This is a genomic window from Psychrobacter sp. Cmf 22.2 (assembly GCF_001921745.1).
GTDB lineage: Bacteria > Pseudomonadota > Gammaproteobacteria > Pseudomonadales > Moraxellaceae > Psychrobacter.
Window position 1 is genome coordinate 1 of record NZ_MRYA01000007.1, and the last position, 57671, is coordinate 57671.

Annotated in this window: 38 protein-coding genes (1 of these 38 running past the window's edge); 19 read left to right on the forward strand and 19 right to left on the reverse strand. The window is 42.0% G+C overall.

The features are described 5' to 3' along the window. The first annotated feature begins 580 nt into the window (after window positions 1-580). The 8 genes from BTV98_RS11145 to BTV98_RS11180 all read left to right on the forward strand — a co-directional run bounded on the left by BTV98_RS11145 (window position 581) and on the right by BTV98_RS11180 (window position 14524). A complete protein-coding gene (locus BTV98_RS11145; protein WP_075103622.1) occupies window positions 581-910 on the forward strand; it encodes a hypothetical protein in 330 nt (109 codons plus the stop codon). A 108-nt stretch (window positions 911-1018) separates the two neighbouring features. Next, window positions 1019-3310 (forward strand): tyrosinase family protein, encoded by a 2292-nt coding sequence (locus BTV98_RS11150; RefSeq protein WP_075103623.1) that lies wholly within the window; start codon window positions 1019-1021, stop codon window positions 3308-3310. A 905-nt stretch (window positions 3311-4215) separates the two neighbouring features. Beyond that, window positions 4216-4485 carry a hypothetical protein gene (locus tag BTV98_RS11155; protein ID WP_058368984.1) on the forward strand — a complete coding sequence of 90 codons (270 nt, stop codon included), beginning with the start codon at window positions 4216-4218 and terminating at the stop codon, window positions 4483-4485. A gap of 125 nt (window positions 4486-4610) precedes the next feature. Next, entirely contained in the window at window positions 4611-7550 is a 2940-nt protein-coding gene (locus tag BTV98_RS11160; RefSeq protein ID WP_058368985.1) for a tyrosinase family protein, read from the forward strand. A gap of 380 nt (window positions 7551-7930) precedes the next feature. Continuing rightward, complete coding sequence (gene phbB, locus BTV98_RS11165; protein WP_058368986.1) at window positions 7931-8692, forward strand: acetoacetyl-CoA reductase; 762 nt, start codon at window positions 7931-7933, stop codon at window positions 8690-8692. A 128-nt stretch (window positions 8693-8820) separates the two neighbouring features. Then, window positions 8821-9522 carry a phasin family protein gene (locus BTV98_RS11170; RefSeq protein ID WP_058368987.1) on the forward strand — a complete coding sequence of 234 codons (702 nt, stop codon included), beginning with the start codon at window positions 8821-8823 and terminating at the stop codon, window positions 9520-9522. Between the two features lie 241 nt (window positions 9523-9763). Beyond that, window positions 9764-11914, forward strand: a complete 2151-nt coding sequence (gene phaC, locus BTV98_RS11175; RefSeq protein WP_058368988.1) for a class I poly(R)-hydroxyalkanoic acid synthase — start codon at window positions 9764-9766, stop codon at window positions 11912-11914. An 84-nt stretch (window positions 11915-11998) separates the two neighbouring features. Next, window positions 11999-14524 carry a DUF3141 domain-containing protein gene (locus BTV98_RS11180; protein ID WP_058368989.1) on the forward strand — a complete coding sequence of 842 codons (2526 nt, stop codon included), beginning with the start codon at window positions 11999-12001 and terminating at the stop codon, window positions 14522-14524. Between the two features lie 129 nt (window positions 14525-14653). On the opposite strand, the gene BTV98_RS11185 is transcribed toward BTV98_RS11180, so the two are convergent. Next, a complete protein-coding gene (locus tag BTV98_RS11185; protein WP_058368990.1) occupies window positions 14654-15700 on the reverse strand; it encodes an alpha/beta hydrolase in 1047 nt (348 codons plus the stop codon). A 486-nt stretch (window positions 15701-16186) separates the two neighbouring features. On the opposite strand from BTV98_RS11185, the gene BTV98_RS11190 reads away from it, so the two are divergent. Further along, a complete protein-coding gene (locus BTV98_RS11190) occupies window positions 16187-17188 on the forward strand; it encodes a D-cysteine desulfhydrase family protein (RefSeq protein WP_075103624.1) in 1002 nt (333 codons plus the stop codon). Between the two features lie 238 nt (window positions 17189-17426). Here the strand turns inward: BTV98_RS11190 and BTV98_RS11195 are convergent, their stop codons facing one another. From BTV98_RS11195 to BTV98_RS11275, 17 genes are all read right to left on the reverse strand, one after another. Then, window positions 17427-18407 (reverse strand): glutathione S-transferase family protein, encoded by a 981-nt coding sequence (locus BTV98_RS11195; protein ID WP_058367771.1) that lies wholly within the window; start codon window positions 18405-18407, stop codon window positions 17427-17429. Between the two features lie 438 nt (window positions 18408-18845). Continuing rightward, on the reverse strand, window positions 18846-20216 hold the full coding sequence (locus tag BTV98_RS11200) for a cation:dicarboxylase symporter family transporter (RefSeq protein ID WP_058367772.1): 1371 nt from the start codon (window positions 20214-20216) through the stop codon (window positions 18846-18848). A gap of 289 nt (window positions 20217-20505) precedes the next feature. After that, entirely contained in the window at window positions 20506-21510 is a 1005-nt protein-coding gene (locus tag BTV98_RS11205) for a helix-turn-helix domain-containing protein (RefSeq protein WP_058367773.1), read from the reverse strand. Window positions 21511-21656: 146 nt separating this feature from the next. Beyond that, window positions 21657-23738 (reverse strand): hydantoinase/oxoprolinase family protein, encoded by a 2082-nt coding sequence (locus tag BTV98_RS11210; RefSeq protein ID WP_058367774.1) that lies wholly within the window; start codon window positions 23736-23738, stop codon window positions 21657-21659. Window positions 23739-23794: 56 nt separating this feature from the next. After that, window positions 23795-25576: a hydantoinase B/oxoprolinase family protein gene (locus tag BTV98_RS11215; protein WP_058367775.1), complete on the reverse strand. Its 1782-nt coding sequence runs from the start codon at window positions 25574-25576 to the stop codon at window positions 23795-23797. Between the two features lie 117 nt (window positions 25577-25693). Continuing rightward, entirely contained in the window at window positions 25694-27079 is a 1386-nt protein-coding gene (locus tag BTV98_RS11220) for a cytosine permease (RefSeq protein WP_058367776.1), read from the reverse strand. 317 nt (window positions 27080-27396) lie between these two features. Next, entirely contained in the window at window positions 27397-27567 is a 171-nt protein-coding gene (locus BTV98_RS13660; protein ID WP_156410042.1) for a hypothetical protein, read from the reverse strand. A gap of 272 nt (window positions 27568-27839) precedes the next feature. Then, window positions 27840-28280 (reverse strand): hypothetical protein, encoded by a 441-nt coding sequence (locus BTV98_RS11225; protein WP_143505742.1) that lies wholly within the window; start codon window positions 28278-28280, stop codon window positions 27840-27842. An 88-nt stretch (window positions 28281-28368) separates the two neighbouring features. Further along, entirely contained in the window at window positions 28369-29337 is a 969-nt protein-coding gene (locus tag BTV98_RS11230) for a hypothetical protein (RefSeq protein ID WP_058367778.1), read from the reverse strand. Further along, entirely contained in the window at window positions 29337-30239 is a 903-nt protein-coding gene (locus tag BTV98_RS11235; protein ID WP_075103625.1) for a DUF2345 domain-containing protein, read from the reverse strand. The genes BTV98_RS11230 and BTV98_RS11235 overlap by 1 nt, the downstream gene beginning before the upstream one ends. 27 nt (window positions 30240-30266) lie before the next feature. Next, complete coding sequence (locus BTV98_RS11240) at window positions 30267-31397, reverse strand: hypothetical protein (RefSeq protein WP_075103626.1); 1131 nt, start codon at window positions 31395-31397, stop codon at window positions 30267-30269. 555 nt (window positions 31398-31952) lie between these two features. After that, window positions 31953-32990 (reverse strand): hypothetical protein, encoded by a 1038-nt coding sequence (locus BTV98_RS11250; RefSeq protein ID WP_075103628.1) that lies wholly within the window; start codon window positions 32988-32990, stop codon window positions 31953-31955. Then, window positions 32980-35667: a DUF2345 domain-containing protein gene (locus BTV98_RS11255; protein ID WP_075103629.1), complete on the reverse strand. Its 2688-nt coding sequence runs from the start codon at window positions 35665-35667 to the stop codon at window positions 32980-32982. The genes BTV98_RS11250 and BTV98_RS11255 overlap by 11 nt, the downstream gene beginning before the upstream one ends. Before the next feature lie 77 nt (window positions 35668-35744). Further along, window positions 35745-36581 (reverse strand): OmpA family protein, encoded by an 837-nt coding sequence (locus BTV98_RS11260; protein WP_058367780.1) that lies wholly within the window; start codon window positions 36579-36581, stop codon window positions 35745-35747. 73 nt (window positions 36582-36654) lie between these two features. Then, complete coding sequence (tagF, locus tag BTV98_RS11265; RefSeq protein ID WP_058367781.1) at window positions 36655-37635, reverse strand: type VI secretion system-associated protein TagF; 981 nt, start codon at window positions 37633-37635, stop codon at window positions 36655-36657. Then, window positions 37632-41561, reverse strand: a complete 3930-nt coding sequence (gene tssM / locus BTV98_RS11270; RefSeq protein ID WP_075103630.1) for a type VI secretion system membrane subunit TssM — start codon at window positions 41559-41561, stop codon at window positions 37632-37634. The genes tagF and tssM overlap by 4 nt, the downstream gene beginning before the upstream one ends. A 90-nt stretch (window positions 41562-41651) precedes the next feature. Continuing rightward, window positions 41652-43259 (reverse strand): hypothetical protein, encoded by a 1608-nt coding sequence (locus BTV98_RS11275; RefSeq protein ID WP_143505744.1) that lies wholly within the window; start codon window positions 43257-43259, stop codon window positions 41652-41654. 499 nt (window positions 43260-43758) lie between these two features. Between BTV98_RS11275 and BTV98_RS13810 the strand changes: the two genes are divergently transcribed. From BTV98_RS13810 to BTV98_RS11300, 5 genes are all read left to right on the forward strand, one after another. Beyond that, entirely contained in the window at window positions 43759-44664 is a 906-nt protein-coding gene (locus BTV98_RS13810; protein WP_256713903.1) for a M15 family metallopeptidase, read from the forward strand. A 118-nt stretch (window positions 44665-44782) separates the two neighbouring features. Next, complete coding sequence (locus BTV98_RS11285; protein ID WP_143505746.1) at window positions 44783-45388, forward strand: hypothetical protein; 606 nt, start codon at window positions 44783-44785, stop codon at window positions 45386-45388. Between the two features lie 9 nt (window positions 45389-45397). Then, on the forward strand, window positions 45398-46744 hold the full coding sequence (tssK, locus tag BTV98_RS11290; RefSeq protein WP_058369179.1) for a type VI secretion system baseplate subunit TssK: 1347 nt from the start codon (window positions 45398-45400) through the stop codon (window positions 46742-46744). 127 nt (window positions 46745-46871) lie between these two features. After that, the gene (gene icmH / locus BTV98_RS11295) at window positions 46872-47684 is read left to right on the forward strand and encodes a type IVB secretion system protein IcmH/DotU (protein WP_058369178.1); all 813 of its coding nucleotides are present in this window, start codon (window positions 46872-46874) and stop codon (window positions 47682-47684) included. A gap of 304 nt (window positions 47685-47988) precedes the next feature. Further along, window positions 47989-49779 carry a potassium/proton antiporter gene (locus BTV98_RS11300; protein WP_058369177.1) on the forward strand — a complete coding sequence of 597 codons (1791 nt, stop codon included), beginning with the start codon at window positions 47989-47991 and terminating at the stop codon, window positions 49777-49779. A 32-nt stretch (window positions 49780-49811) separates the two neighbouring features. On the opposite strand, the gene BTV98_RS11305 is transcribed toward BTV98_RS11300, so the two are convergent. Further along, window positions 49812-50741, reverse strand: coding sequence for a LysR family transcriptional regulator (locus tag BTV98_RS11305; protein ID WP_058369176.1), 930 nt, complete (start codon window positions 50739-50741; stop codon window positions 49812-49814). 181 nt (window positions 50742-50922) lie between these two features. On the opposite strand from BTV98_RS11305, the gene BTV98_RS11310 reads away from it, so the two are divergent. The 5 genes from BTV98_RS11310 to BTV98_RS11330 form a co-directional block, all read left to right on the forward strand. Continuing rightward, entirely contained in the window at window positions 50923-51312 is a 390-nt protein-coding gene (locus BTV98_RS11310; RefSeq protein WP_058369175.1) for a RidA family protein, read from the forward strand. 251 nt (window positions 51313-51563) lie between these two features. After that, entirely contained in the window at window positions 51564-53039 is a 1476-nt protein-coding gene (locus tag BTV98_RS11315) for an aldehyde dehydrogenase family protein (protein WP_058369174.1), read from the forward strand. A 205-nt stretch (window positions 53040-53244) separates the two neighbouring features. Then, complete coding sequence (locus BTV98_RS11320; RefSeq protein ID WP_058369173.1) at window positions 53245-54234, forward strand: membrane dipeptidase; 990 nt, start codon at window positions 53245-53247, stop codon at window positions 54232-54234. Between the two features lie 198 nt (window positions 54235-54432). After that, complete coding sequence (locus BTV98_RS11325) at window positions 54433-56106, forward strand: BCCT family transporter (protein WP_058369172.1); 1674 nt, start codon at window positions 54433-54435, stop codon at window positions 56104-56106. 170 nt (window positions 56107-56276) lie between these two features. Then, on the forward strand, window positions 56277-57671 hold the 5' portion of the coding sequence (locus BTV98_RS11330) for a hypothetical protein (protein WP_058369171.1). It continues 372 nt past the right edge of the window; 1395 of the gene's 1767 nt are visible here — the first part of the coding sequence; it begins with the start codon at window positions 56277-56279; its stop codon lies beyond the right edge, outside the window.

Below are 57671 nucleotides of genomic sequence, written 5' to 3' on the forward strand. Positions count from 1 at the left end.
GGATGGAAAATGACTTATCTAAATTGTTTTATGATATTCATCCAAAACATAACTCTTTTGTAGTGCAGTGACTATATAACAAGATATAATTTTGTATAAAGCGAAGTATGGTGTGTGCTATAAATTAATTTAATCATAACGTAGCAATCTTTAAACAGATTCAGCTTGCGTTGTCTTTATTAGAGCGTTACTGTTGTTATATAGCAATGCTACATAAGATAAGTACGCTGTATTCTTATTCGGTACTAGTATAATTTTCCTTACTTATTATTTGTTAGCAGATAAAGGCTGTAAAAACTTCACTCTAGTTATAATATATTTTTTATTTTGAACCAATTATATATAGTTTGTATGCCGTTTTTAGTTTTTTAAATATATTCATATATAAGAATATATTTGTCGAATAGTAATAGTTATTATCCATACATTTGATAGGAGTATGTTAACCAAATGAGCTTGTAATAATCGTCGAAATTTTAAATTCAGTGTCGAGTCTGTTCGGCAATGAACCAATGATCCATGCTTTTGTAATATCAAAATAAACAATTGTAATAAACATCTAGCTAATGGAGAAATTGAGATGACTAAAAAAGACAAACCTACCCCAAACAAGAAGTATCCCGAATCCACAGAATATAAAGGGCGAAAAATTAAGTTTTTTGATCTATCAAAATCTGAGCTGCCAAACTCTGACTTGCATGGTAAGAAAGCTCTTGAAGTCGAGAAACGCGCTGACAAAGGTGAAAAGCACTCACGAAAATTGAAAGTTGAAATTGATGAAAAAGAATTTGAAGTCGTAGAACTACAAGAAGGAGTATTTGAGTCAGGCTTATTGCCGTATTCTTCGTATGAATCACCAGTTGAGTTGGCGCAAGATGTGATTGATTATATATCGGAGTTTAGAAAATAACGCTTCTTAAATATACGGATTATTTAAATTCACCCTGCCTGGACCTTTGCTTCTAGTCACTAATGCCAAGCATTCGATTCCAAGCATGTTAAAAAGGAATTTTCGCTCATGACTTGTAGAAAAAATGTGAATTCTCTGACGACAGAGGAAAAGGCAGCTTTTATTACCGCTATTAAATTGATGAAAGCTGAAGAATACGTATACGTCGACGATCCAAATGATCCAGCACACGTACGTGACAGATATCCTAATATAACCAATACTTATGATAAGTATGTACTTGACCATCATATCGGTATGTATACGGGAGTGCCAGGGGGTTGGGGGAATGGGTTTTTGACACGCAATGCAGTGTACCGTGGCCCCGCGTTTTTGCCATGGCAACGTGAGTTTATACGCCGTTTTGAGCTGGACTTGGATAGATTGGTACCTGGTGTAACGTTGCCATACTGGGACTGGGCGTCAGATGCAGCGGACCCTATGAATGCCGCTGTCTGGGCCGATAACCTTATGGGTGGCAACGGATCTGGCGCGAGTAGAGTGGTTCGAAGTGGTCCATTTGCATATGATGATGCAGACCCAGATAACAGCTGGGTTATCATTAATTATCTTGGATTGCCTGATGGTGGATTGGTACGGAATTTTGGCTCTCGTCGGAACACTTCAGATTTGCCTACTCAAGCGGACATCGATGAAATCCAGCAGATCTCCACATATGATAGCAGTAATTTTGATAGGAATAGCGTCGGTTATCGCGGCGCGAACGAAGGACGCATAACTGTCAACGGCAAAACTCCTCCGCCTGGTAATACCCATACTCTTGTACATGAATGGATAGCCGGCTCTATGATGCTTGGCACATCGCCCAATGACCCGATATTCTTTTTGCATCATTGTTTTGTAGACAAACTATGGGCTGATTGGCAAGCCCTGCATCCGGCGGTGCCTTATGCACCTGATGATACAGCAAGTAGTAATCTTGCAGGACATCGCTTAAACGATGAGCTTATTGGTTTGGGTACGCTGATATCTGAGACGCTCGATCATCATGCTATGGGCTACTCATATGATACCGATACGCCGCCTACCGTGACGCCGATTAATACGGCACTAGTGTTTAATAACACACCTATAGGGGATACTGCGGTACAGGCTGCAACTTTTAATATCAGCACTCCAACCCCTGACAGTAGTTTTTGTAGGGATCTTACGTTTCTTATCACAGCTGGGCCAACAGGTCCAGGGTTCGGAACCCCTAATGGTGATAGGGTCGTCGTTAATAGAGATAGTACGAATACAGCGCAGGTTTGGTTTTCGTACACAGCTACTGGTGCCAGTGATCCAGTGATGGGAGATGCAGAAATTACCTGTGTGCAAACCGGGCAGACGTGGCACATTAGTCTGTCGGCCAATACTATAGCTGTCAACACCATCAGGAAAAATGTGAATGCCCTGACGACAGAGGAAAAAGCAGATCTTATTGCCGCAATCAAGCTTATGAAGGCAGAAGAGTACGTGTACGTTGACAATCCAAACGATCCAGCACACGTACGCGCCAGATATCCTAATATAACCAATACTTATGACAAGTATGTACTTGATCATCATATCGCTATGTATACAGGAACCCCAGGAGGTTGGGGAAACAACTTCATGAATCGCAACACGGCACACCGTGGTCCATCATTCTTGCCATGGCATCGTGCTTTTCTACGCCGATTTGAGCTGGACTTGGCCAGATTGGTACCTGGGATAACTTTGCCGTATTGGGATTGGGCATCAGATGCAGCTGATCCTCTGAATGCCACTGTTTGGGCCAATGATCTTATGGGTGGCAATGGAACCGGTGCAGATAACTTCGTTCAAAGTGGCCCATTTGCTTATGATGCCGCAGACCCAGATAACAGCTGGATTATCATTAATTATTTTGGACTGCCTGACAGCGGATTGGTTCGAGATTTTGGTAGTAGTACGCCCAATTTACCTACTCAAGCGGACATTGATGAGGTTCAGCAGATCTCCACTTATGATAGCGCTGCTTTTAATCAGGCCAGTGTGGGCTATCGCGGTGCGAACGAAGGGCGTTTGCCTGTCAACGGCAAAACACCTCCGCCCTCCAATATGCATAACCTCGTACACGAATGGATAGCTGGCTCTATGATGCCTGGCACATCACCTAATGATCCAATCTTTTTTCTGCATCACTGCTTTGTCGACAAACTGTGGGCTGATTGGCAAGCGTTGCATCCAACAGTGCCTTATGCACCCGATGATACGGCGAGCAATGATCTCGATAGACACCGCCCAAGCGATGAACTTTATGGTTTAGGTACGCTAGTATCTGAGACGCTAGATCACCAAGCTATGGGATATTCGTATGATACGGATAGTCTGCCATAGTGAAAGCGGTCGATATAGCGTCAGCGTTTAACGACACGGCTGTAAGCAGTACAGCCCTGTAAGCTAAAATTTTTAATATCCGTGCATTTAGTTATGAAGGTGATAGCGTCATGATTGATACACAAAAAGCCAAAGGGATGATATGTATCGTCCCTTTGGCTTTTTAATGCTTAGCTTTTATAGCTTAATATTAAGGGTTAGATGATTCCTACTTTTTAGTCAGTTTATTTTTCATTGTAAACCTTTTTTTATCTAGCATAGTGCCAATTAGTGTAATGGCAATAAGCAAGTAACTAATCAATCTATCGACATATAATGCATCACGTATGGATGTAGCCTTAGCTCACTCAAATTACCATATTTCTATTTGAGAAACATTAATCTACTTTCAGATTGTCACTTTATGTTTATAAGCACTTCTAAAAATAACATTTAAAGAGGATTATAAAAAATCCTAGTAAAGAAAATTTAGTTATTAAGTATATTTGTAATTATGAATATACATAATAACTAATTTGGGTTTAGTTTAACTAACAATAATTCCTAACATATTAATGCAACCTTATAACTATCCGAAGGCTGGGAATTAAGTGTTTGACCCTCTTTTTCTGCTGCAAATTTTAAAAAATCAAATCAAATAGGAAGGGATTTTATCGTCAGAATGCTAATCAAAATCTCTGTAGATAGAATCTCATGGGTTTGACAACTTGAATTAGACTGTGTATAGGTAAAAGTGATAAACCATTGATGTAATGGATAATTTCCAAGCATTAGTACATTTATTTTATGTGTTTGGTAATCATTCCTACATCTGCTCGTGCTGCTGACTTTCAGTTGTGATGTCTGCCGCAATGCAAGGCTAAACCAAACAATCTACTAAGTATCTGGCTCATGGAGACATCAAGATGATTGAAAATAACAAACATACTCCAGACGAGAAGTATCCCAAATCCATAGAGTATAAAGGACGAAAAATTACCTTTTCTAAACTGCCAATTTCTGATAAAAGCCAAGAGATTTTACAGGTATTAAAGGTTGAAGTAGATAACAAAGCGTTTAGAGTCTTAGAGTTCCGTGATGGAGCATTTGAGTCCGGTTTATTACCATATTCTTCATACTCATCGCTGGTTGAGTTGGTACAAGACGTGATTGATAACACACCGGATTTCAGATAACAAGCAATCTTATATACACGGTTTATTCTAATTCACAATGCCTGGACCTTTGCTCCTAGTAATTCATTTCAAGCATCTAATTCCAAGCATCTAATTCCAAGCATCTAATAAAGGAATTGTCACTCATGACTTGTAGAAAAAACGTGAATTCTCTGACGACAGAGGAAAAGGCTGCTTTCATTAATGCTATTAAACTTATGAAAGCCGAAGAGTACGTGTACGTCGACGATCCAAACGATCCAGAACACGTACGTACCAGATATTCTAACATCACCAACACCTATGATAAGTATGTACTTGACCACTATGTCGTCGCGCGAACAGGAACACCAGGAGGTTGGGGGGTAAATGATGGGGTACGAAATGGAGCGCATCGCGGTCCAGCATTTTTGCCGTGGCACCGTGCGTTTATACGCCAGTTTGAGCTAGACTTGGACAGATTAGTACCTGGAGTAACATTGCCGTATTGGGACTGGGCGTCAGACGCGGCAGATCCTATGAATGCGGCCGTCTGGGCCAATGATCTTATGGGCGGCAATGGGTCTGGTACGGGTAACTTTGTTCAAAGCGGTCCGTTTGCTTATGATGCTTCAGACATAAATAACAGTTGGAATATCATTGATATATTCGGAAATAATACCGACTCATCGGGTATGCATTTTGGGTTAGTACGAAATTTTGGCTCTCGTCCTAACACTCCGGACTTGCCCACTCAAGCTGACATTGATGAAATTCAGCAGATCTCCATTTATGACAGCGGTAATTTCGATGCAACGAGCACAGAGGGTTATCGTAGCGCGAATGAAGGACGCATACCTGTCAATGGCAAAACACCTCCGCCCGGAAATACCCATAACCTCGTCCATGAATGGATAACTGGCTCTATGCTGCCTCCCACCTCACCCAATGACCCGGTCTTCTTTCTACATCATTGCTTTGTGGATAAACTGTGGGCTGATTGGCAAGCGCTGCATCCAACAGTGCCTTATGTACCTGGAGACACAGCAAGCGATGATCTCGAGGGTCACCGCTTGAGCGACACACTCTTTGGCTTGGGTACGCTGGTATCTGAGACGTTGGATCACCACGCTATGGGATACTCATATGATACAGATACGCCGCCTATAGTGACACCGACTAACACGACGTTAGTGTTTAATGCCACACCTGTAGGTAGTACAGCGGTGCGGGCTGCAACTTTTGACATAAGTCCTCCCAGTCCTGACAACAGTTTCTGTAGAGAGCTAATCTTTACTATCACGTCCGGCCCAACGGGTACAGGGTTTGGAACGCCTGACGGTGATAGGGTCGTCGTTAATAGAGACAATACCAATGTAGCGCAGGTTTGGTTTTCGTACACGGCTACCAGTGTTGGTAGCTCAGGTCCAGAAACCGCGGAAGTTAGCTGTGTGCAAACTGGGCAGACATGGCTCATCAGTTTATCTGCCACGACTATCCCCAAACCAACGGTCGCTACCGTTTTGGTGTTGGATAAATCTGGTAGTATGGCTTGGGACGCAGGCGATGGTCGGTTACGTATTGAAGTGCTTAAAGACAGCGCACCTGTATTCGTCGATCTATTAGGCGACGAGGACGGCATTGGTGTGGTGTATTTCGACAATGATGCGACTCTAGGGACTCCGATTGCGGTTGCGGGCGCAGTAGGGACTGGCTCTGGGCGTATAGCTGCGAATGAAGCCATCACGGATCAACCATCACCTGGCGGTTCGACGTCTATTGGTAGTGGAATTGAGTTGGCCAGTAGCCAGTTGGATGATTTGACACCTGGCAGCTATACTCATACCGCCATAGTGGTGCTAACAGATGGTCGCGAAAACCGATCGCCTTACATTGACGAATTGGATATTGGCATCATTAATGACAGTGTCTTTGGCATTGGCTTAGGAACGGCACTACAAATTGAGCCTGCTGCTTTGATTGCACTAACTGGTAGTGCGGACGGTTACGTTTTGATGACTGGCACGTTGGACTCCAATGATTACTTTACGCTTCAAAAGTATTTCTTGCAGATACTGTCAGGGGTTAAAAATACAGAGGTAGTGATGGATCCCGAGGGTTGGATTCAACCTGACCGCGAGATACGCATACCATTTGATCTTAACGAAGCAGATATCACAGTGGATGCAATCTTGTTGACGGGAGACGTTCTACCAGAAGTTTTTGACTATGTGCTTGAAACTCCGAGTGGCAAAATTATCGACCCAAGCATTGCCAAAGCTTCTGTTGAGTTAGCGTTTTCAGCAAGTGAACTTGTGCAGTTTTATCGCATGACTTTGCCGACCGCTGTTGCAGGTTTCGAAGAACGTGAAGGTCAATGGCATGCAGTCCTTAATCTGAATGAAAAAGTATTCGCTAAATATTTAGCCAGCCTTGAAAACGACCGTGAAAAATTTGATGAGGTCAAAACACACGGGCTACGCTATTCTTTTAATGTGCATTCTAGTTCTGATCTACGCCTTAGAGCGCAGCTTGAGCAGGCTACCCGAGAACCAGGCGGCATGATAACTCTATCAGCTCAATTGACTCAGTACGAACGCCCACTGGATAATGGTGCGTCTATCCAAGCTGAGTTGGAGAGACCTAACGGCACTAAAATCAACCTAACCCTATCGGAGGTTGAGCCTGGTGTTTTCAATGTCGCATTCAATGCAGGGTCAGCCGGTGTCTATAAGGTGCGGGTTTTGGCGAAAGGTCAATCAATACAAAACAACCCCTTTACAAGGGAGCAGCTCTTAAGCGCTTCTGTCTGGATAGGCGGTGATGATCCATTCCCAAGCAGTAACACGGATGGATATGATCAAAAACTCTGCCATCTGCTTATGTGTTTGCTAGAGAAAGATAGTATTCGCAGCTTTCTCAAACGACAAAAGATTGATGCCGAAGAGGTGAGCGAATGCCTTAAAAAAGTTTGTGCAGATAACCGTCTATCAAAGTTACGACCAGAGGTTACTAACAATAAAGAATTGACCGATGCCTTGGTCGCGTTTGTTAAAAACCCAAACCTCATAGTAAAGTGGCTTAGAAATATAAAAAATAAGCCGTAAGCTTGTGGACGTATAGCAAGATGAACGTACAAAAAGCCAAAGGGACGATAAACTTCGTGCCTTTGGCTTTGCATTTAACGTATAAATGCTCTTTAGAAATTTCTATTTCAGAAGCTTCTATAGCTTTATTTAAAAAAGTGTCTAGATTTAGACAACTATCTGGTACCACTACTTTAGTAAATATTCAAGTACCCTGGCTTTCTTCTTATATTTAAAACATTCAAACCTTCTTTAATAACAAATCCCTACAAATAACAATGGTTTATTACCAACATGGAATAACTACTATGAAATAACTGTGTTATATTCTAATAAAAGAATACGACTGTGCACTCATTGGTCATTAATAATTACTCCTCAATAATACAAGGAAGTTTTTTATGTCAAAGTCAGATGTTTCGGACAAGAAAGTTGCTTTAGTAACAGGGGCGCTTGGTGGAATCGGTACGGCTATTTGTGAGAAATTAGTGACTAGTGGCTATCATGTTATTGCGACCTTGAGTCAAGAAGATCCTGAGCGTACAAAAAAGTGGTGTGAAGATAATGGGTTTGATTCAAATAACTTTGAGTTTTTGGCTGTTGATTTGAGTAATCATGAAACCGCGATGGCGGCGATTCAACAGACAATCGATAAGTACGATAGCATTTATGCTTTGATAAATGGAGCAGGTATCACTCGTGATAGTAGTTTCAAAAAAATGAGCTTTGCGCAGTGGCAGCAAGTAATAGAGACTAACTTGACGTCTCTTTATACTATTGTCCATCCAGTTTTCGTCAAAATGCTAGAACAAAAAACCGGCCGCATCGTCAATATCAGCTCGATAAATGGCTTACGTGGTCAGTATGGGCAGACGAACTATTCAGCTGCCAAAGCAGGCATTATTGGATTTACTAAGGCGCTAGCATATGAGGGGGCTTCTTCATCAGTGACAGCCAACGTTGTCGCTCCTGGTTATACATATACACCTATGGTAGAAAGCGTGCCTGAGCATATTATGGATAAAATTAAAGAAACCATCCCAATGAGTCGTTTGGCTAGTGCAAAAGAAATCGCAGCTGCTTGTATGTATCTTATCAGTGAGGATGCCATATTTGTCACAGGTGAAACCATATCAGTAAATGGTGGTCAATATATGTCTTAGTTCTATTGTTAAATAAGCCGTGTTTGTTACATTACTCAATAAAGCGACAAACTTAATAACATTATAATGTTTTCTTAACGTTTAATACTTATGACCCACTCTCAACCGTCAATATACGGAGCAACAACATGTCACAACAGACCCCGCAAGATTATATGAACCAGTTCAACGAAAATGCAAAGAAAATGTTCGAGCCTTGGACAAAGCTAAACCAATCATTCGATACAAGGAGTAATGATATGTCACAGCAGACCCCGCAAGATTATGTCAATCAGTTCAATGAAAGTGCACAGAAAATGTTTGAGCCTTGGACCAAGCTTAACCAAGCTTTTTTAAAAAATGCTGAAATGATGACTGAGTTTTCACTTAGCACTATTAAGACCTACGCAGAAATGGGTCTAGAGAATATGCGTCAAGTTTCTGAAATAGATTCTCCAGAATCTGCCAAAGACTTTAGCAGTAAGCAAGCAGAGATGCTTAATACCATCAGTCAAAAAATGCTGTCAGATGCTCAGCGCATGACAGAGCTTGGCAGTAATATGCATGATGACGTTATGAAAGTCCTAAGTGAAGTTCAGGGTCAGACCAGTGAGCAGATGCAAGAGAACATGCAAAAAACTGCTAGTCAGGCTACAAAGACAGGCCAAGAGTATGCGGCAAACATGAATAAGATGGCTGAACAGTTTACTGAGCAAGCCACAAAAGCTGCAAAAACTGCTACTGGCGCAAATGCTAAATCAGACGCCAAAGCTGATACAAATACAAACTCCAATACTAAGACAAATGCAAAGACTGGTAACAGCAGTACTGGTAAATCAACAAATAAGTAATTGTAATTACTGATAAATTTAAACATCTTATTGGTTGTTATTGATAAGATATCATGTAATTATTAAACATAAAAGGTGGGTTAGAGAACTCTATCCCATCTTTTTTCTATTGTACTAGCTGTGTTAAGTCAGTGTGCTTGTATTTTCGTACAAACTAGATATATTTTATAACTATATATTATTTAAAGCCAAATGTTGCTTAAAACCAGTATCGTTCATAGATAGGAAAATAGGTAGAGATATGGATAATCGTAAGTCCGATAAGGATCATCAGCAGTCCGATGACAAAGCAAGTAAGTCATCGCACGAGTCGAATACACAAGACAGTCGAAATAATCAAAATAACCAAGACAGCACTAGTAGTGCCTTTAATTTTAGTAGCTTTGGCCAACAATACTTAGATCAGTTGAACCAAGTGAATCAACTCAATCAATCTTTATTTGATCAGTCTAATCAAGCTTCAAACCCATTTGAAGCCAACATGAAGCTGTGGCAAAATTCAATCAATAATTTTGGCAATTTTATGATGCCAGATGCCACTGGAAACGTTAATTCGCAAAAGTCAGACTCACGGCAAGATGATAAAAATAAGAACCAACAGAGCGCTGATAAAGACATGGGAGATCTTAACGAGTTGTCCCAAAAGTTTTTTAGCGAAACGTTAAAACGAGTCGGCCAAGATGACAATATAAGCCAATCTTTGATGCTCAATATGATAGATGGATGGCAGAAGTTTAGCACAGGCGTAGCAGACAAAAGCCCTACTGCATTAATCGAACAACAGATGAATCTGTGGAAACAACAGTTCCAGCTGTATCAAAACACCCTGATGAAGGGGTCAGAAGACCAAACACAACCTCTTGTTACCCCAGAAAAAGGCGATAAACGCTTTACAGACGAAGAATGGACCAACAATCCTATTTTTGACTTTTTAAAACAAAGCTATCTGCTAACCGCTAATGGCATGATGGATACCATTGATAATACTGAAGGTGTTGATGAAAAAACTCGCCAGCGCTTATCATTTTTTACTCGTCAATGGTTAAATGCAGTGGCGCCAAGTAACTTCTTATGGAGTAATCCTGAAATACTGCGCTTGACCATGGAGTCAAAGGGGCAGAATCTAGTAAGAGGACTCAAGCAGCTAACAGAAGATATGGAAAAAAGCTCCAAAATGCTGAGCATTCGTATGACGGACCACGATGCCTTCAAACTTGGTGAAAACATCGCTACGACAGCAGGTAAGGTGGTGTTTCGTAACCGATTGTTTGAGTTGATACAATACAATCCAACGACAGCTAAAGTTCATAAACGTCCTTTATTGATTGTACCGCCATGGATTAATAAATTTTATATCATGGACCTAAAAGAGAAAAACTCATACATTCGTTGGGCGCTCAATGAAGGCCATAGTGTATTTGTGATGTCGTGGGCCAATCCAACGCGGGCTTATAAAGACGTCGATATGAAAGACTATATGCACGAAGGGTTGCTGACTGCTTTAGATGTCATTAAGGAGGTTACTGGTGAGTCAGCTGCCAATGTCATCGGTTATTGCATCGGTGGTATGTTGCTGGCATTGACTTTATCTTGGTTAACTGAAAATAAGCAGGCAGATCGTATAGCCAGTGCAACTTTTTGGGCTACGATATTTGACTTTAGCGATCCTGGAGACTTAGGCGTATTTATTGATGAACGTACGGTGAGTGCGCTTGAACAAGAAGGAGAGCAGCAAGGGGTATTTGACGGACGTCTGATGGGTGCCGCCTTTAGTCTGTTACGTGAAAATAGCCTTTATTGGAATTATTATGTGCAAAATTACCTAAAAGGGGAGCGTCCAATTCCTTTTGATCTCTTATATTGGAACTCTGATGCCACCAACGTGACGGCCGCATTGCACAGCTTTGTACTACGCGAGCTTTATCTGGCTAATAGGATGATTAAAAAAGGCGAACTAGAATATGACGGTGTGAAGATTGATTTGTCAAAAGTGACTACCCCAACCTATGTCGTGGCGACATTGCAAGATCATATCGCCAAATGGAAAGGAAGCTATGCGTCTACACAAGTGCTGGGCGGTGATGTGACCTTTGTACTCGGTGAGTCAGGACATATCGCTGGTATTATCAACCCACCAACAGGCAAATATGGCTTCTACACCCATAAAGATTATGTCGCCGATCCTGATGAATGGTATGCCAAAGCAGAAAAGCACGATAAGAGCTGGTGGCTGCATTGGGGAGAATGGATCGACAAGCACAGCGCAGGCGAAGTAGACAGCAGGCAACCAGGTGTACAGCACACAGGTAAAGAATGGCAGGTACTATCTGACGCACCAGGAGAGTATGTACACGTTAGGGCGGATGAGGCTTTACGATCTACTAATTCCTAATCAATGTAAGCCTAAGCCTTATCCAATCAACAATGGTGGCAGTATATAAAAAACATTAACGTTAACTCAAAATTGGAACCACCTATGTCAGACATTATCGAAGAAAATATTGAAAATCCAGACAAAGCCGAAGTATGGTTAAGTCGTAGTAATCCCCATCATAGAGCCACAGGTTTGTTACCAAACTTTAAGGAGATGGTAAACCATCAGTTTTACAAAAATGAAAGTACTATAGACGAGCTCAACCTACAAAATATTTATAGGACAGATAGCGCTGGTTTGTTAATAGAGATTACTTGTAAGCATCTACAACAAAATCATCAACGAATCCAAGAAAGCATACAGACACTGAATCAAGACAAAAATGCCATTATAAAAAGTTGGCAAAAAACGTCTAACCCAAAAAGACTATGGCAAGAATGGTTAAGCTACAGCACAGATAGTAGTAAACGATTTTTACAAACAGTCGACGTACTCAAGGAGCGCGGCGATATTTTTCTTGAGCATGAGCTGGCTGGCTGCCCGCCAGTCTTAGATTATGATTATCAAGTGATCATGGATGCAAGTAAGTTTGAACGTCCGTGCAACTATGTCTTACTAAGAATAGAGCCACCTGAAGGGATTGTCACCAATGATAATGAACGCCCTTATATCATTATTGATCCTAGAGCTGGGCATGGGGCAGGTATCGGCGGCTTTAAACATGAAAGTCAAGTCGGTGTCGCCCTTAGCCAAGGCCACCCTGTATATTTTGTGGCGTTTAAGCGTCTTCCAGAGCCAACGCAAACCATTGCCGATATTACTTACGCCGAAGGAAAGTTCGTCCGTGAAGTTGAAAAAAGACACCCAAATGCAGAAGAACCAGTAATCATTGGTAACTGTCAGGGTGGATGGGCGGCGCTCATCTTGGCCGCGACCAATCCAGACATTACTGGTCCTATCGTCTTAAACGGTGCGCCTATCTCAGCTTGGAGCGGAGAGGTTGGGGTCAACCCAATGCGTTACAAAGCAGGCGTCAACGGTGGCACTTGGCTATCCATGCTTAGTGCTGATATAAATAATGGCGTGTTTGATGGGGCAGCATTGGTCGACAATTTTGAGAAAATGACCCCTTATCGAAACTATGTAGGAAAATACTACGATCTGTACAAAAACCCAGAGGCGAACCGTCAGCGCTTTCTTGATTTTGAGCGTTGGTGGGGTGGTTTTTTCTTAATGAACGACAAAGAGATTCAGTGGATTGTAGAAAATATCTTTGTTGGTAATCGCCTTGCTCGCAATACCGCACAGTTAGAAAAAGGCACAAATATTGACCTGCGTAATGTCAAAGCACCGATTATCGCTTTTGCCTCGCATGGTGACGATATTACTCCTCCTCCTCAGGCATTATCGTGGATTCTAGATGCTTATAGTGATGAGCGAGATGTCGAGGTTTGCGGTCAACGTATCATCTATATGATTCATGAGCAAGTAGGCCATTTAGGTATCTTTGTAAGCTCCAAAATAGCCAATCATGAGCATACAGGTATTGCCTCAATCATGGATATGATTGAAGTTTTACCGCCTGGACTCTATGAGTTAGATATTGACCGTATCGAGGGATCGGGGCAAGAAAAAACCTTTACCGTTGATCTAAAGCGTCGTACTTTTAAAGATTTAAGTCAAGCGCTAGGAGACGACCGAACCGATGAAGAGTTGTTTAAGGCAGTACATCGGTATTCTATGACTCAGACTCAAGCTTATGAGCATAATTTGCGTCCATTAGTAAAGGCTATGAGTAATGAGACTTCTGCTCAGTTTCTTCGTACTATGCATCCAATGAGACTTCAAAGAAGCATATGGAGTAGTAGAAACCCACTAGCAGTAGCTACTTGTCATTTGAGTAAAGCAATGGCTGGTACAACTGATAACCAGCAGAGCGAAGACTTCGTCCCTGCAAAAAAAGCCAAAAAAACGCACCATTCTTCTGATAGTTATGCCAGAGTGAAACTGCCAGCCATCGAATCTATGCAGCAGGACAACCTTTTCTTGCAAGTAGAGCAAATGTTTATGGATAGTGTCAGAGTGACGCTAGACTTTTGGCGAGATTGGCAAGGTAGGTACACAGAGAGTGTGTTTTTTGGAATTTGGTCCATGCCTTGGTTTCGCGAATACGGAAAATCTGTAGGCTCACGTCGTCTTTTGAACAAAGATGAATTGCATGAATTACCAAAGGTAGAGGAGGCGCTGACCAAAATCGCAGAAGGCGACTTTAATGAAGCTGTCGTGCGCATGATGATCTTATGCAATATTGTCGCTGATAATAACATAGACCGTGACCAGCTGATGCGTTTGACCGAAGTGCTTACTGAGCAAAAACCATTTACTCAGTTATCGCACGCTGATTTGGCGGCTATGATACATACTCAGACGCTTATCGTTCGTTTTGCTGAAGATGCTTCTATCAAATCATTAAGCACCCTAATAAAAGCAAAGTCAAAGCGCATCGAGGCCTTTAAGTTGGTTTGCTATGTGGTTGGTAATAAGTTAGAGGACAAGAACTTTGAAACGGTAACAATGATGAGAGATATTAAAGCGGTGTTAAATCTGACGGACGCTGATATTAAGTAATGATTTAGATAAAAGTGAAAGCCTCAAGTATTGGTTTACTTGGGGTTTTCGTTTTTTAAGCGTTTAGATGCCATACAAAAAAGGCAGGACTTAATCCCGCCCTTAATCGCTAATCTACAGTAGTAATCGTTATTTTGTAAAATGATCTTTTAGAAAATTTGCGGTCTCAGTGATTGCTGCTGTGGTCGCTGGTGTCTGGGCATAAGGGTTGAGCATGACAAAGTCGTGCGTCGTAAAATTATAACGTGTGCCTTGCGTTTTGACTCCTGCTAGCGTTAGTTTAGACGCAAATGCTTCTCCTTCGTCACGTAGTACATCGTTAGCATCCGTGATAACAAGTGCTGGTGGCAAGTTTGCAAGTGTCTTTTGATCGTAGTTCAGTGGCGATACTCTAGGGTTTGTGCTATCAACACCTTTGGGCAAATAGGCATCCCAAAACCACTGCATACTTGCTTTACTGAGCCATGGACCATCTTTAAACAACGAGTAAGACTCGCTAGTCAAGTCTGCGGTTGTGACAGGATAGAACATAACCATTGAATCAAGCGGCAGACCTTCAGCTTTGGCGCGTACGGCATTGACCGCCACCATTTGACCGCCTACCGAGTCACCTGCTATAGCCAACTGATTGCTATCAATACCGAACTTAGCCGCATTTTCTGACACATATTTGAGTACAGCATAAGTCTGATTGAGCTGCACAGGGTGTTTCTTCTCAGGTGCAGGACTGTATTCGACAAAGACCATCACTGCATTCGTTTGAGTTGCCAAATCACGCATGAGTCTTTCGTGAGTCGTAAAATTACCCAAAACCCAGCCACCGCCGTGGAAGTAGACCACGCCTGGTAGCATTGTGTCTTTCGTACCTTTAGGGCGCACAGTATAGACCTTAAACTTATCCCCGCGACCAACTTGGAAAGTAACTTGTTGGACATCTGCTGGTGGCATGGCCGTGACGCCCTTGGTTTGGGTATCAATCAAGACTTGACGCGCCTCTTCGTAAGGCAGCTGATTAATGGGAGTCGATCCCTTTAAGCTGTCGATAAATTGTTGCGTGGTCTTTTCTAAAACAACAAGTGGAATATCCGTATTAGGAGCTGAGATATCTTGACCAAAACTTAAAGTAGGCACTGCAAGAATAGCAAGGCTGGTTGCAAGCGTATGCAAGATCTTCATATAAATTCCTTTTATTGAATGATACTATAAGATAAATGGTATAAATAGTCATTCAGTCCCAAACGCAAGAATAGTGATTTAATCCAAAATATTAGACGTAAGGACATCAAATTATTCACTTTTCGACCTTACCATAGTGTTACAAAGTTGTTTTTATAAATTTGTAATAGCGATATAACTATGTGCTGTCTGTTCTTGTGGCCGTACTACTTTGGAATAAATAAGTTTCGCTAAATTTGTTCACGTGTTTAATCAATTCAGAGCAAAAGCGTTATAATGCTTATTCATCTTAAAAATCACACAATGCTACTAGGAGCGTTTTTGTTGCTTTGTCATGCTTATAGTCAAGCACACTAGATAGTTTCATATTAGTAGCCTGTGATAATCAACACAGTGATTTTATCCTGTACTCTTGTCTTCTATTAAAATGATGTGATATTGATTACAGATACGAATAAAATAACGCTATAACAAAATGGACAAAATATGGAATATAACCACATAGCGAGAGAGTCGTTAGGCTTCTTCCCGACACCACTAATTGAGCTCAAAGGATTAAGTAAAGCGCTTGATGGACCCAAGATTTTTATGAAAAGAGATGACAATACAGGTCTGGCATTGGGTGGTAACAAAACCCGTAAGCTTGAGTTTATCATCGGTGATGCGCTTGCCAAAGGTGCTGATACAATCATTACTGCAGGTGCGGCCCAATCAAACCATTGTCGCCAGACAGCCGCTGCGGCTGCAAGCTTGGGTCTTGAATGTCATTTAGTATTGGGCGGAGAAGAGCCTGAGCAAGTCAGTGGCAATCTGTTGCTAGATAAAATATTCGGTTGTCATATTCATTGGGCAGGTGTTAACCGTAAAGGTGAAGACATCCCCAAAATCGTTGAGCAATTAACTAAAGCAGGTAAAAATGTCTATGTGGTGCCTTATGGCGGCTCAAGCGAGCTAGGTGCTTTAGCATTTGTAGAAGCCTTTAAAGAGCTAGAATCGCAACGTGAAAGCATAAACGAAACATTTACTCATATCGTCTTTGCGTCTAGCTCTGGAGGGACACAAGCAGGATTAATGCTTGGGAACAAGATTTTCAACTCACCCTATCAGATTGTCGGCATCAATATTGATAAGGGCGAAACCGATAAAGTGCCTTTTGATCAATATACTGTCGCACTTGCTAACAGTACAGCAAAACTCATCAACGCAGATTACAAATTTTCAGAGTCCGATTTGATGCTTAATTCTGATTATGTTGGCGAGGGTTATGGTGTGGTTGGCACACTCGAAAATGAAGCCATTGAGATGACTGCGCAAACAGAAGGAATATTATTAGATCCGGTTTATACGGGTCGTGCGATGGGCGGACTCATAGATATGATTCGTACGGGCCAAATTAAAAAAACCGATCGTGTTTTATTTTGGCATACGGGCGGTGCACCTGCCTTATTTGCTTATTCAAGCGACTTGGATGTCACTCAAAAACGCTAACAAAACTACGTTTAAAATACTTAAAAAAAGGCTATCCAAGATTATGAGAATAATCTTGGATAGCCTTTTTAGTATGCGAAAGCTTATCTATTTACTATAATCGATACTAAATAAAATGGATACGTTATTAAATAACGCAAAACTGGTATGAATTTTACTTACTTGCTGTAGCTAGCAGACAGAGGCTGCGAAAAATTTATACCAGTCGCCCTGTATCTTGTTATCGTTACTTTTTTATTTACGATAACTGTTCGCGGTTATGCGGCGTATTAAAGTCAAGATGAGGACCGATAGGTACGATACCAGTTGGGTTGATGTTGGCGTGACTGGTGTAATAATGTGCCTTAATATGATCCATGTTGACGGTCCCTGCTATACCTGGTACTTGGTATAAGTCTCGCAGGTAACCCCAAAGGTTAGGGTAATCAACGATACGGCGCAGATTACATTTAAAATGACCCACATAAACGGCATCAAAACGCACAAGTGTGGTAAACAAACGCCAATCGGCCTCGGTAATGGTATTATCGACCAAATAGCGCTGATCTTTTAAGCGCTTTTCTAATACATCTAACGCATCAAATAGCGCATTCACAGCTTCTTCATAAGCTTCTTGGGTCGTTGCAAAGCCGGATTTATAAACCCCGTTATTAACAGCAGAATATACAAATGCATTAATCTCATCAATCTCTGCTAACAGCTCTGATGGTATAAAGTCACCTGATAACGCACCAACCTCATCAAAGGCTGAATTGAACATACGAATGATTTCGGATGATTCATTACTGACGATAGTGTTGGTTTTTTTGTCCCATAGGATAGGAACGGTGACGCGTCCTGTATAATCTGATTTTGCCCTAGTGTATATCTCATAAGCGTAGTTAGCGTGCGAGATAGGGTCAGCAATTACCCCAGCACCTTCTCTAAATGTCCAACCGTGATCACCCGTATAAGGATGGACGACAGATAGTGAAATCATATCTTCCAAACCTTTAAGTTTACGATAAATAATCGTGCGATGCGCCCAAGGGCAAGCTAAAGACACATATAAATGATAGCGTTTGGGTTCAGCCTTGAAGCCGCCTACACCTGTTGGTCCTGCGCTACCATCTTTGGTAACCCAGTTTCTAAAGTCTGACTCTTCGCGTTTAAAATGGCCACCACTAGCGTCGGTATCGTACCATTTGTCTTGCCATTTGCCATCGACTAATAAGCCCATACCGATCTCCTGTCTATTTTGATTTTAGTATTGATTTTCAATTTAAGTTTGAATTAAAAACGACGATAAATAGGATTGGTAAAGATAGATTGGTTTTAACATTTATTAAGAAACTAGTGCAAAGAGGTGCTATCTTATTATGATTTTTTAACTATCACCAAGCGTTTATCTCGTTCTTAATCAATCCTACTGTTATATAGTCATTATAGTTTATTCGCTATAGACAGATAAACAGCAATAATCACAAATGAAAGTTCTTGTTTGAAGAACAAAGATAAATCAGGTTAGGGTGTATTGAACATTAACGTTAAACCAGCCATAAAAAATAGCGAAGTAGTAAGCTTTTAGTTTTTACCCTAAAAGTTACCGTTCGCTATATCTTGTACAATGCTTATTATTGAAACTTGGACAGTACCGAAATCCAGTCAGTGTTACTATTTAGCTGTGACTCACTTGAGTATCATAATCGATAAGCTGTTCTGGTTCAGACGACTTACTAAGAATACGATTGCCAACGACACCAGAGGTAATTGAGCCACTAACATTGACTAAAGTACGCATCATATCGATTAATGGTTCAATAGATATCAACAAACCCGCAAGCTCTAGCGGCATCCCCAAGGTTGATAACACGATGATGGCTGCAAACGTCGCTCCGCCACCAACCCCTGCGACACCAAATGAGGCAATCATAGAGACGCCAATGACGGAGGCTATAAAGCCTATCGACCAAGGATCAAGACCCATCGTCGGAGCAATCATAACCGCCAACATCGCAGGATAAACGCCAGCACAACCATTTTGACCAATGGTCGCGCCAAATGATGCTGAAAAGTTAGCAATGGGCTTAGCAATACCAAGCTTATTAATTTGCACATCAATGTTTAAAGGAATAGACGCTGCTGAACTGCGTGATGTAAAAGCGAATGTGAGCACAGGCGCGATTTTTTTAAAGTGTTTGATGGGTGAGCGCCCGGCTAATAAAATGATAAGTGCATGCATTATTAACACAATGAATAGGGCAACATAGGATGCAAGGAGGAATTTTGCTAATTGCCAAACTGCACTGGCATCAGTGGTGACAATGACTTTAATCATTAAGGCAAAAACGCCATAAGGGGTCAAACGGATAATAAAACGTACCAGTGCCATCACCCAACTTTGCAATATGTCGATACCGCGAATGATTACCGCACCTTTTTCAGGTTCTTTTGCATTAACCGTTAAAGCGGCTATCCCTAATAAACTGGCAATAACCACAGCTGATATCATCGAAGTGCTTTGTAAGCCTGCAAATGTCGCGCCGATACTAGTGGGAATGAAGCTCAAAATTAATCCTGGAATGGTCAGATCAGAGACTTGAGTGCTGCTCTCAACCATGCTTTGTCCACGCTCAATTTCTGCTTGACCAGCAACAATAGAGCTGGCATCAAGAGTAAATAAGTTGGCAATAATCGCGCCGTCTAAAGCAGCAAGCCCTGTCGTAATTAGTAAGGTGCCAATAATCCAGAAGCTCATAGAGCCAATCATGGACGCTTTTTCTAAACGTGCGATGGCTGCCAAGATTGAAATGAATACCAAGGGCATTGCAATCATCTTCAGCAAATTGACATAACCATTTCCGACAATGTTTACCCAGGGTAAAAAATTACTGGTATCAATATTAAGCGCTGAAAGCGCCAAACCAAAACCTACGCCGACAAATAAACCTAGGAAAACACTACGACTTAACGAATCACTCTGACGGTGATAACGCCACAAGCCATATAGTAATGCGACAAAAACAGCCACTAGTAACAATAACTGCATTACAAACTCCTAAGAAATCAAAAAATGAATAACAAAGGAGTGATTATCCTGATTTTTGGAATAAGGTCTAACACCGAGTTATCATGTAGTTATTCCTTTCAGGAATAAAGGGTGAGGCTGATTAGACTCTTAAGAAAACTTAGTTATTAGTCGTGCATATCGATAAGTAAAACTGCCAATAAATAATGGTATCAATAATGGAAGTCAGACTTTTTCTATTAAGAGCACAAGCATGTAGGTAGTATTAATACGAGTACGCTAGTATGGCTTGATTTGCATTTACTCTGTGCTAATAGGACTTGGCGTCGTTAGAGGGCGTATCTTTGGGCGAGAAGCCAAAGTGTTGTTTATAAATACGCGAGAAGTAACTTTGATCGGTAAAACCAACCTGATAAGCAACCTCAGCAACAGAGCTATAATTGGCTTTGGTTAATAGTTTGTTTGCAGCCAGCAGTCTGGTCAGTTTGACCCATTCTGAAAACGAGTAAGGTAGATTTTGAAACAACAGATAAATATAACGCTCAGAGATATGACAAGATTGTGAGACCAGTTTAGGAGAAATCTGAGGATTGGCTAAGTTAAAATGTATAAAGTCTTCGATCCGTTGCAGATGTGCGGCTTTTATCGTTGAATTTTGACTGTCTGCTAGAGATAGGGAGGGTCGATGTAGAGTATGTATGATTAGGTCTAAAAGTTGTTGCTCAAGAAACTGAGACTCTACACAGGATAATTTAAAGTTAGTAGCAAGGTGCAGAGCATGGTTGATTTGATGATTAAGCAGTCGCCCTGAGCCTTGTTCAGTAGTAATGGCTTGAGCAAAATACTGCTCTATTAAACGCTGATGGTTTTCTAGTCTGGCTATCGGCACTTTTAAGACTTGCAGCTTTACCGTTTCGGCATGATAAAACTGATAAGGTTGATGAGATAGCTCAATAAAGAACTGACCAGGGTAGCAAGTTAATTGCCGTTTTTGCTGTTGAAAGCACACTGAGCCATTCAATGGAAATGTGAGCAGAATACTATCGCAAGCCTTGGATAAATCCTGTCCACTGCGCTGATAATGGACGGAATCAGCGATATAGCTTGAAATACCCATTTGAGCTAGAGTAGCTTGTTGAAGTTGACCTGTGAACTGGTTGGGGTTTTTAAACTGTACTTTTAAGTCAAAATAGGTATCACTAATTGCGTTTTGCCAGCCATCAGCACTCAGTAAAGGCTCGAGTGGTTCTTGAGAGCTACTCGTGTTGTCTACATGCTCACAGTGTTTTTTGCTTACGCCTTGACTATGTTCCATTTGCATTCATCCTTAAATGCTAGGTAATAAGTTTACAGCTCTTTTTTATCTCCACTTGGTTTTCAAATTTATCTTAATAGAAACGATAAATACCCTTCTCCCATAAAGAGAGAAAGGCTGAAATAATTACGACTATTATATCCACATTATTGAATTTTGCTCAACTTGTATGTGCCTGATTGATGTAGATCAGCTTGCCAGTTGGGTTTGATAACGATAGTTGTGGTTGGTTCTTCAATCAGAGCTGGACCGGTAACGACTGCTCCTGCACCCAATTTATTGCCATCATAAATAGGGGTTTGCATCCACTGATAAGTATGGTCGTGTATCATTTGGCGCTCATCAATTTTAGCGCTCTCCACCGACCCATTTTGAGCATCTAGCGTAGGGAGCTCAGGTTTTTTTACTTTACCAATGATTGAAACCTCTACATTGACAAGCTCTACAGCGCTGTCTTGTTCATCATAAGTGTATAGCTCTTTATGACGCTTGTGAAAGGCTTGCAAGATGTCTGTAGCAGCACTACTATCTATCTTTCCATTAGGTACGATGACATTACATTCATGAACCTGCCCAACATAGCGCATCTCCATAGCTCGTTCGATTTCTATATCTTCGTCACTAAACCCATCTTCTTTAAGCTTCGCAATACCATCTTGCTCAAGCCTTGTAAGGGTATCGTTTAATGCTTCTAGCTCAGCATCTGCAGACATAATCATAATTTGAGTGGCTAGATACGAGTATTTGACATCAGAGATAATCTGTCCAAAAGCACACAAGCATGACGCTATCTTAGGCACAAGTATCGTATTGATACCCATCTCCTCTGCTAGTGAGATTATGTGCATACCAGCAGCACCGCCTGCACAAACCAAAGCAAAGTCGCGAGGGTCATAGCCTTTTTCGATAGTGATACGGCGAATACCATTGGCCATGTTTTGATTAACAATCGTACTAATACCATAAGCTGCATGAGGTAAGTCGATATCTAGTGGCTTGGCAATATGCTCATTGATAGCAGCCTTTGCTTTATCTTCATCTAAAGTGACAATCCCGCCTAGTACTGCACCAGACTGCAAATATCCCAATACTAAGTTTGCATCGGTAACCGTCGGTAGTGTGCCACCTTTACCATAACACGCAGGTCCTGGGGTCGCGCCTGCACTTTGTGGACCGACCTCTAGCATGCCAAAGTTATTGATATGACCAATAGAGCCACCGCCAGCACCTAGGGTTTCGACATGAATCATAGGTACACCAATGCGATTGCGCAAAAAGTCAATATCGCGATTTAGACTGGTTTTACCATCTTTTGCTAGTGTAATATCGAACGAGGTACCACCCATATCGACAGTAATCACGTTATTAATACCGAAAGGTTCAGCAATATATAATCCCGCTTGCGGTGCAGAGGCAGGCCCTGAGTTGATCGCATTAACCGCACGCTCTTTCATGACTTCACCCAATGCAAGCCCGCCATTAGATTGGAAGTAACGTACTGGTTGATCAGCGCCTAGTTGTTTAAAGTAATCATCTATCTTATAGACATAAGAGGACATAATCGGACTTAGATAGGCGTTAACTAGGGTCGTTGAGGTGCGCGTATACTCTTTAATTTGGGGATAGACCTCACTACCGCAGCAGACAAATACGTCTGGCATATGCTGCTGTATCAGCTCTTTTGCACGCTGCTCGTGTTTGGTATCGCGAATTGACCATACAAAAGAGATGGCCACGCTTTTGACGTTTTGACGTTTTAGTTCTTCTATGGCTTGTAAAATATCGTCTTCATTGAGCTCTTCACGCTCTGTCCCATCGGCAAGTATTCGACCACGAATAGGGAAGCGCAAATCCCGCGGAGCTATCTGCGGCGCTGGCGGGTAGCTTGCATCGTAGCGGTGACCTTCTTCTTTATGACCCAGACGAATCTCAATACTGTCTTCATGACCTTCCGTACAGAGTAGTCCTACTTTTACCCCTTTCATTTGAATCAGAGCGTTTAGGGCAACGGTGGTACCATTAATACACAAGTCGCAGGCTTGGATAATCTCGGTAATTGGGCGATCAAATTTTTCGGAAATCTGTTGCAGCCCGTTTGCAATCGCTTTAGTACCGTCCTCTGGGGTAGAAGGGGCTTTAAATAGATGTATATCGCCCCCGTTTTCAGCCAACACAAAATCTGTAAAAGTACCACCAGCATCTACGCCTAAACGAAATTCATAACTCATAATTCATCCTTAAACTTTTCTATTTTATATGTAGAGTCAGCACATCCCTGTGCCAACTATGCCGCCTCTGCCCGTAATGCTTGAGTCGCTTTTTCATCTAGTTGCATGGTTTTGCTATCAATGACGACACCGTATTCTTTTGCAGCAGCAGCTACAGAGACAATCCCTTCGATGACATCACGTAATACAGCTTCTGGTTCACGCTCAAAAGAGCGACCAAAGCCGCCGCCACCAGGATTGGTATTTCGCGCGCGTTCTCCTGACTTGATCTCAATTACTGTATTGTGAAGATGCACATCAGTCTCGCCGCCTTCACGGAACACTTCTAATTTACCCAGTTTGAGCTCTGGTGAGATTTGCTCAGCTCCGCCTGCACCCATCGTTGGAATATGACGTCCTTCACCAAAAGCAACGACGGTCATGGTATGATCGAGGGGCTCTACCTCCCAAACTGTACCGCAGCCGCCGCGCAAGCGTCCTGCGCCGCCACTATCTTCTGCCAGTCCATACTTATGGACGACGATAGGATATTGATATTCTAATAACTCGATATCACCTGAGCTTAACGCACCAAAACAGCACAAAGGCCCGCAAGCATGCCAACCATCCATTTGCTGAGTGGCGCCTGCGCCTGAGATAATAGAGGCGAGTACCATGGTGACATATTGCTCACCCGTTTTTGGATCAATACCGGCAATGTTGACTCCTGACGAATGTCCCCACGATGCCGTTACGCGCTCAGGTGCAGCATTTTCAAGCGCTTTACGTACCGCATCTGTCAATGTCTCCATTGGTGTGGTGGTACAGTTCACATGAGGCGCAGGCTCTTTGGCATTACATAGCGTGCCATGCTCACCTAAATCTACGGTAACGCAGCGATACAAACCTTCATTGTAAGGAGGATCTACTTGGGCGAACATCATAAGTCCAAGCAAGACGCCTGACATTGAGTTACCAGCATAAGAGTTAATAAAATAAGGAACTTGTGGCGGGCTATCTATCTGAATATGTACATCGCTACCTTTGATAGTGATGTCTGCACTGATAGTCAAATCGCCAAGGCCATGCCCTGAATCTTCCAGAACGGCCTCGCCATGATATTCACCATCATTAAGGGATTCGATGAGCGAGCGCATGTGTTTGTCAGCCATGCTTTTTAGCTCTTCGATGGCAGCACGAACTGTCTCTACACCATATTTGTCTAGCAGCGCAATCATATTACGCTCACCGACCGCGCAAGCACCATATTGCGCATTCAAATCGCCTTCTTGATTGCGGCGTGAGCGCATATTGCTATGGATCAGATTGATAACGTCATCACGTCTAACGCCTTTTTCCCATATCTTGATGGGTGGAATGCGTAATCCTTCGGCGTAGATCTCTTTGGCATCTGGATTATAACCAGCAGGTACAGGGCCGCCGATATCGGTGACATGACCTTTACATACCGTCCAAAATACCAGCTCACCTTCATAAAACACAGGCTTATACATACAGCAATCTAAAATATGACTGCCCATAACGACAGGGTCATTATGATAAATAATGTCGCCTTCATGAACATCGTCGCCATAAAATTCTGCCACGGCCTTCATGGCTGGCATCAATGAGCCTAGATGAATAGGAATGTCTTGTCCTTGCAAAATCATCTCAGGCAAATGATCAAACAGCGCATTACTATAATCATGCGCTAGATTAAATACACTAGAGCGCGCTGTTTTTTCTAAAGTAAGTGTCATCTCGCGCTGCGCGGTTTCTAACGCACCGCGGACAACGGATAAAGTGATAGGATCGAGGGTGGTTGAAGCTTGGGTCGAGGTGTTTTTAGCTTGATTCATGATTCACTCCTTGTAATCTTATTATCGCACTGGCTTTACTATAACAATGCTAACCACAAATAAATGGATTGAGCAGGTACAGTATTTGACTGTCAGCGCACCTTTTATCTTATATGGTTAACTAACTGTTGGTTTTGGTGTGAGTTGTAAAACGTGTTGCTGAGTTTTGGGCATCAATATCGCGTACAGAACAGTCGCTGTAATAAAGGTTAAGGTTGCATACCAATTGACCCAGCTACCACCTAAATTCATGAGCACGATTCCGACGATTGAGGCTGCGATCCAAGCGACCAATCCTGACTTATCAAATGCAGGCAAGCGCTGCGGATCAATGACGGGAACTGCGCCAAAGATATCTTCTCGTTTAGGATAGAGTATGTGGGTTAGGGCGATAGCTACCCAAGCTACGACAAATACGCCCTGATAGGCCAGTGCTTGTAACAGATAAGCAAATACATCGAGTAGCATCAGAACGAAAATAAAAGTACCAATTAATAAAGCGCCAACGAGTTTTGGAATCTGAATATTGAGGGTATCTTTGAGAAATGCTTGCAGATTGGTGGTTGCCAATAAGTAGTTGGCCGTATTAATACGAGTTTGTGTAACGACAACAAAGATGAGACCGAACACACCCATCAATTTTACGAGCCCTAGCGTGATGGAGACTTCAGATAATGCACCTTCCAGTGGAATAGTGCTTACCAAATAAATCCCTGCCAGTCCGCTTAAGAAAAAAGCAACCAGATAAAAGGGGATACCAAAATTGAACCAGGATAAGAATTTGCTGTCTTCTTGCTTGCCATAACGCGCATAATCAAAGGTATACATCATCAAGACCCATATGCCCATGTAATATACGGCAACGTTCCACCAGCCAAAAGGCAGCGCTTCTTCGGGCCCTAGAGACAACCAAGCACTACTATAACCATACTCATTAGTCGCCATGACGACTGCTGCGATAAGTCCGATAATATAAAACGGTAAGAGCACGCCATTTAGTTTATCTAGCCAGTTTTGGACACTGCCCATAATCATAGGCACACTATAAGCCACTACGATTAAAGCAGCGATCCAGTAAGGGACAGAGGGGTAAGTTTGGCTAAAGGTGACGGCAATAACAGAGCCTTCAAACACCGCGTAATACATAGCCGTGGCAAAGAATATCAGTGTCGCTAAGGCTGCACCTTTGTGACCGAATAATACGCGAGAAAACAAAGCCACTGACATGCCTGTACGAATGGCATAGCGAGTGATAATTCCATTAATGACGCCGTAGGCGACGCAGCTTATCAATAAGCCGATAATCGCATTCTTAGTCCCATAGTTCTCTGCCATTGCAATACCAATGACCAGATAGAACATGGCGCTACAGACGCCCCACCATGCCATGGTTAAGGAGCCTTTGGTGGCTCGGTCTGCATTTGATACCAACTCTTGGTTAGGATCAGAAGGGGTAGCAGAATTATCCTGGCCCTTATTCTTTGGTTGTATTACACCCGCCATATCACACTCCTTATGATAGTCTATTGGTTGTACCGTCGTCATAATCGCCTATCGGCTAAACACAATTAGCAGCAAAGACTTTTGCTTCGTTGACAGTAGCCATACCATGCCTTTTACGTCCTGTAAAAAGGCGTTATTCTTACAATATCTCTATAACTAAAAAGATAAATATAGTCATTTAACTATAGACAATACTTTAAGAAATAAAATGACTGGAGATGCAGTATTTTTGATTGAGGGTGCAGGATTGTGAGAATTTTTCGGTTGGTGGCTTTTGATCTGCAGAAAATGGCATCATCGTTTTATATCAAAATACTTTATAGCCACTCCTGCTTTTCGCTACTATCTTGACTGCTCGCAAGAGCAAGCACTAAAGCCTGCGCCGTTCCTGCTCGACGATAATGTCTCAGGCTAAGTGCCTGCAATCTTGCGTACAGCCAAGGATATTCGCTACACACAGGGCTAGCGGTAACATCAGGTGCTTGCAAAGGGTGGTCGTGTTTGGAGTTATTATGCTGAGTAATGTCTATAATTTGAAGTTAAGTTGAATGCTTTGAGTTTGAGACACATTATATTGAGTTAATAAAAAGATCGTCCGAAGGCGGTTTATAATTATTTATTTAGTTGATTAGTATATACTATAAATGCAAGCTATTATGCTCTAGATAATAGGTTGGGTTAATTTCGAGCTTATTTTACGATTTTGATAAGAAGACTAATATTGACAAATTCATGTTTAAATTATTTGTTAACGAAAACTTCAACTGAGTGAAACTGTATAGCCTATATCTCTACCAGTTTCTTCATCATATGTTCTGAAAGGTAAAAACCAAATATTAATAACTTTTCCTTCTTTCCAAAATTCGAAAGATTTTTCCTGCTCTATAGTATAAGAGGATCTATTTTCTGAATCTACTATGGAGATAGTTAGCGAATCAAGACTATCTTCGAATAAACTATCTTTTGCAGCAAATGTAATTGTAGGTTGATAAGAACCAATATATACGTAGTTAGATGTTTTATGAGAATATAGTTCTATAGTTGCGTCATATGGGGGTATTACATTATGAAAATTAAAAGTAACTTGAACACTATTATCTTTTTTAAAGCTATTTAAATAAAAGCTATATTCTTTTTGCAAATCAGTTTGAATGAGTAAAAAATCTTTCTCATTAAAATGTTGGTAAGTAAATGCATTCATTGATTTCACCATATAAATATACGAAAAAACTAATAAAATTATTAGTGTAAGTATAAGGAGCGTGAGCTTTAGTTTTTTATTGATCATATTATTTAGGACTGAATCTAGTCATTGTTGAAGGTAATCCTGTAGGGGTATTGGCAGCAACTGGTACTTTTAATCCACCCCCTTTTCGCCATAGTGAATAACCAACTGTTCCTTCTAATACTGCCCCTCTGGGAATCCACCCCCACATATTTTTATAACTTTCACCTAATTCTGGATGTGGTAGTGCTTCATAGTTTTCTAATATAGAAATGACATCACTACTATTTACTTTTCTCTTATCTTTAAGGTTTTCAGCTATTTTTTCAGCATCATCTTTAGGGTTCAGAATATTACTATATAATGTACGTTTATGAAATGCATAAAAATCGATACTATGTCTATTTGCGAATAGTTGAGCAAAACTGTTATCAGGATCTGCCTCGCTAATGTTATCAAATGATCCTTGAGTCCTAAGTGTTATATTATCTGCCATCCCTGTTCTACAAGCGTACGAACTAGCTGTAGCTGAACTAAGAAAATTAGTGTTACCAATAGTATTTATATCTGAAGTAGTTAGGTCGATGTTAGGTCTACCACTATAATTCAAGGTAATCTTTCCATTCAACCCATGGCAAAAGAAAGCTAAATCTTTTATTTTATAGTTTTCTCTATTCGCGTTTAATAGCTCTATAATTTTTGTTTTGGTTTTTAACGCGATAAAGGTTATGTTATCAGTAAATTCTATTTCGTTTTTTAGACCTTCGATAGCTAATTTTTCTAAACGGGTATAGCCATAATCGACATAAGCAATCGTCACTTTATCACATTGTCTAAATCTACTTCTGTTTTTAACAAAAGGATATGCAGCTGCAATAAACATGTTCTTTAACCAGAAATTATTATACTCAAACTCAGAACCAATAAATATAATATTTTCAGTTTTTGGGGCTCTCGTAGTTACTACTGCTCTATCAGTATTACTTCTTGGACTAGTTGATGACTGTCCAATTACTTCCCAAGTATCAGCCATTAGGATTTCACCTCAATTTTCAGTTCTTCTATTGTATAGCTTTCTATCACTTTAGTTTTACCATACTTATCTGTTATTCCCATTTCGGTAGTTCCATCAGGTTTTGTAATTTTATAATGACAGTTTGGTATTGGTTCTTGAGTATCTTCATCAACGATTATGAAACCTTCATCATATACAATTCTTAAGTTATCATCTGTTTCTATCGATTTACTCGGCAACCCTAAAAGCCCCAACCCATCCATACCACCCCCCGCCTTGCTATGCTTACCCGCCTTCTCCGTAAACTGCTTAGCCGCTATCGTAATATTTGCGCCATCCAAAGTAATACTTGCACCACCAGCGGTCAGCGTAATCTTGTTCGTTGCCACGACTTCTACCTCTTTAGTCGAGGAGGCGATGTTCACATCTTGCTTCGCTGTAGCTTCAAGCTTTCCTGTATGGGCTGAGAGAGTAATATTGTCTTTCGCATTAGTCATGCTAAATTGACCATCGGCGACTATATTGAGTGACTCGCTGCTGATTTGATTATGAGTCTCGCCACTACTTATCATCATGTTCGCTTGAGTAGTAGTAATCATTTCACCCATTGAACGTTGAATGAGCGTGTCTTCACTGACATAGCTACTATCAGCGGCACTATCGATCAGGGTGAATGGCGTGGATTGATGGGTTTTGGTTTGCTGTTCCTCTGCAATAGTCTCAAGCTGGGCTTTAATCGCCTTATGGCCATTCACTTGTCTGCCAAGTCCTGTTGCCAGTTGCGTTAAGCGCTCCGCTAAGTGCTGACCGCCAAGACCAGTTTGAGTTAGAGTCGGGGTGTGCTGTTGATAGTTATGCTGTCTAGATTGTGCGTGAGTTTGTGGCTGAGTGGAAAGGGCTAAATATAAAAAACCACCCAAAGGTGGTTCAGATCGAAATATTAAAAACTAAGCTTTCTCACCATCAAACTGCCAAATCACCTGACCCCAATTATTGTTAGGGTAATCTGGCATGATGTCGCCTTTTTTAAAGTAAGCTCTGCTATCTGCTTTGGCTAAAGTGAACCAGTAACCAGATATAGGGCAGGGCTGATTTGCTGGGCAACGCCCTTTGGCTTGACTAGTAATTTCAGGTTTAGCCGTAGGCTGGTTCTCATAATAGGGCGTCATGTCTTCGCCCGCCTCGGAACGCTGCATAAACTCTTCATAAGTAATTTTATAAGGGTCAATAGAGATAAATTTACTGGTATCAATACCTGTCTTCTCTAGTACAAGGGGTAGGGTGTAGTCGGGTTGGTCTTGTTGGATGTCTAGGCCTATTTCAAGCGCTTGGGTTTCAGCATATAACCTAGACGTAGGTAAGTCTGGATAAATCTCTGTAAAAAGTGACTCCATAGTATCGTTTGGATTGTCATAACTGATATAACTATTAATATAATTTTCTTCAGACCTAAAATCTAAGCTGACCATATAGACGTAATTATTGACCTCTTCTTCAAAGTTGTATTGCATGTCAACCGTTAAAAAAACATCAGTACCATGTCGAAAACTCCATGTTTGCAAGCTCGGTAGTTTTTTGAATTGTTTAAAGGTTAGAGGGTATTGATAGTTTACAAAATCATCTGCAACGTTTTCGTTAGTACCGTAAGTATAGCTATCTTGAATAGATATACAAGGGTCGTCAATGCGGTGATCATCTAACCAACCTTGCTTTTCTAGTTGTTTAAATAACTTTTGAACAGCTGTATAGGCATCTTTTTGTGTAACAGCATAGCTCCCTTGGGCATTTTCAATGAAAAAGCGGATAGCAGTAGATTGTATTCCTCTCTCTGATCTATCGTGATCGAAGTAGCCTGAGGTGCTACTGACATTTTCAATGGTAAGCGGCGGAATATTAGGATAAGTAAACGTGACAGTAGCATAATTGTCGCTAGGGAATCTTAGTTTATAAAAAGTAACCCCTAGGCTGCCAATATTGAGTGGATTATCGTCAAAACTCCAATACTGTTTAATGTCCTCATTATTTTTTTTAAAGGCTTCAGGACTTTCCTCTACTGAAACATAAGCATGAGGCGGCATGGCATCTCCTTTATTATTTTCACTACAAGCGATAGTAGATAGTGATAATGAAATTAATACTAATGCTATCTTAAAAAGTCTATATCTAAACACAGTTATGTCTTTCTTTTAGAACTTAGTTTCAAAAAAATAGTTACTTTGCAAATTGTAGCTAAGAACATTAAAACATAAAGTAGTAACCATATTAAGTATATATTATTTCCCCCAAGAAATATTGTTGAATAAGTAATCTCTAAGAAATTAGACGTTTCCATTAAGTTAAATATATATAGAGCTATAATTAAATACGTCAAAAATAAATATGATTTCGCTTTCTCTTTAATAGGCCTTAAAAATAATGTTGTAATCATTAGTATAAATAGAAAAAAGCTACCTAGTATCAGAATTATGTGATCATTTCCACCAGACCCTTGTAACTCAGAAATTCTATACAAATCATTAGTTGCAATGTAAGAGTTGGTATATATTCCACCAGAACTATTAATAAATAAGCTAATGATTAAAAATATGAAACTAAATAAAGTAACTACTGACAATGTTATCATTAATTTTTTCCTAAAACTGTGTCTTCATTGATGGATTAAATTTCCAAACAGATACATCCTTTTCAATATAAGCATCACAATTGTTTAATTCACAGTTATCTGGCTGACCTATTAATACTCCAGTTAATGCCAACTTAATAGCATTTTGCCATTGCCAAGATCTTCCGTAAATACTTTTAACTATTCTTTCTTTCGGTATTTTATTTTCAATGTAACTATCGAGACCTTTCGACCCTGCATTATGGAATACTGTGGCTTCAAATACACTCAACTTCTTATTTCTTCTATTTTGCTCATTACTGATGTTTCTCCCTACTAAATCTATAGCTATTTCAGCGTCTGTAGTTATAATATTAAATGTCTCAGTCAAATAATCTGGATTTTTCTCTTGGGATAAACCAAGTAAATCTGCAGCCATACCTAACTGCATTTCTCCATACCCATAACTTGAGCTACGGCTTAAGCTCTCAATTAAATATGAAACCTTATTCTTACTACTTGCTAGAATTCCATGATATTTCTCTTGAAATACAATTGATGCAATTGCCATAATATCTACATTATTTTTTCTAGCAGATTTAGTTATTTCATTCCTCAAATAAGCTACCCAGCGTAATCCGTAAGGTATATCTGGTGCATTATTCAACGATCTTATTTCTTGAGTCTTTCTCGTATTTGGGTTTTGCTTAGTATTACTACTCGTAACATCAAACGAAAAGTTTGTATACAAATAATTTATAGAGGTTACTCTAGAAAAACCTATATCCGATAGTCCTTCTTTTAGACTAGTATCAGAAACTTTTAAAATCAATGGTGATGAATTGACTTTGATATTGTTATCAATATACATATCAACGAAAGCATTACAGTCTTTGATTGACTCACCACTTAGCAAAAGAGCTGAATGATCCTTTGATTTATTATTTTCTAACTTTAGTTTTTTAGTTTTTAGTTTTCTACTGTTAATAGTAAAAGTAATTTGATATTCTGAAACATTAATATTATTTTTTAATAGTCTAAATCTTGCGTAACAATATTTAGCTGTCATAATTCCACCCATCTTTTATTTTTAAAAAGGCTGTTAGTCTTTCACTATCTTTCGTACAAACCTTATTTGTTTCACCTTTCTGATTAGTTATTCCGACTTCAACTAATTTTGATTTTTCATCAACTATGATATACTCATTAAACTGTATTTCATCACAACCTTTTTTAGAAAATTGAAAAGTCAAGTTATAAACCCCATCCATCAGGGTCTTAGTATAAGGTATCAAACTCGGCAACCCCAAAAGCCCCAGCCCATCCATTCCACCTCCCGCCTTGCTATGCTTACCGCCTTTCTCCGTCACCTCTTTGGCGGCGATAGTGATATTGCTACCATCAAGAGTAATACTCGCACCGCCTGCCGTTATCGTCACTTTATTGGTTGCCACGACTTCTACCTCTTTAGTCGAGGAGGCGATATTTACATCTTGCTTCGCTGTAGCTTCAAGCTTTCCTGTATGGGCTGAGAGAGTAATATTGTCTTTCGCATTAGTCATGCTAAATTGACCATCGGCGACTATATTGAGTGACTCGCTGCTGATTTGATTATGAGTCTCGCCACTACTTATCATCATGTTCGCTTGAGTAGTAGTAATCATTTCACCCATTGAACGTTGAATGAGCGTGTCTTCACTGACATAGCTACTATCAGCGGCACTATCAATGAGCGTGAATGGCGTGGTTTGATGGGTTTTGGTTTGCTGTTCCTCTGCGATAGTCTCAAGTTGCATCTTAATCGCCTTATGGTCATTCACTTGTCTGCCAAGTCCTGTTGCCAGTTGCGTTAACCGCTCCGCCAAGTGCTGACCACCCAATGCTGTTTGCGTTAGAGTAGGGGTGTGCTGTTGGTAGTTGTGCTCTTGGACTTGCGCGTGGGTCTGCGGCTGAGTGGATAGGACTAGTGCTTCCCCTGATTTGATACTGATCTGCGCGTTGGTGGCCGCATTGATCCCTTGACGTTTGGCTGTGTCTGATGGGTTGATCACGCCCATTTTAAGACTGGCAACAACGTCTCCTGCATCGACGTTAAGTTGTGAATAGGCTTGCTCACTTCTATGATCGCTGATCCATTCGGATAAACCGTAATCCGTGTTGCGATAGCCGCTCTCGACCGCTTGCTCATTGTCAGTGGCAAACAGGCTAGGGCGACTTGATGATAATAAGCTACCGGTATTCATCAGATGCTCACTATCACCGATAGCTTGCATCAGAGTTTGGTCATCTGCTCTATGGGTAAAGTGGCTACCATAATTGCTTCCTGCTTGGGCTTCTAATCGATTGATAGATTGAGCAGGGCTGTCTAATAAATAGTGGCGTGTCGGCGTCATATGATTGCGACTGTCCGTATCAGACTGGCTATCTGTGAGCCCCGTCATTGGTGGGAGTGCTTGTCTGCTGTATAGCGCACCTACCCAAGGGGTGTCAGCGGTGATCAGTCTGAGCTGGGTTAAATGAGTACCTGCTTTTAGATCTGAGGCATGGCGCTGCTGATGACGACGGCTTATCGTGAGTCCTGTGACATGAGCGAGGCTATTGCGTGCTAAATGCACGATATGAGTGGCGCGGTAATGCTGATTAAGATGGTTATGACCTACTAGAGTAAAAGTGTCCGCAACGTTTAAATCAGTACAGTGAGCAAGCGCATGGTAGACGCTGTAGCGACTGTGGTGACTATTTGCCATGATAGTAGCGTCATCAATCGTCTCGGTATCAGTCACTGGAGCAAAGGCGGCTGGAGTGTCGATCGTAAGGGTAGACGTATTGGTTTGGCTATCTGCCTCACTATCACTGATAGCTATATTTGCTGACTGGGTTGGGTGGGCCACGCTAGCGCTGTTAAAGCGTTGCACTGTGAAGGTACTCGGCTGGGTTATGACTTGCTCACTAAGGGCTAAGATTGGCGCGTGAGCGCGATCATGTAGCACTTGCTGATAACGTACTGAGCCGATATTTTGACTGATACCATCTTCATTACTAGGATGAGCTGAAGTAATGATAAGGGTGGGCGGGGCATGCTCTTCAGTTTGCGCGTGCCTGAGGTAAGCGGTGAGTCCTTGGCGTGAGAGGCGCTCGCAGATATGACTCCAGTCACTGCTCTGCCACTGGGTCATGCGTGCTGGGGTCCAACTGGCATTTTCCTCACTACTGCTATCAGTACCACTGTCATCGACCACATCTATCTCTTGCATGGCGACGCGTTCTGATACCATGGCTTGTACCGATAGGTCAGTATCTATCTGACTGCGCAGATGCTGATGCAAGCGATAAGTGACGGGCTGTGCGATGAGTCGATAGTAGCCATAGCTGCCATCATGATCGAGCTGGCAAAGGGCGGTGATATATAGATGACGATAGGCATGCCCACTTGGGGTATCAAAACTTAGGGTTAAGGAGCTACCAATTAAGGGAGTCAGTGGCATAAAAGGGGGGTGATTGAGCTCATGGATATAGACGTGCAGCACGTAGGTGTCGATACCGTGTTGTTGATATTGCTGCATATTATTCGGGTTGAGCTGAGCGATGATGGTGAATTCATCAGGAGCACTAAGTAGGGTTTGCTGCCATGTTTGATGAGTAACAGTATTTTGCCGAGCACTTGGATAAGGGGCTTGGCTGCTACCTTCGCTGGCATAAAGCCTGTCAGCAGTCATAGGCAGTAAGGTATTGGTCAAGCGTAGCATAATGAATATCCCTATTGTTAAGCGACGGCAGTATCAACTTGAGTGCTTATTTATCTTTGTCATCATAGACAGCGGTGTTATTCGCCAAGAGTAAATTCAATACGACGATTACGTCGGCGTCCCTTTTCGGTGTCATTGCTAGCGATAGGGTCAGCGTCACCTTTGCCTGTAGTGCTTAGACGAGTAGCATCTATATTACGGCCTATCAGGTACTGCTTAACTGCTTCAGCGCGCTCATTGGACAAGACCAGATTAGTGGCAGAGTTGCCTACATTGTCAGTATGACCAGTAATCGTAACGGGCTTGTTGCCTAGACTTTGAATGACGCCTGCCATGTCGTCTAAGATGCCAAGACCTAGAGGAGTGAGATTGGCACTGCCTGACTCAAACTCAACGATACGATCGCCTAGGGCATCATCGATGAGACGTTGTTCGCCTTCTATGACGACTAGCTGGTTCTCCAATTGATAAAGATCGGTCAAAAGGGTATGAATACGATTTTGGATCGCTTGCTTTTGTTCAGGGCTACTGACTTTGCCATGCAGGCTAATAGTAGTGCCATGAATATCGATACGGCCTTGACGAATATTGGAGATATCGCTATCGATAATAGCTGCGGCTATCTGTTGCCAGTTGGTTGGTATACTGATGTTTGAGCGTACTTCAATCTCATCTCTGACTGGTTTATTAGGGTATTGAGCTTTGAGCTTTTCAAGTAGTTGCTGCTTATCTGAGCTGGTAGCGACGACACCTTTAATGACGACAGGCACATCTTTCGAACCGTTTACAACGTGAGCACCATTATGTTCTGCAAAGACAAAAGCACTCATAGGAAGCGTAAAAACAGCAGCCAATAGCAGGCTTTTTTTGTGATGTGTCAGCTTAGATATTGTCGTTATGGAGAGGTCTTTCATTAAAGCACCTTTTTAACCTAGATGTTATTAAACGGTTTTTGAATAAACTAATCCTAAACATAGTCTCAAATAGCTATTGCGCTAAGAAGATACTCTTAAACAGCTGTCTTGTATCATATAAATACAGATTGTCTTGCAACAACACTTTATTAAAGCGGGTCAAACCGATGTCTTCGTCGATATAACCTTGGGTCCAGTCACTATTAGCAATCCAGACCCAGTCATCAGGATTTGTATCTGCACTACTTGTTAGTTGGCTAAGTACGCGTCCATCAGGTTTAGTGAAGTTCATTAATAGACGATAATGATTAGAGGTGCGGTATAGATAAGTGTTGAGACGGATTTGATGGGGTTGGTAGAAGCCACTGATTAAATCATGCCAAAAAGTCGCCATATATATGGCACTGGCTTTATCGGACGTTAGTGTCCAACATATCGATTTGTTGAGACCGTGGAAGCCTTTAGTAAAAGTAGGCAAAAACAACAAGCCTGTTGCGATAATCTGCTGTACCAGTTGCTGCTTACTGACATCCATTAATACCGAAATATCTTGTAGAGTCATGGTATTAATAAAGTCATAGTAGTGTGTGCTGGCGTTGTTATCGATAGTCAGTAGGCAGTTGTTTAAAGCGTCAGTCACTTGCGTGCTATCGTTTTGAGCCTTTGCCGCAATTAACGTTGCATAAATGTCATCCCAGATAGTAAGCGATTTAATAGGAAGGTAGTTCGTCCAGCTTTTGGGTTTATCCAAATGGATGACACCAAAGCCGATAAGAGGATACTTTCTATGACTACTATCATGACTGGGTATGAGCACTCCAGTAATGATTTGATTTGCAGCAGTATCGACGTGACTGAAATTTAAAAAGGGAGGCTCTTTAGAGGGTACATCACTTTTTGATGACTCGTTCAATATAGAGCCCGAAGTAGTCAGAGCTTGACTGACCCACTGATCAATAATGTTGGTTTCATTGATATGAGCGCGCGCACGCACGAAGTCTCCGCGAGCAGGCAGCTTGCCAAAATAAACTAAAGGTAATGATTCGGGCATCATCGCGTTTTCTCCTGCTGCTCAGAGGGTGCAGAGGTGTTATTCGTAGTTGCACTACCTTGTTCATTGCTTTGATCTGCTAAATTATTAGCAGAAGGGCTGTTATTGTCAGCGTTAGGAGTAGCAATTGGCTTTGCACTACGCGTAACACCAAGGGCGATTACATCAGCAGGCAATTTCATGCCAGTAAATGGGTTGTTTGAGCGACCTTGAGTGGCATTGTTACTATTGCCACTGATAACTCTAAAGCGGACAGAAATCGTTGTGCCATCACCCGACCATGCCATCTCAAAGATGTCATCGCCAAGCTCGGTCCGGCGTGCGCTATTGATGAGGCGTTCTACCCCAAAGCTTCCGGCTTCTTCAAAGACAGTAAAGTCTCTGCCATCATAGTCCTTGGCTCTAATGCTAGCGCCAGGCTGGCTACTCGGGTTTGGCCATACAAAAGTCGTCCATGCTTGTGTGCCCATACGATAACGCAGCTGCTGACCGTCGACGACGATTGTATACTCTGTCAAGCCGCTCACTGGTAATGGCATAATCTGAAACGTTGTTTGATTGGGGGCAGCACCAGCTGTACCCGATGAGCCTGAGCTATTGCTACCAGTATAGTTGACAAAGTAACGACCGAAGTCAGCGACGAACTGTGGGTTCAGACCTAAACCTGCACCATTCCAAATCTTACTTGAGATTTGATCACCGCGACGTATGATAAAGGGCGATAAAGTCTCGTTAACGAATCTCGCCACATAGCCATCTTCCCCAAAGAATTGACCAATCTCTGCTGGTGTCGCTTCTAAATTAGCATTGGCAGTAAATGGATATTTTTTCTCTAGATTGTTGAGGAATGGCCTCCGTACTTGCGCTTGCCAGACTTTATTAATCTCAGCCTTAGTAGGTGTCAGCAGCATATTGAATGAGCGAGTCAGAGGCTCACTTAATAAAGGTCGTACAAGCTGTTTTATTTCTGAATTGGCTTGACTCAGTATCTGCTCATCCAAGATTTGTAGAGACTTGGTCAGCTCTGATCCGTCAGGACTTAGGGTCTGTGAAGCAAACAGTAGGGCATCAGGACCGATATCGTCACTACGCGCTATATTATTAAAGCGTGTTCTAATATTTCCTAAGCTTACTAGGTAATTATCTAACAGTGACAGATCTTGATTGTCCTCTCTTGGTGTGACTAAAGCATGGATAGAGGAGAATTCTTGCGCGATCACACCTGAATTAGCTTGCGGAGCAGAATTTGTATCACTAGAGCTACTACCGTTGTTCATTGCCGCTTCTGCCATACGCAGCTCAGCTGGACTTTGGCGCAGTATGGTCTGCTTAAACCAATCTACAAAGGAGCGTCGAGACTTGCCATTATTATCAGAGCCGAGGTTAGCAGCTTGGTTGTCCCATTGAGTTTGACGATCGACCGTCTCAAATAAAGTTTTTAACGGTGATTCTTTTACGTTAGACAGCTGATTTAGTAAGACAGCATGGTCATCAAATCCCTCACTATCACGAACATAAACTTGCGATATAAAGCGTTTCCATTCAGCGATATATTCTTGCTTATAACGATTGACTAGATATTGCCGTATTTGTTCAGGGCTACCAGTCAACGTGAGATCATCTTGGCTACTGGTTGCCAGTACCCAATCATCTGCGACCACTCTAGTGGTGGCAGCTTTATCAATCTCATCACTGACAAAAGAATCCCAGGCTTGCCTGGTAAAAGTGCCTGAGATTACATAGCTACCAAGTAGTGCTTCGTTGGCATTGTTTTGAGTGATCTGTGCAACCGTAACAGAAGGGAAGCGAGCAGATGCGCGCATCTTGATTTCAGAGTAGACGCGCTCACGTGCAGGCTGGCCTTTACTAACTTTAGATAGATTGCTGCGAGTTTTATCTATCAGTCCCAAGTCGTTTTGGACGAGCGGGAAAGTGGGGTCATCGACATGTGCCAGGGTAAAGCTTAAGATGCGCTCAGCTTGGCGAATCATTTTGTCGCGTGGCATGTCAGCTCGATTGGCATCGAGCCAGTTACGCCAAAACCTTGTCATTTGGTCACTTAAATGACTGGTTTCTAAATTGTTGTGATTACCTAGCATAAGATAAGTTTTTAACGCATTATAAGCATCTTCAACATCGGTCGGATCGGACTGAATATAAGCGTCATTAGTCGTAGTCTCAGTTGTATTTTCAGTTGCAGATTCTTCTGTGCGTACTTTCAGTTGCGCCGCGTTAGTATTTACCTCTGTCAGGAACTTTTCTATATTTTGTTTGGTAGGGGCTAAGACGATGATGCGGATGCCGTTATAGTATTCTGCTAGTAGTTTTTGTTTGAGCTTGCCGCCTTGATAGAGACCAAGACTCAAAGACAGTGGTTTATCTTCTTCATGGTTCTCAAGCTGCTCTATTCGGCTTTGCAAAATGCTAAGTGACTCAAGCTGAGACTGCAGATCACCATTAGCGTTTTTTTGTAGCTCGGCAACTTGTTGTAAGTCGGCTACTACGCGTTCAGTTAATTGCTTATTATTGGTATATGACCATGTCCATAGTCCAACAGCCGCACAAAGAGCCACCACAGCGGCCAAGGTAGCAATAGCGCGATGACTGCGTTTATTACGATTTTTGTGTTGCTTGACCAAATGCTTGTCTTTTAGGATGACTTTAGAAAATAAATCCTGCAAAAAATAGGGCTTATCGGTGGTTTCTTGCTGAGCGCTGAGAGGGACAGCGGGTGGATGCAAGTCGTAATTTTGCACCATCTGCAAAGTCATCTGACTGCTAACCTGCCCATCTTGTAAGGCGCTAGTAAAGTAAAACCCGCGCAATATGGGCTTAAATTGAAAAGGGTTGTCCTCAAATAAAGCATGCATAAGGGTTCGTATCATCGGACGTAGCGACTGAAACTCCATAGGAAAAGTCATCAGACTGGGAGAGACAGTGCGCTGATGACGCAAAGACAATTTTGTCGTACTCAAATCTTTTAGACCGTTGACTAATACGCCAAAATGCTCTTCGAAAACATCAGTAATGTTAATGTTTTCGGGATCCTCAGGGTAGGGTATGGTCGCGCCCCATACTTGACCGCGCTCTTCTTGTTCATAGTCATTAAAAAAGTCACGAAAGCCTGAGACCAAGTCCATCTTGGTAAAGACTACGTAGACAGGTGCATAGACTTCTAACTGTTCGGTCAGGTCTTGGACGCGGCTGCGTAAGTTTTTGGCTAGGTCTAAGGCATAACTTGGATCATTTTTGGTAAGTTCGGCGATACTGACCGCAATAATGATGCCGTTAATTGGCGCTTTAGGTCGGTTCTTTTTGAGCAGATTTAAGAATGACAGCCACTCCAAGCGATCTTCTTCGTAGACAGAGTAACGGCCTGCAGTATCAAGTAAAATACCTTCGGTTGAAAAAAACCAATCACAGTTACGCGTACCGCCAACCCCTTTTACCGATAGCTTATTGGTTTTTTCCATAAATGGAAACTTTAAACCAGAATGCAGTACAGCTGAGCTTTTACCTGCTGCTGGATTACCAATAACCATATACCACGGCAGCTCATATAACGCTGCTTTACCGGTTTGATCACCAATCTTTGACTTACGGATGGTCTTAATAGCGTCTTGCATTTGTTGACGTAGCGCTTGCACTTCTTGGACATTTCCATCTTTAGCTTTATGAAGGCTATTTTCGTTGTGGCTCTCGTTGCCACCATCTTTTACCAGATTAGCAAGTTCATCTGAGGCTTTTTTGCGCCTTTTCCATAGGTAGTAGCCAAGCACCCCTAGCACTACGCATGTCATCAATACACCAATAATGATGGTAAAGGTTTTGATGGTCACATAATCATACAACAAGACTAGAGCGACTATGATACCCAAGACCGACAACACTCTTGGGTTGTAAATAAGATGAAAAAACCTTGAAAACATGCGTGCTACCTAGTGTGTTCTTAAGACAATAAAATAAATATTTACAACAATGAAGCGTCAATTTTTTCGTAAGAGCTACGCTTAAAACGCCTAGGAAAAATCTGCTAACCAAAGCAGAGAACATTGCTTATGTTGAGTTTCTAGAAATATAAAATCTGACTCTTGTTTATTTGTATTAATTAAATTGACGAATAATGATAAACCGATAAATGGTTTTAACCAGAGGTTAGATGGCATATAATGCCCTAAATAATGCTCATTTGCTAGTATGTCTTGTTCTGTAAGTGCATTAATAAAGCTCATATATACTGAAATATCATACGGTTGTTTTTCTGGATTAATGTCAGTCATAGATGTGACATTGAGATTTTGGTAAAGAACATTAGTTTTATCTGTTGTATTGTCTAATTCTGTTTGAGTGTGCGTTTTATCAGTGGTTGATGACAGTGAAAAAGAATTGTCTAACAGTAGGTCTTTGATCCTCATTAACCGATGACTATAACTACGTCTGTTATCAAGGCATACATCTGATTGGCCATGGTCGTTTATATCCGCATTTTGTGTACTAATGTCTTTAACATCGGGGGCACGTATTTTAGTTAATAAAATGTTGGCACAAGTGTCGATATTAAGTACGTCTTGAGCAGCTTGATTACAGAATACTAGTAGCACACCCGCTTCAGTAGGAATGACGTTGGAAGTATTACTCGAGTACAGCTGCAATTCTAGCCACTCATCATTAAGCTGTGAGTCTGCGATAATCAATAAGCAAAGCTCAGGGGACACCGATTGAGCCAATGGCATCACATGCTCATTGACAAACTGTATAGGGTCGTAAGTGACATTGTTTTTTGGATTGGTATCACTAGTGATAATTGGGTTAATAGTAATTAAAGAGTCTAAAAAACCATAGGTGGATAGCTGCTCTTTTGTGGCTGCGATGAGTAGATCTGTGTCTGCGCCTTCAGGCACGCACAGATAAATGGAAAATTCAGAGAGTGAGCCATCAGTAGGAGCGACGGTGGATTCGTCATTATCTTTTTTATCTGCACTAATAAGGTAATGCTGTTGCCAATCAGGGTGGATGTCGATAGCTGAGTTGGGTTCATGAGTATCTTGTTCATTATGAACGTTAAAGTGTTGAGCAATACTCGACAACACCTCGTCACTTAAAGAGAGTTGTTTGTGAATCAATGAGCACAAACGCAGAGTTAGGCCGTTCAGATCTGAATCCTCTAAACCTGTATCATGCATATACTGGTATGGTAAGGGTGCGACATCGGTTAACTGTATAATCGGTTTGGTCAGTATCGGTAAACCATCAAAGTCTGTCAGATCTTCACTCAATAAGGTAAGGTCTGCATTATTATCAATCACATCGGACCAGTTATCTCCTTCAGGCAGACACATACTGCTATACATAAACAATCTATAAGTATTCGGCAGTTTAGCGCGCTCTTTTTCACTATTGTTATATACAGCATCAGCAGTACTGCTTTCTGTTTTTTTCTGTCTCCATCGAAGCGCTAGGATAAATGCAAATAATGATAGGGGAACAATGACAAACCAAAGCAATAAACCAAATGCAGTAAGTTGTCCTGCATTGTCTTTGAAATACATCCAAGCCAATATGAGATAGACAATTAAGAGCATCACTAAAACATAGCGGCCGTATGACATTAGTTTTTTTACAACCACTTTTCTAACTCCTAACTATCGATTATTTTTCTTAGTTTTTACTATATTCTAAGATATTTTTAATAGTATTTTATGGTGTTTACTCTATCAATGCCACTACGAATAACTACAATATTTTACTAATTTTTAGTAAGTCATTAAGTTTCAATATCTTTTTCCGTAATTATTTTTATAGTGAGATAGTTTAAAGCCTTTTAATTATAAGATTTGGAGTTGAAAACATATAGTAAAAGAGAGAAAAAACATATTGGTATGGAAAAATAATAATGAAATTAAGTCAGCTTTATTTTAAAACAGCTCGTTTGTCTATATACTGCTTATAAAATTAGCAATACCAACGAATGTTTATATTTTTATGGTTTATTTCACTGTTTCTGTCTTTACACTGATATCAGTCGTTGTGGTGGTTGCACTTTTCGATCGACAACTATGTATAAGAATATTTGATAAAACAAAAAATAGTGTTCGGCAGTTATCTGGTTTAAAAATAGGCTTTTTATTGAGGCAGCTACAAGTAACGTCCTCTCGCTCTACTATAAAGGGTACTCATCGTTTTATATTGCCTATCAATATAAAGCGCATCCCAATCGTATCTACACTGTCGTTGTTAGTTATTACAGCGACTATTGGCCTATGTTATGCCCTCATTAACAGTCATTCTCTTGAGGTTTATCATGCTAAAAACACTATACCCGGCACTGCTAACTCACAAATTAATCAATTACTTGTAGGTGAGCGTCTGCGACCACCGCCATCGCCGCCAGAGGAGTTGTTCGCTGAGCTTGAAGCTGAGATTGCAAGCTATCAAGCAAACCAGACTGAAAAGGGTTATTGGCCCGATGAAAAAACGGATTTTTCTCAAGCCAGAAGGCCGCTCATATTACCTGAGCCAGATTTGTCCACTCTAAATGCTCAAGATAGTACGACTGGCTATTCAGGAGACATTTTGGCTTCGCATCTACATAATGGTCATATCAATATCAAAAATGCTGACCGTAATTGGAAAAAGATGAATTCAGAATTTGTTCAACGGCTGTTGACTGTGTATAAGGTAATGAGCGATCAGTATGGCTATGATATGGTGCTTTTAGAAGGCTATCGTAGCCCTGCAAGGCAGGCAAGATTGCTTAAAAAAGGCACTCATGTGACCAAGGCGGGCTCCTATAAAAGTTACCATCAGTTTGGTCTTGCAGGAGACAGCGCCTTTATTAAAAATGGTAAGATTGTGATCACTGAAAAGGATCCTTGGGCGATGCGAGGCTATAAACTATATGGTAAAGTGGCAAAATCTGCTGGACTTGTGTGGGGAGGAGACTGGCGAATGATGGATCTTGGGCATGTTGAACTACGCAAAAAAGGGGTACTTGGTCGCCCAGAAATGGCGGAAATTTTGACCAGTCAATAATAACTATAGTATTTCAAGGTAAATTGAAAATATGAACAGATGTAAGATAATATCCATAGCATCGATGACAGCTGGTTGTTTGTTAAGCGGGACGCTAACAGGATGTAGCACTGATAAGTTGAGCAAATCCAATAACAATGTCTCTGCGCTGGCAGGCGAGTCTACTATTGCTGATAATATAAAAAGCATCATCAGTAATGGCAAAAACAGTGACAATGACGATCTGCAAAACTTAAAAGCTCAGTTAGAAAAACAGCAACAGCAGATTGAAAACATGAATACCGAGCAGCAGGCTTTGCAAGAGCAACTAAGACGACAAAAATTCACATTAAATATTAAACCGACGGTCAATGCTAATGCTGGACGTACAAACCAAGGCACTGCGAGTATCGCTTATATTGCGTTTTTGGAAGAAGAAAGCCAGTTTACTGAAGTTGAGGAGCTGGCTGCTAAAGAAGTCAGTGTTATCCCTAATCGCGAGACCAGTCTAACTTTAAATATTCCGCAGGATGCACGCTTTATGGCGGTTAAAGTGGGACTTAGATACACCAAAAAACGCTCACAGCTTCTCATTCCGCTTAATAGTCTCAATTTTGATAAGCCACTGGCGCTTCATATAGGCGCATGTGATGTGAGTATAGCGGAGGGTATCAGCCCAGAGCTTGCGCCTACATTTTCGACCAAACTTAAATATTATCAGCAGCCATTAGTCAGCTGTTTGTAGGAGATTGTCTTGAGTAAACACAGAGTACTATGGGGAGAGGGGCTGTTTTTAAGACCTCAGCATTTTCAAATACAAGACACGTATCATAACTCACAGCGCGCCCTGAGTATGATGCTGATGCAACCGTATGCTTACGGAGTATCCGATGTTCAGATAGATAAACAGCTTTTAGAAAGTAACTTATTAAGCTTTCAAAGTATTTACGCTGTATTGCCAGATAGCACAATATATCAGGCACCCCGTATAGATGCATTACCCAAAGGTGTTGCGCTAGATAGTCAAGATCATGGTGATGAGGTCTTTGTGTTTTTAAGTTTAGAGATTGTCCATAATGGTGGCAGTAACATACAAGCAGACCATAATGATAATCCAGCACGCTATGTCAGGGGAGCTATTGAAGCAAAAGATTTATATAGTCAGGCAGCTGAAGCAGTCATTGATGTTATCAAGCTATCACCAAGCCTGCAATTGAGCCATTCCGCGCAAGCGCCCAGTCGAGATACCCTGTCGTTGTTAGTTGCCAAACTGGTGCGCACAACCCAAGGCATCTACCAAGTAGATGAAGATTATATCGTCCCTAGTGTGCATATTAAGAGTAACCCTGCGCTCGTGGGTCAAGTCTATCGTTTGATGACCATGATCAATACCAAATCGACTTCGTTATATGACCATCATCGCCAGTCTAATAATGATTTACTAGAATTTCGCTCATCAGATATCGCATCTTTTTGGCTATTGCATACGCTCAATACCGCATACTCTCAGCTAAATCACTTATATAATAACGCTAAATTGCATCCAGAACGTCTGTATGAGGCGCTATTAAATGTGGCCAGCCAGTTGGCTACTTTTAGCTCATTATATAAAGTAGGCGATTTGCCTTCTTATCATCATGACAATGCTAATGAGTCGTTTAATAGCATCATCTCAATCATTCGTGAGCTACTCAACACCGTGATCGCGAGTAACTTCATCTCAATCCCATTACGTCAAAACAAATCGTCTTACTATACAGGGGAGCTGAGCGGCGACAAAATCACACGCAGCTCACAGCTATATCTGTCTATTAGCTCCTCACTGCCGATGCATGAATTAATCGATATCGTACCACGCCGCTTTAAGGTCGCGACCCCTGATTCGGTAGAGAAGCGTGTCTTATCAGCGCTGCCCGGTTCACCTATCTCACATGTGACTCAAGTACCGAGTGCGATACCTGTGCGGCCAGGATTTAGTTACTTCACCATTGAGCCTGTAGGTGAGCTGTATGATGAGATGATAAAGTCTGAATCCATCTGTATCTATGTGCCAAACGGTTTTGATGATTTAAAAATAGAGCTAATGGCTATCGTACAGTAGTGAATTCTAGAAGCTACTATCGAGCAGCGTTATAAATCGCTACTTGTGTATACACGTTAGTTGATTGCTGTCGTTAAGTAATATCTCCAAAACCAGTATTTTCAAAAATTAAGCATTAGGAACGATCATGTCAGGGAATAATTCAATTGGTTCTGCGCCCTCATTGTTAGATTCAGGTGAGGTGGCATCAAAGGTCTCAGCAATCGGTCTTGATAAACGCATCAGCAGCCAATCGCTGGTTGATATCATGTATGACGGCTTTTATTTAGTGTTCTTACTACGCAACCACTACTTTAGTACCGAACCACATAAGTTTCGTCAAAAGATATACGACTTCCTAGATAAATTTGAGATAAATGCACGCAAAAAAGGCTTTTTATCAGAAGATATTCATGAAGCTAAGTACGCTTACTGTGCGCTGATTGATGAAACCATCATGACCTCGCAGGAGCCAGAATTTCAAACGCTAAAAGACGCATGGGAGATGAACCCTTTGCAATTGGATTTGTTTGGTTCACAAATTGCGGGCAATGAATTTTTTGAGCGCTTAGATGGCTTACGTGAACAAGGCGAGAAGCGTTTAGCTGCACTAGAAGTCTATCACTATGCAATGCTGCTTGGTTTTCAGGGCAAGTACCGTCTTGAAGCACCGGAAAAGATTCGCTATCTCATCTCGCGTTTAGGCGATGAAATTGAACATCTTCGCGGGAATAAAAACGAATTTTCACCATTTTGGGCGATTCCTGATCAGATTAAGCATACTCTCACTAGCGAAACACCGCTATGGGTTATTCTTGCGGTAATGGCTGTATTATTGACAGTCATATTTGCAACCATGTGGCAATTTACTAATAGCTTCTCTGACAATCAGCTTTCCGCCTATGACAATGTGATTCAAGAAAACAAAGAGCAAGCACATATTTCGATCTTCTTACCGTAAATAGTATTAAGCAAGCTATTAAGCCTATAAAGTTCATGCTTAAGTTATTTTAATGTTTAAAAAGCCATTCCATTTGTGTAGTGGGGTGGCTTTTTTATTACATAAATTTATTGCCTGAAAGTTGACGTATTATATAGCTATTAATAACACTCATCTCTGTCGTTCATAGGTCGTCATTGTTACTTTTTAACTTCATCAAGCCATATCTGTTATAGTTAATTATAGTACTATTAGTAACTACAATTTGCTCAATCACCATAACCAATACCACCATAATAATTATTAAAAAATAGGGCTTACAAAGATGGATACCTTAAATATCCTATACTTAGTAGGGGCGTTGTTGATTTTTGCCAGTATCATGGCGAGTACCCTATCGGCGCGCTTAGGCGTTCCGTTGTTACTGCTGTTTTTAGCAGTAGGCATGTTAGCGGGCGAGCAAGGCATCTTAGGAATTGAGTTTTCACAGTATAATATTGCCAACTTCGTCGGGCAGGCTGCTTTAGCTTGTATCCTGCTAGACGGTGGGTTACGTACCTCTTTTAAATCATTTCGAGTCGGTCTAAAGCCTGCGGTTACTCTAGCGACTTGGGGCGTACTTGCAACAGTCATGGTGCTTGGGGTCTTCGTCACTTGGTTGCTCGATGTGGATTGGCGCTTTGGTTTGCTAATGGCAGCGATCGTTGGCTCGACCGATGCGGCAGCAGTGTTTTCTCTATTACGTAATGGCGGGGTCAAGCTAAACGACCGCGTTCAAGCCACGCTCGAATTAGAGTCCGGTGCTAATGACCCTTTGGCTATTTTATTGGTTACAGGTCTAATCGCTCTAAATGTAGATCCTGCTGGGCAGACGGTATTTGGATTTTTAGGCTTACTATTACAGCAGTTAAGCTTTGGCTTGGGAATGGGCTTGCTCTTCGGTTATTTACTATCGAGGCTGTTACCTAAGGTTCATTTAGCGGAAGGTATGTATGCAATTTTGATACTGTCTGCTGGCTTATCGGTCTTTGCAGCTACCAATTTGATGGGTGGTAGTGGATTTTTGGCCGTCTATCTTACTGGTGTGCTAATTGGCAACCATAAGGTGCGCTCAACTGAGCATGTCATGCGAGTGATGGATAGCTTTGCATGGTTATCACAAGCGGTGCTTTTCGTCGTTTTAGGTCTGTTAGTCACACCGTCTAACGTTATCAACGTTTGGCATTATTCAGTGGCAATTGCCGCCTTTATGATTTTGGTTGCCCGTCCCATCGCCGTCTATACCAGTGTGAAGCCTTTTAAGTTTAAAGACAGGGAGATTGGTTTTATCTCTTGGGTCGGTTTACGCGGTGCTGTCCCTATTACTCTTGCCATTTTGCCAGTCATGGCGGGGATAGATGGCGCCTTTATGTTGTTCGATATAGCGTTTGGGGTGGTGGTCTTATCGTTGATTTTGCAAGGAACGACCATTCCTATGATGGCAAATTTATTTAAGGTGCGTATTCCGACCAATAAAGATCCAAAAGAGGAGCATGAAGTCTGGGTATCGGACAAAGCAAGTATCACCTTGTACGAGTTTGAAGTTCAATCAGGAGCGTTTGCTATCGGTCGTCATCCTAAAAGTATCTCCAATCGGGTAAGTCCTGATGAAATTAGTATTTTTGCACTGGTGCGCGGACAACAAATCGTCATTGTCGATGAAAACACCAAGTTAAAATTTGGTGATAGCGTCTGGTACGCCATGAGGGGCAACCATGCCAGTAAAATTGCTAAGATTTTTAATGACACGACGTTAGATCGTAAAGCCATCGATGATTTCTACGGAGATTGGTTATTATCACCCAGTGTAAAGCTTGGAGATTTACCGTTTTTTACCGGTGTTATGGCGTCCGAAACGCTATCAGACAAACTTAAGTCTAAAGGGGAAGATTCATCAGTAGATATGTGGCAGCAGACTGTGGCCGAGTATGTTAAACAAAGCTTGGACACGGCTCCAGTATCGGGTGATACCGTCTCGATAAACGACGAATGGTCGTTGGTTATTAAGGAAGTCGATGACAAAGGAGCGCTGAGAACCATTGGCTTAAAACATCAAGAGTTGCCCACGGTGGTCTAAAAAAATTAAGTTATGAGTCAGACCACAAAAAATTAAGCCAAGCCTGTTAAAGGGTAATGGTCCTGAATATAGGCAATACATAATTCATAAAAGGCTTGTGCAGGTGGAGAGATGGTTTTATCGGCTAGCTTAAAAATACCGATTTGCCGATCCAAAGCTGGCTCCAGTAAGTCAAGCCACACAAGCTCTGGCTCGTTCGACGGAAAAGCAAGCTTGGGCAAAGTCGTGATGCCCAAATCATTGCGCAATAATGAAAATAAAGAAGTAATGTTTTCGACCGTGTAGCGCGCATTGCGATTGAGCACCTCAGCTGGCGTGTTTTCAAGTAGCCGACAAGTGCCATTATAGATAAAGGGCTGCGCGACTAATTGTTGCCATTTAAGCCCTTTTTTTCGTGGTCGCTTTTGCGGCTTTTCTGATTGACTTTTCAACTGATTTAATAAGTTACTTTTTAAGCATACCACGCCAATTGGGTCTGATATAAGCGGGGTAAAGTCGATATCTGCCTGATCCATACTGGTACAGTTGCCTAATGCCAAGTCTACTTCTCCTGCCAATAATCGATTGGCCACACCAACCGCATTATCATCTATCAATACAATCTCGATATCAGGATACTTTTTGGAGTATTCGACCAACACGTTGGGCAATAGCTTGGTGACCAGCGATGGCACGCTGGCGATTCTTATTTTGCCTTTATCGCCTCCTGCCGCCGCTTTTAGATCTTCTTCTAGTGCTTGATAAGTATTAAGAAACTGCTCAATCTTTGGTAAACAGCTCTCGCCAAAAGAGGTGAGCGTGGCCTTATTACCACTTTCAAATAAACGCTGACCGAGCGTTTTTTCTAGCTCTTTGATGGACGCTGATAGCGCTGCTTGCGTGCGATTGGCGCGTTCAGCTGCGGCGCGAAAGCCGCCTTCTTCTACCACAAATAAAAAATGCCGTAATTGCTGTATTTTCATATTCTTTATTGCCCACATTTATTTATAAATAACATAAGCACCATGATAGATTAAATCTATCAATATTAATATTTAATTAGTTAGATTTGTCATTATTAAAAAGGTAGCATGGATGCAACATAGCAATACAGGCTATCAAGTAAACAGCTGATGCCGCCATTTATCTAAGGAAGAACACCGCATGACGACTCAAACCACTAAGCAGCCCGTTAAGACCTCACTTTACGCTTCCAAATCTCCGTTAGAGTGGGCGATTACTAATAATGGCACGCTGTATACCGCCCAGATTCCTATCGATGAAAATGGTGAAGTGGTCGCAGGTGGTATTGAGGCGCAAACTCGGCAAACGCTAGACAACCTAAAACATACTTTAGAATCTGCAGGCGTTGGCATGGATTCGGTATTGCAGGTGCTGATCTATGTGACCGACCGCGAGTATCTCAAAACTGTCAATCAAGTGTATGCTGAATATTTCGAAGCACCATATCCAAACAGAGCTGCTCTTGTTATCTCAGGGCTTGCTCGTGAAGAGATGCTGGTAGAGCTGGTCGTTTATGCTGCTGTGCCTTAAGTTTTGAATAAATTTCTATTCATAAATATATTTATTTTAAAATAAAACAAATACGGTTGTTAAACGTGCTACTGGTATAAATTTTCCTCGCTTGCTGTGCGCTTTGCACTCCAGAGGCTTCACAACCTATACTTAAAAAGAAAGCATCCCAGTAGCACTATTTTCTTCAAAGTAAATCAATTATATAGATAGGTTTCATTTCATATTTTTTATTTACCAGGTTTTTTAATCGTTTTACTAAGGATGTTCTTATGTCAGCCCAAACCACCCAACAAGTATTGCAACAAGACCCAACCAAGTCACTTTATATCAATGGTGAATGGCAAGCGGGCGCTGTTACCATTGCCAATATTAACCCATCTGATACCAGCGAAACCATTGGTGAGTTCGCGCAAGCCAGTCAGGATCAAGTAAAAGACGCCATCGCCGCTGCGCGCCAAGCACAGCCTAAATGGGAAGCGACGCCACTTGAAAAGAAGCAGTCTATCTTGCAAGCGATTGGTGATGAGATGATTGCCCGTTGTGATGAGCTAGGTACTTTGTTGTCACGTGAAGAAGGTAAGCCATTTGCGGAAGGCCGCGGTGAGATTTATCGCGCTGGGCAGTTCTTTCATTATTATGCCGCTGAAGTCTTACGTCAAATGGGCGACCTTGCTGACTCAGTACGCCCCGGTGTCAAAGTGGAAGTCACGCGTGAAGCGGTGGGTGTGGTTGCAATTATCTCGCCTTGGAACTTCCCAACGGCTACTGCGGTATGGAAAATCGCCCCCGCTTTAGCTTTTGGTAATAGTGTGATTTGGAAGCCTGCCAATTTAACGCCTGCCAGTGCGGTGGCAATGGCTGACATTATTCATCGTCAAGGTCTGCCTGAGGGCACGTTTAACCTGCTATTGGGTGGCGGCTCTAGCGTCGGTGATGCGCTTATCCATTCTACAGAGATCGATGCGGTCAGCTTTACGGGCTCTGTACCCACAGGTCGCAAAGTTGCTGCTGCGACGGCACCGAACTTTATCCGCTGCCAGCTGGAGATGGGCAGTAAAAATGCGTTGGTTATCGCTGATGATGCCGATTTGCAGGTTGCTATTGATACAGCAGTTGCTGGCGCGTTTGGTGGTTCAGGACAAAAATGTACCGCTTCGTCGCGTTTGATTGTTATGGACAGTATCCATGATGCCTTCGTCGAAGGTGTGGTCGCCAAAATGAAAACGCTAAAAGTCGGTCATGCGCTGGACGACGGTATCTTTATGGGACCTGTGGTCGATGACAAACAACTGGCGTCAAACATGGATTGGATCGAAAAAGCCAAGCAAGCGGGCGCAAATTTAGCCTTCGGTGGTGAGCGGTTAGAGATGCCACATGATGGCTACTATATGTCGCCAACCTTGTTTACCGAGACTGACAACAGTTGGGATATTAACCAAGAAGAAGTGTTTGCCCCGCTGGCTTGTGTCTTGCGTGTCAAGAATTTAGAAGAAGCGATTGCGATGACCAATGATACGCGCTTTGGTCTGACGGGCGGCATCATCACCCAAAGTCTGCGTAATAGTGCGATGTTTAAAGAGCAAGTACAAGCGGGCTGTGTCATGGTAAATCTAGCGACTGCTGGTACCGATTACCATGTGCCGTTTGGTGGCCGTAAAGAGTCGAGCTTTGGCCCGCGTGAGCAAGGTCAATATGCCAAAGAGTTTTATACCATCGTCAAGACCGCTTATCAAAAAGCGTACTAGTTTTTGATAAAAAGTAGAGGCGTGTTTTGCGTAGGGTGGGTTAGTTTTTCAAACTCTTGCAAAGAGTGCCGACAAAACGTAACCCGCCACTTTAAATATAAATTGTTAAATATCGGTGGGTTACGCTACCGCTAACCCACCCTACGCAAATCTTAAGCTAGAAGCCAGCTCATAAAATTAAGAAAGCATAAAAAAGGGAATGGATATGTATCAAGATCATATCGTTATTGACGGATTACAGTATAGCCATTGGGATCGCGACTACTTCAAGATGCTAAAAGATAGTGGTATCAATGCGGTACATGCTACCTTGGTCTATCATGAAGATGCGCGTCAGACTATGACCCGCTTTGCTGAGTGGCACGCACGTTTTGAGCAAAACAGTGATTTGATTATACCTGTTTATTCAGTCAGTGACATCAAAACTGCAAAAGAGCAGGGTAAGGTCGGTATCTTTTTTGGGGCGCAAAACTGCTCACCCATCGATGATGAAATTGGCCTGATTAGCGTTATGCGCCGCTTGGGTCTCTTGATTATGCAACTGACTTACAACAACCAAAGCTTACTTGCGACTGGCTGTTATGAGCAGAACGATAGCGGCGTTACGCGCTTTGGTCAGCAAGCTATCGAAGAGATGAATCGAGTCGGTATGATTATAGATATGTCGCACAGCGCTGAGCAGTCTACGCTTGAGGCGATAGAAGTCTCCTCGCGTCCGATATGTATCAGTCATGCCAATCCGACTACCGCGCACGATGCCCTGCGTAATAAATCAGATACGGTCATTAGCGCCTTAACCAAAGCGGGCGGGCTATTGGGCTTTAGTTTATATCCGTTCCATTTGCCGAATGGTAGTGATTGTACGCTTGATGACTTTTGCACCATGATTGCCAATTGTGCTGATAAATACGGTGTCGAGCATTTAGCGATTGGTAGTGACTTATGTCTCAATCAACCACAAGCAGTGCTCGAGTGGATGCGTAATGGTCGCTGGTCAAAAGCAATGGATTATGGTGAAGGTAATGCCAACAACTCAGGTTGGCCGGATACTCTGCCGTGGTTCGCTGGCAAAGATGGTATGGAAAATATCTATAACGGTCTGCTTACGCATGGCTTTAATGAGACTGACGCTGGCAAAATCATCGGGCAAAACTGGTTTGACTTTTTAGAGCAAGGCTTAAAGCCTTTGGCTTAAAGAGTAAGGCTCTAAAGCTAATTTTTAAAGGCTCGTTTTTTAGAGGTTCATTGTTTAAATCTGAACTTTGCAAGTTAACACTCCAAAGCGCTATAAAACGACGTTCGTTTTATAGCGTTAAACCTCTTTCATTTTTATAGTGGATTGACTATATACCCCTGATTTAAACCATGTAACGTTAGCATATGGAGCCACACTATGGCCGATTTAAAAGGATTTAACAGCGATGAGCAAGGACGCTCAGACGTTAACCAAACAGCAGGCACCTTGACCCATGTAGAGGGGCCGACCGATACCTTAGGTCTTAAAAACCCAGCGTTTTGGTACAGTGGCGGTTTTATTACTCTTTTTGTTTTGATGGCTATCTTTGCCGAGGCGCAATTAGCAGAGATCGTCAATGCCAGCTTTGCCTGGTCGGTTAATATATTTGGCCCCTTTTGGCAGATACTGCTACTAGCTACCTTTGTGATTGCTTTGGCTGTGGGCGCTGGTCGTACGGGACGGGTCATTTTGGGTAATCTGCCTGTGCCAGAGATAGACAGCTTTAAGTGGATGGCCATCTTGTTTTGTACGCTACTTGCTGGCGGGGGTGTGTTTTGGGCAGCCGCTGAGCCTATTGCGCATTATGTTACAGCGCCGCCTTTATATGGTGAGTCTGAGAACTTACAACAACGCGCGTTCAATGCCCTGTCACAATCTTTTATGCATTGGGGCTTTTTAGCATGGTCGATCGTCGGTAGCTTAACGGCTATTGTAGTGATGCATCTGCACTATGACAAAGGCTTACCGCTTAAGCCGCGCACCTTGCTGTATCCCGTATTTGGTGAGCGCGTGCTTACCGGTCAAGCTGGCGCCATTATTGATGCTTGTTGTATCGTTGCAGTCGCGGCAGGTACCATCGGTCCGATTGGATTTTTGGGATTGCAAACCAGTTATGCACTCAATGAGCTATTTGGTATTCCTGATACCTTTATCACGCAGCTGATGATCATTGTGTTTGCGATTGCGCTTTATACCATCTCAGCGATTAGTGGTTTGACGCGCGGGATGCAATTGCTCAGTCGTTTTAACGTTACACTGGCCTTTGCGCTGATGGTGTTTATTTTAATCTTTGGGCCGACCAACTTTATCGTGAATGGCTATATTCAAGGTGTCGGTAGTTTGGTTGATAACTTTATCCCAATGGCCACGTACCGTGGTGATGAAGGCTGGCTGAGCTGGTGGACGGTGTTCTTTTGGGGTTGGTTTTTGGGCTATGGCCCGATGATGGCTATCTTTATTGCTCGTATTTCACGTGGCCGTACTATTCGAGAGTTGATTACTACGGTTTGTATTATTGCGCCGCTCGTCACCTGCTTTTGGTTCACCATTGTTGGCGGCTCGGGACTGGCGTTTGAGATTGCCAATCCTGGCAGTGTGAGCACCGCCTTTGAAGGCTTTAATTTGCCAGGTGCGCTATTAGCGGTCACGCAGCAGCTACCATTTCCTTTGATTACCTCGATACTGTTTTTAATTTTGACCACGATTTTTATCGTGACGACAGGGGATTCGATGACCTATACCATCAGTGTGGTCATTAGTGGCGAGCGTGAGCCAAACGCTATGATTCGTACCTTTTGGGGCATTATGATGGGTGTGACTGCCATTGTCTTAATCTCCTTGGGAGCAGGCGGTGTGAGTGCTTTGCAGTCATTTATTGTGATTACTGCGGTCCCGGTGTCCTTTGTCTTATTGCCGTCACTATGGAATGGACCACAGATTGCCCAGAAAATGGCACACGACCAAGACTTATACCGTCCTAACAAGGTTGCGGTTAATCATCGCATTAACGAGGAGAAGCTCGCTAAACAAAAGATTATTGAAGAGAAGTAAATCATCAGTCAATTATCATAAACGATGTGTTATGTATAACATGTTGATTATGATAGTGATTTATTTAAAGTATTAAAATGGTTGTTTTTTAAATGGCTTTGATTAAAAGCACCTCGTTAAAACGGTTAGCCAGTTAACTGGACTGACATATTTTGTAAGGTAGTGGCATTATGAATTTGGTTCACGCAAGCAATGAGAGCATTGACGTAGCGACACTGTCTTTACGCAGTCCTGATGTGGTCATGAATGCTGAGCGGCTGGGCGCCATGCACCAGACGCGTATCAGCTTTGTGCGCACATTACTGCGTAAAATTGATAGAGAAAAATGGACGCTGAGCACGCATCTTTGGGACTTAGATGACAATGGTTATGGACAAGTGATCTACCGTCTGCAAACCCCAGAGCATACTTATCATTTGGTGGTGTTTTGCAATGAGTTGGCAGATGACGAGCGCAATGATCGAGTGATCGCCCAAAAATGGGACGTCACCTTTGGTCTGGTGTTTGGGGAGATCGGTCAGGAGCTGCTCGATAATCTCAAAGCCAATGTGCCGCTGCAAGAAGCGGGTCGCAACTCCAACATGGTGATGGTACTGGCGCGAGCGAATAAAAGTGTACGCGTCTTTGATCATATTGTGAGCGCTTTAGCTGATGGTCAGCAGCCAGACCTTGAGGTACTAGCACAAGTTGGCTATATCTTGCGTACCACGGCAGTCTATGGCAATGGCAAATTTGGTATTTATGATTTTAAGCCATTAGATCATAGCGAAGACTTTAATCAGTCGTTTCGCGCGCAGATGTGTGCCGTTTACTTGCTACGCGAATTTAGCCTTGATTGGGTTGATTTTTTGGCAAAGAAAAAGGGCGGCAACAAAGCAGTCGCACTGCATCCAGAGATTAAGCGCTATCTTGGTATTGGCAATGCGACGGGTCTGGGTATGGCACCGTATCTGATCAATCACCCTTGTATCGTTGATCAGTGGCTCACCACGCGTGAAGAAGCGGTGCAAGCGACCTTGGTCTGTGATATTGAGTCAGAAAAGGTGGCGTATTTTTCCAGCTTGCTTGCGCGTGCGATTCAGCATTTTACCGAAATCGTTACCATCAATGAGCATCAAGCCACATTAAACGAAGCTGTCGTTACAGAGTTGAGTGCGTTACAAAGTGAGCTTATGACCACGATTGAAAGTTACAAAACATGGGCGGAGTTCCTGCAAGCTCACGACCTCTTAAGTTTTGAGAGTCAAGAAGTTATTATCTCTTGCTTAATGGAGCTATACCCTGAGCGTGTGGATTCGTTCCAAGAAAAAGTCAACGCCGATGAAAACTTATCATTACCGAAAGGTAAGGTGATTCAAGATTTGCTTGATGTATTAGAGTCACGTTATCAATGGGCGATTACAATTGATTTTGATGAGCCTGATAATCGCTATTGGTTTTGGTATCGCTCAGTGGATAAAGAAGAGCCACGCATGGGCGTACGCGGTCAAGAGCCAGGTGATGATCGAGAGCTGTCATTAGACATCGCACGGCAAGCAAAAAATCTGTACTTGGCATTACAGCAA

Coding starts and splice junctions, on each gene's coding strand:
- BTV98_RS11145 (WP_075103622.1), top strand. CDS start 581: ATGACTAAAAAAGACAAACCTACCCCAAACAAGAAGTATCCCGAATCC.
- BTV98_RS11150 (WP_075103623.1), top strand. CDS start 1,019: ATGACTTGTAGAAAAAATGTGAATTCTCTGACGACAGAGGAAAAGGCA.
- BTV98_RS11155 (WP_058368984.1), top strand. CDS start 4,216: ATGATTGAAAATAACAAACATACTCCAGACGAGAAGTATCCCAAATCC.
- BTV98_RS11160 (WP_058368985.1), top strand. CDS start 4,611: ATGACTTGTAGAAAAAACGTGAATTCTCTGACGACAGAGGAAAAGGCT.
- phbB (WP_058368986.1), top strand. CDS start 7,931: ATGTCAAAGTCAGATGTTTCGGACAAGAAAGTTGCTTTAGTAACAGGG.
- BTV98_RS11170 (WP_058368987.1), top strand. CDS start 8,821: ATGTCACAACAGACCCCGCAAGATTATATGAACCAGTTCAACGAAAAT.
- phaC (WP_058368988.1), top strand. CDS start 9,764: ATGGATAATCGTAAGTCCGATAAGGATCATCAGCAGTCCGATGACAAA.
- BTV98_RS11180 (WP_058368989.1), top strand. CDS start 11,999: ATGTCAGACATTATCGAAGAAAATATTGAAAATCCAGACAAAGCCGAA.
- BTV98_RS11185 (WP_058368990.1), bottom strand. CDS start 15,700: ATGAAGATCTTGCATACGCTTGCAACCAGCCTTGCTATTCTTGCAGTG.
- BTV98_RS11190 (WP_075103624.1), top strand. CDS start 16,187: ATGGAATATAACCACATAGCGAGAGAGTCGTTAGGCTTCTTCCCGACA.
- BTV98_RS11195 (WP_058367771.1), bottom strand. CDS start 18,407: ATGGGCTTATTAGTCGATGGCAAATGGCAAGACAAATGGTACGATACC.
- BTV98_RS11200 (WP_058367772.1), bottom strand. CDS start 20,216: ATGCAGTTATTGTTACTAGTGGCTGTTTTTGTCGCATTACTATATGGC.
- BTV98_RS11205 (WP_058367773.1), bottom strand. CDS start 21,510: ATGGAACATAGTCAAGGCGTAAGCAAAAAACACTGTGAGCATGTAGAC.
- BTV98_RS11210 (WP_058367774.1), bottom strand. CDS start 23,738: ATGAGTTATGAATTTCGTTTAGGCGTAGATGCTGGTGGTACTTTTACA.
- BTV98_RS11215 (WP_058367775.1), bottom strand. CDS start 25,576: ATGAATCAAGCTAAAAACACCTCGACCCAAGCTTCAACCACCCTCGAT.
- BTV98_RS11220 (WP_058367776.1), bottom strand. CDS start 27,079: ATGGCGGGTGTAATACAACCAAAGAATAAGGGCCAGGATAATTCTGCT.
- BTV98_RS11225 (WP_143505742.1), bottom strand. CDS start 28,280: ATGAATGCATTTACTTACCAACATTTTAATGAGAAAGATTTTTTACTC.
- BTV98_RS11230 (WP_058367778.1), bottom strand. CDS start 29,337: ATGGCTGATACTTGGGAAGTAATTGGACAGTCATCAACTAGTCCAAGA.
- BTV98_RS11240 (WP_075103626.1), bottom strand. CDS start 31,397: ATGCCGCCTCATGCTTATGTTTCAGTAGAGGAAAGTCCTGAAGCCTTT.
- BTV98_RS11250 (WP_075103628.1), bottom strand. CDS start 32,990: ATGACAGCTAAATATTGTTACGCAAGATTTAGACTATTAAAAAATAAT.
- BTV98_RS11255 (WP_075103629.1), bottom strand. CDS start 35,667: ATGCTACGCTTGACCAATACCTTACTGCCTATGACTGCTGACAGGCTT.
- BTV98_RS11260 (WP_058367780.1), bottom strand. CDS start 36,581: ATGAAAGACCTCTCCATAACGACAATATCTAAGCTGACACATCACAAA.
- tagF (WP_058367781.1), bottom strand. CDS start 37,635: ATGATGCCCGAATCATTACCTTTAGTTTATTTTGGCAAGCTGCCTGCT.
- tssM (WP_075103630.1), bottom strand. CDS start 41,561: ATGTTTTCAAGGTTTTTTCATCTTATTTACAACCCAAGAGTGTTGTCG.
- icmH (WP_058369178.1), top strand. CDS start 46,872: ATGTCAGGGAATAATTCAATTGGTTCTGCGCCCTCATTGTTAGATTCA.
- BTV98_RS11300 (WP_058369177.1), top strand. CDS start 47,989: ATGGATACCTTAAATATCCTATACTTAGTAGGGGCGTTGTTGATTTTT.
- BTV98_RS11305 (WP_058369176.1), bottom strand. CDS start 50,741: ATGAAAATACAGCAATTACGGCATTTTTTATTTGTGGTAGAAGAAGGC.
- BTV98_RS11310 (WP_058369175.1), top strand. CDS start 50,923: ATGACGACTCAAACCACTAAGCAGCCCGTTAAGACCTCACTTTACGCT.
- BTV98_RS11315 (WP_058369174.1), top strand. CDS start 51,564: ATGTCAGCCCAAACCACCCAACAAGTATTGCAACAAGACCCAACCAAG.
- BTV98_RS11320 (WP_058369173.1), top strand. CDS start 53,245: ATGTATCAAGATCATATCGTTATTGACGGATTACAGTATAGCCATTGG.
- BTV98_RS11325 (WP_058369172.1), top strand. CDS start 54,433: ATGGCCGATTTAAAAGGATTTAACAGCGATGAGCAAGGACGCTCAGAC.